Raw genomic sequence first — 57,671 nt, 5'->3', positions numbered from 1 at the left:
CCCAGAGCAGCCGGTCGATGCGCGCCTTGTGTTCCTGCTGGCGCAGATAGGGCGTGTAATGGGAGAGGAAGGTGGCCTCTTCGTCCGCCGTGAAGGTGGCGTCGGCCCACTGCTTGCGGATCAGTGTGGTCGCACGATCGACGCTGCCGGTCGCGATCAGTGCGTCGGCGTAGCGGACGAAGCCGTCGTTGGTCTGCGGCGGGCTCTGGCGGAACCACTCCACCACGTCGGCCGGCGGGATATCGGGCATCGCCATTTCCGCCTGACGGCGCAGCGCCGCCATGTTCGGCCAGTCCGGATTCTCGCGGATGAAGGCGGCGATGTCGGTGAAGCTGCCGCCGCCCGGGTTGGCGAGCGCGATCCAGCGCAGAACCTTCGCCGGTAACGGGTCTTGCGCGTTCGATGCTGAGGCCAGCGCTTCCGAAAGACGCTCGTCATTGGCGAGCCTGAAGGCCTCGCGGTAGAGGACGATGTCCTGCGGGCTCAGCGCCGCGGCGGGAAGGGCGCCGGGAAGCGCCGCGAAAAGGGTGAGGAGACCCGCAAAAACAGAGGTCCGGGCGCTCTTGCCGAGGGCGGCGGGGAGGGATAATGTGCGCAACTCTTTTTTCCAGCTAAGCCGACTGAGGAGGCAGCCATGTTCCACGGTTCCATCGTCGCCCTTCTGACTCCGTTCAAGGGCGGGAAAGTGGACGAGAAGGCCTTCCAGTCCTTCGTGGAGTGGCAGGTCGCGCAGGGCACGCACGGTCTTGTACCCTGCGGCACCACCGGCGAGTCGCCGACCCTGTCCCATGAAGAACACAACCGCGTCGTGGAGCTGTGCATCGAGGCGGCCGGCGGCAAGGTTCCGGTGATGGCCGGAACCGGTTCCAACTCGACCGACGAGGCCATCGCCCTGACCCGCCATGCCAAGCAGGCCGGCGCGCAGGCGGCGCTCGTGGTCACGCCCTACTACAACAAGCCGTCTCAAGAGGGTCTGTACCAGCATTTCAAGGCGATCCATGACGCGGCGGATTTGCCGATCTTCATTTACAACATTCCGGGCCGCAGTGTCGTGGATATGTCTGTGGCGACGATGGCGCGGCTTGCAAAGCTGCCCAACATCGTCGGTGTGAAGGACGCGACCGCCGATTTGTCCCGCCCGTCCCGCCTGCTGCAGGAGGTCGGCTCCGACTTCATCCAGCTGTCGGGCGAGGATGCCACGGCGCTGGCCTTCAACGCGCAGGGCGGGGTGGGCTGCATCTCCGTCACCGCGAACATCGCGCCGGCGCTGTGCTCCGCCATGCAGACCGCCTGGGCGAAGGGCGACCTGAAGGAGGCGTTCCGCCTGCGCGACGTGCTGTCGCCGGTCCACGACTCGATGTTCGTCGAAACCAGCCCGGCGCCGGTCAAGTTCGCCGCCAGCCTGCTCGGCCTCGGCAGCGACGAGGTGCGCCTGCCGCTGGTTCCGGCGACCGAGACCGCCCGTACCGCCGTGCGTGGAGCCATGACCAAAGCCGGCCTGTTGTCCTGAGTGACGGAACGGGCCGTATAGGAGAGAGACTTGGCGACGCGCGAGGAAGCTAAAAAATACGCGGCGCAGAACCGCCGCGCGCGGTTCGACTTCTTCATCGACGATGTCCTCGAAGCCGGAATCATGCTGACCGGGTCGGAGGTGAAGTCGTTGCGCGGCGGTCGCGCCAGTGTGAACGAGGCCTATGCCGGTCTGAAGAGCGGGGAGCTGTACCTGTTCAACGCGTACATCCCCGAATATCTCCAGGCCGGCCGCATCGATCAGCATGAGCCGAAGCGGCCGCGCAAGCTGCTGGTCCGCCGCCGCGAGCTGGACAAGCTCGCGGCCGGGATCAAGCAGAAGGGCGTCACGCTGGTGCCGATGTCGGTCTATTTCAACGACCGTGGCTATGCCAAGGTCGAGATCGGCCTCGCCACCGGCAAGAAGAAGCACGACAAGCGTCAGAGTGAGAAGGACCGCAGTTGGCAGCGCGACAAGGCGCGGCTGATGCGCGACAAGGGTTAATTCTTTGGCACGTCTCGACAATCGGGCCACGGACCGCGACTCCACCGTCGCCGCCGTGGCCGCCGAAGCCCTGTCCGAAATCCGGCCGCAGGGCCGGATTCTCGTCGCCTTCGACAGCGACGGTGCCATCGCCGACGCGCTCCGCGATGGCGGTGCGGACGTGGTGGTGTGGAACCGGCTCGCCACAGGTGGGCAGGCCGCCACGCCCTGGCCGGCGGAGGGGCCGTTCGATGGCGCCGTGCTGCGCCTGCCGCGCGGTTGGGCCGGGTTCGAGATGGCGCTGCACGCGCTTGCCTCCCGCCTTGCACCCGGTGCCCCGCTGTGGATCGCCGGGGGCAACGACGAGGGCGTGACCAGTGCCGCGAAGCATCTGGACGGGCTGACGGAAGAACCGGAAACGCTGATCATCAAGCGGCGCGCCCGGCTGCTGCTGACCCAGCGCACCGATGCACCGGCCAAGGGCGCGCTGGAGGATTGGCGGCAGACCGTCACCCTCACACTGCCCGACCGGACGCTGGAACTGGTGTCCTATCCGGGCCTGTTCGCCCACGGCCATCTGGATGCCGGCACCGAATGCCTGCTGAAGGTGCTGCCGGAGGTGGCGGCCGGCACCCGCGTGCTGGATTTCGGCTGCGGCGCCGGGGTGATCGCACGGGCCGTGCGTGAGCGTCAGCCCGACGCGCCGCTGACCCTGCTGGACATCGACGCGGTGGCCTTGCACGCTGCCCGTCAGAACGTGCCGGACGCCGAACTGGTGCTGAGCGACGGTTTGGCCGGCTTGGGCACCCGCGAGCGTTTCGGCCTGATCCTGTCCAACCCGCCGCTTCACCGCGGCAAGGACGAGGATTTCGGCATGCTCGACGCGCTGGTGGCGGGGACGAAGCAGTATCTGAAGCTGCGCGGCACGCTGGTTGCGGTAACGCAACGGACTGCCGGCGTCGGCAAACTGTTCAAGGCGGCGTTCGGCCACAGCGACATGCTGATGGAAACCACGCAGTTCCAGGTCTGGTCGGGAACGCCGAAGTAGGACATGCAGGACATGGGAGGTGGCAGATCATGCCGCCTCCCATCGTCCGTCATCGCACCTTACACATTCACCCCGCGCATCCCCTCGGCGGTGTAGCGGTCCCCTGCCGCCGCGCCCGGTGGCAGCGCGTCGCTCAGCGCCTTGGCCTCCGCATCGGTCAGCGTCACCGCTGCGGCGCCGACATTCTCCTCCAGATACTTGATCCGCTTGGTGCCTGGGATCGGCAGAATGTCCGGCCCCTGGGCCAGCAGCCAGGCAAGCGCCACCTGCCCCGGCGTGCAGCCCTTCTGCGCAGCCAGTGCCTTGACCTGTTCGACCAGGGCCAGATTGCGGTCGAAATTGTCGCCGGAAAAGCGCGGTGCCACACGGCGGAAGTCGTTCTCGGCGAACTGGTCGGGGCTGCTGACCGCCCCCGTCAGCATGCCGCGGCCGAGCGGTGCGTAGGCGACCAGCGAGATGCCCAGGTCGCGGCAGGTCGGCAGCACCGCAGCCTCGACATCGCGGGTCCACAGCGAATATTCGCTCTGCACCGCGGCAATGGGGTGGACGGCATGAGCGCGGCGCAGGGTTGCCGCGGACACCTCCGACAGGCCGAGCGCACGGACCTTGCCCGCCTTGACCAGATCGGCCATGGCGCCGACCGTCTCTTCCACGGGGATGTCAGGGTTGATGCGGTGGGCGTAATAGAGGTCGATGGTCTCCACCCCCAACCGCTTCAGCGAAGCGTCGCAGGCCTGGGCCACGTAGGCCGGGCTGGTATCAACCCGGCGGGCATACTCGCCAGGCTGGCGGACGATGCCGAACTTGGTGGCAATCGTCATCCGGTCGCGCCTGCCGGCCAGGAAACGGGCGAGCAGCGTTTCATTGTGTCCACTGCCATACATGTCGGCGGTGTCGTAGTGGGTGACGCCAAGCTCCAGCGCCCGCTCCAGCGTGGTGAGCGACTGGGCATCGTCGGTCGGGCCATAGAACTCCGACATGCCCATGCAGCCGAGGCCGATTTCGGATACCGAGAGAATGCCACCGATGTTGCGCTGTTTCATCGCTTTACCCCTCCCGTGCCGCGGCCGGGCGGATTACCCTGGGAGCCTGCGGCAACAACTACACTACACTGTGCAGTGTACTTTGAGGGTGGGGAATGTCAACGTCTCAGGCGGGGGGTGCCGCGCGCGGTTCGGTCAAACGGGATGCGGTGGTGGAGGCGGCGACGCGTGCCTTCCTGACACATGGCTACGAGGCGTCGTCGATGGACGCCATCGCCGCCGACGCCAACGTGTCGAAGCGCACCGTCTACAACCATTTCCCCGGCAAGCGGGAGCTGTTCCAGGCCGTTGTGTCGGAACTCTATGAGGGATTCCGCAGCGAGGACGGACAAAGCCTGCTGCGCCACGACCAACCGCCGGAGCGGGCTCTGCCGGCTTTCCTGCGGTCTCTGCTGGTCCATACCGGCCGGCCGGAGGTGCGCGGCCTCCTGCGTCTGGTGATCGCCGAGCACCAGCGCTTTCCCGAACTGTCGCAGGACTATCTGGAGGGCGGTAAGAGCCAGGCCTATGCGCTGCTGGACGACTACATCGCCGCCCAGCATGCGCGCGGCCGGCTGAACGCGCCGGATCCGCATGTGGTGGCGACCCAGTTGCTGGGTGGCATGAAGGAGGTTCTGTTCTGGCCGACCATGTTGGGCCTGCCGGTCACCGCCGACCCGGAGAAGGTGATCGCCGATTCGGTCGCGGCCCTGATCCGCGCCTACGGCGCCGCGCCGGTCAGCGTACCCGCAGGTTCGACGGGTTGACGCCCATCGCTTCCCTGATCCGGCGGGCGAAGTGGGAGCGGTTGGCATAACCGCAGGCCTCCGCCGCCTCCTGCACGCTCAGCCCCTCGCTTTCCAGCAGGTCGCGGGCGTGGGCAACCCGTTCTTCCGTCAGGATGCTGCGGACCGAGCACCCCTCGTCGCTCAATCGGCGGCGCAGCGTGCCGGTGCTGAGGTTGAGCGCTCCGGCCACGCGCTCCGCGGTCCAGGGAATGTCGGGCTGGGTCCGCAGCAACTGGCGCACCGCGTCGGCAGTCCCGGTCGGCGCCACCGGTCCCAGCCACCAGACACCATCCTCCAGCAAGGCCAGCAACACCTCCATGCAGCGATGCTCCGCCAGCTTTGGCGGGAGCGGAGGGTCGGCGGTGAGACCGGCGGCGGCATGGTGGATGGCGTCGGTCAGGGGCGGCGTCAGGGTGACATGCCAGTCGCCGGGCCGGGTGCGTTGCGTCAGCCCGTCCGTGCCATGGGCCCGCAGAAGCCGCCGGACCATCTCTGCCGGGAACTCCAGCACCAGCGCACGGTAACGTCCGCCGGCGCTGGGATCGTTCACCACCGCTCCGGACCAGCCCGGCGGCAGCAGCATGGCGCTGCCGGCCGGGAAGCGGCGGGTTGTGCGGGACTGGTCGGTCAGCTCCTTGGTGCCTTCCAGCACCGCGATCAGGGCGGTGCGCTCGATCTGCACCTCGGCCAGACGCTCGCGGTCATGGGCGACGAAGGCCCACAGCTCCGGCCGGTGTGGCCGGTCGCCGCCGCCGGGACGCAGGTCGCGGGCGGCGAAGCGGGACAGGCGGGCGAGCAGATCGGGACCCATGGCGTTCATCCTTCGGCTTCGGCCGATCCTAGGGCTGGTCGGCTCAGGCGATCAACGGCCGTAGAGGGCCGTCAGCGTCGCCTTGCCCAAGCCGGCGGCGTTCAGGTTGAAGCCGACCATGGCGCCCGATGCGTCGGCGGGCAGGGGCAGGCTGTCGACCTTCAGCGCATGGACGGTGACGACATAGCGGTGCGGCTTGTCGCCCTGCGGCGGGCAGGGACCGCCATAGCCGGGGGTGCCGAAGTCGGTGCGGCTCTGCACGGCCCCGGCTGGCAGGGTGGGCTTGGCCGCATCGCCGGCACCGGCGGGCAGGCTGCGGCTGTCGGGCGGCAGGTTGAACACCACCCAGTGCCACCATCCGCTGCCGGTCGGCGCATCCGGATCGTAGATGGTTACGGCGAGGCTGCGCGTGCCGGCCGGCGGCGCCGTCCAGCTCAGGGCCGGCGACTGGTTGGCGCCGGTACAGCCGAAGCCGGCGAAGACATTTCGCTCGGGGATCGGCGACGTGCCGGTGAAATCGGGGCTGCGCAGTTCGAATGCCGCAGCGGGCGAGGCGGCCAGCAGCAGGCCGGTCAGCAGAGCCATGCGGACGGGAAATTCAGCGGTCATCGGGCGTCTCCGTCGTTCGGGATGCCCTGACGATAAAGAGCCGCGGATCGCTCCGCGGCCCCGAACGGCTCAAAGACGGTCCCGAACTGCTCAGCCCTGCCTGAGCAGCCTCGCCGCATCCACCGCGCCATAGGTCAGGATGGCGTCGCAGCCGGCCCGCTTGAAACCCATCAGCGTTTCCAGCAGTGCCTTGTCGTAGTTCAGCCAGCCATTGCCCGAGGCGGCGCGCAGCATCGCGTATTCGCCCGATACGTGGTAGGCAAAGGTCGGGACCGCGAACTGGTCCTTCACCCGCCGGATGACGTCGAGATAAGGCAGGCCCGGCTTCACCATCACCATGTCCGCCCCCTCCTGCAGGTCGCAGGCGACCTCGCGCAGGGCCTCGTCGGTGTTGGCGGGGTCCATCTGGTAGGTGGTCTTGTCGCCCTTCAGGAAGCCGCCGGAATTCACCGCGTCGCGGAACGGGCCGTAGAAGGCGGAGGCGTATTTGGCGGCGTAGGAACAGACACGGGTCAGCTGATACCCCTCGGCATCCAGCGTGTCGCGAATGGCGCCGATGCGGCCGTCCATCATGTCGGACGGGGCGACGATGTCGACGCCGGCCTCCGCCTGCGACAGGGCCTGACGGATCAGCACCTCGACCGTCTCGTCATTCTGGATGTAGCCGTCGCGCAGGAGGCCGTCATGCCCATGCGTGGTGTAGGGATCGAGGGCCACGTCGCCCAGGATGCCGACATCGGGGGCGGCGGCCTTCACCGCGCGGATGGCGCGGTTCATCAGATTCTCCGGATTGTAGGCTTCCGCCGCATCCTCCGACTTGCCCTCGGAGCCGACGACCGGAAATAGCGCGATGCAGGGAATGCCCAGCGCGCCGGCTTCCACCACCGCCTCGCACAGCAGGTCGATGGTCATGCGTTCCACGCCGGGCATCGAGGCGACGGGCTCCCGCCGGTTCTCGCCTTCGATCACGAAGACCGGCCAGATCAGGTCGTCGGCGGTCAGCGTGTTCTCGGCGACCAGACGGCGGGTCCAGGCATCGGCGCGGTTGCGGCGCAGACGGGTGCGCGGGAAGGCGGCGGGCAGGGTGATCGGCATCGGGAGAACCATGCACTTAGAACGAGTGCGGCGATCCTACGCCTTCCCTCATCGTGAACTCAAGCCGCGGGGACCGTTCCAGGCCTTAGGGACCGGGCATGAGCCTTGCGCAGGTCTCATGCCCCGCCATGCGCTTCCCCGCTTGCATGTCGGGCAACCGACTCCCATCGCGCAGCCATCGGATCGGCGACGGTGGAATCGTCCGAGCCCACCGGTCGGAAGCCGGTGTCCTGTGCCTGCAGGGCCCAGCGGCTGCCTTCCTTGCGGTAACTGGACACCAGTCCGGCGGTAAAGGCCGCACCCTCCCACGACCGCACCTCGAACGTCACATTGGGGTGGGCGACGGTGATGAGGTTATAGGCGTTCGCTTCGTTCCGCAGGCGGGTCGAGGTGGCGGTGGAGGCCTGGGCGACCAGGATGGACCGGGCGACCTGGGTGTGGAAGCTCATGATGTCGCCGGAATAGGCCTTGTGCAGATGCCCGGCCAGCAGCAGGTCGACGCCGCAGCTTTCCAACGCCGGCAGCGCCAGCTTGTGGCGGCCGACAAGTTGCGTCTTGGGCAGGTCGGGCGGCGGCAGGAAGGGATGGTGGGTGAACAGCACCTTGAACACCCTGTCCGGCATTCCGCAGAAGACCTCGCGGACCCGCGCGATCTGCCGCTTGTTCATCCGCCCTTCGGAAAAATCCATGATGACGGGACGGGCGGTGTTGATGCCCAGCACGGCGATCTCGTCGTCGATGTGCAGCGGACTGAAGTCGCTGGTGATGTAGCGCCGGTAATGGCCGAACGGGTCGGTGAAGCGCTTGAACACATTGTAAACCGGTATGTCATGATTCCCCGGTACAGCCATGTAAGGAAACGGCAATTTTTGCAGGAAGGCCCGCGCCTCCTCGAAATGGCGCGCTTTGGCCCGCTGAACGAAATCGCCTGAGATGACGATCAGGTCGGGAGCCTGCGCCGTCAGGTCGGCCAGCAGGCCATCGACCACGCGCGGGTCGATCCGCCCGAAATGCAGGTCGGAAATATGAGCGAGCCGTTTCACGCCATCCTCATCCTTTCTCTCAGCCAGGCGCCAGAACCTTCAGTGCACCGGGGAGAATCCGATAATGCAGCGGAGCGTGCAGTTTCCGGATCTCGCCATCGTTGACCATCTTCAGGTGGTGCCTGCGGCTGTGGACCGTCAGGTTGGTGACCGCATAGGTCTCCAGCCCTTCGTCCTGCTTCCACGAACCGGCAACCAGACGTCCCATCAACCGCAACATCGCGAAGGCGTTCCGTTCGCGGGCCACATAAACCCCGAGTTTCCCGGCATCGAGCGCCTGACGGGAGAGGACGAGGCCGAACCCGTCGTCATAGACGTTGTTGGACACCACCAGAATCGGCGTGCGCATCCGGCGCGGACCCTCGCCCCAGTCCAGCCGCACATCCAGCATCGGCAGCCGGTACAGCGTCTTCGCCAAGGCCACGGCGGCACCGGGCCATTTCAGCAGCCGGTGCTGCTTGCGCTGGCGTTCGCGTTCCTGAACCACCTGCGGATAGAAGCCCAGAACCGAACTGTTGGTGTAGGGCTCCCCGTTCACCTCGGCGATGTCGATGGCGCGGATCCGGCCCGCAGCCAGTGCCTCCGCTGCATCCTCAAGTTCCAGTGGAACATGAAGATCGCGGGCTAACAGGTTGAGAGTGCCTAGAGGTATCACGCCAAGCGTCTTGCCTTTCGGGAGCGCCAGCTTCACCGCGCTGTGCAGCGTGCCGTCGCCGCCGCCGACCACAACGGCCTCGGCGTCGGAGTCCAGCACCCGTTGGATCGTGTCGGTGCATTGCGCGCCGTCGACGGTGTGGAGGTCCACGGTCGCACCATGCCGTTCGAATGCTGTGCGGATCGCCGTCTCGGCGCGGTCGATGGGCCGATCGACCAGGGAACCTGCCTGCCGGTTCAGGACGATTCCGATCTTCATGGCGCACCCGGCAGGCTGTTGAACGGCATCGGCATCTGATCTTCCCTGAGAAGTCTAATGGGGTCTCGTCTTCAGATGAGAGCGTGAGCGCAACGGTCCAAGAGGGGCGATGTTCCTGATTGGCCCTGCGGGACCCTCACGGGCGAACATCCGGATCCGTATGGTGGGTTTGACAGCGCCGCCCGCTCCCGTATCATCGCTGCCGGCCGATGCTGCCGTCCTGACGCGCAAAGGGATGCTCGGCAGGGATGGCGCAGGTGGCCCGTCACCGCCCGATTCGCAACGATAATTGAGAAAATACAAGACGATGAGCGACGCTGCTGAGATTCTGTTCGAACGTCGGGGCGCCATCGGCCTCGTCACGCTCAACCGGCCCAAGGCGCTGAACGCGCTGACGCTGGGCATGATCAGGCTGTTCGATCCGCAGCTGCGGGCTTGGAACGCCGATCCGGAGGTCAAGGCCGTCGTGATTCGCGGTGCCAGCGAAAAGGCTTTTTGCGCCGGCGGCGACGTCGTCAGCCTGTATGAGGCAGGCAAGGCCGCCAAGGAGGGGCGTGGCGACACCGGACCGGTCCGTGCCTTCTTCAGCGAGGAATATGTGCTGAACCGGTTGATCAAGCGCCTGTCCAAGCCCTATGTCGCGCTGATCGACGGCATTTCCATGGGCGGCGGCGTCGGACTGTCGGTGCACGGCACCCACCGCATCGTCACCGAGCGCACCCTGTTCGCCATGCCGGAAACCGGCATCGGCCTCTATCCCGACGTCGGCGGCACCTATTTTCTGCCGCGCCTGCCAGGGCAGGTCGGCATCTGGCTGGGGCTGACCGGCGACCGGCTGAAGGCGGCCGACCTGCTTGCCATCGGTGCCGCCGACGCCTTCGTACCGAGCGCCAGGATCGACGCGCTGATCGACGATCTGGCTGCCGGCGTCCCGGCCGACGAGGCCGTCGCCACCCATCGCGGTGAAGCGGGCGATGCGGCGGTGAGCGGCATCCGCGCGGCGGTCGACCGCTGCTACGCCTTCGACAGTGTCGAAGCCATCGTCAAGGCGCTTGAGGCCGAGGGAACCGAGTGGGCGGCCGGTCAGATCGCCATCCTGCGCCGGGTGTCGCCGACCAGCCTGAAGGTGACGCTGGCTGCCTTGCGCCGTGGCGCCAAGCTGGATTTCGAAGGTTGCATGGTGCAGGAACTGCGCCTCAGCCTCGCCTTTCTGGCCGGCGACGATTTCTACGAGGGTATCCGCGCCGTCCTGGTCGACAAGGACAAGAACCCGAAATGGAAGCCGGCCGAGCTGACCGATGTCGGTCCGTCGGATGTCGAGCGGCACTTCGCCGAACCGGCTGGCGGCGATCTCGTGTTCCGGGACTGACCATAGGCGATGCCGAGGGGATGAAGGTCACGCACCGATTGCATGCCCTTCCCCTTTTTGCTTATGCGGGACCTGCCGCCCGGCCGAAAGCCTTTCGCCGGGGGCACCCTGCGAAAGGGGCCTGTACAGACGGGTTGTGCCAGACTTTTTCTGGAATTATTAAGATGATTGCCGACGAATGATCGGTTAATCTCGCTTTAAGGTCCCGGTATCGTCCTTGCGCGGGGAACGGCCGGTTAGAGCCAAAGGAGACCGCGGTGCGCAAACCCTATTATGAGAGCATTCTGTTGATCGAGCGGCTTCACCGCCACTTTCTTGAAGTGCTCAAGACTGAGTTGGACCGGCTCGGCATCCAGGACATCAACAACGTCCAAAGCCTGATCCTGTACAACATCGGCGAAGACGAGATGACGGTCGGCGAACTGACCGCGCGCGGTTATTATCTGGGCTCCAACGTCTCCTATAACGTCAAGAAGATGGTCGAGAACGGCTATCTCGGCCAGGAACGCTCCCCGCACGACCGCCGGTCGGTCCGTGTCCGCCTGTCGGAGAAGGGCCTGGATCTGCGCGAGAAGATCAGCGTCATGTTCGAACGTCATCTGACGGCCCTGGAAAAGGCCGGCTTCAGCGACGAGGAACTGACCAAGGCCAACGAGACCCTGCGCAAGCTGGAACGTTTCTGGTCGGCCTCGCTCGACTACAGCGGTTTTCCGATGACCTCGGCGGCCTGACAGGCCGATTTTGCGACGGCCCCCGCGGTTCCGGCTCCCGCGGGCGGCATCTGGTTCAAGCATCCCAGTGTGGCCCTCCAGTTCGGGCAGGGAAGCGCAACCGATTGAGCCGGCACCTTCGCCATCCATTCCGCCGATCCATTCCAAAAGTCTTCTTGCGCCCGAACTGAACCCATTCGCCGCGTCGTGCGTTGTCGTGGATTGGCCTTGGCGCGGCTCCAGTGCCGTGCCGAAGCGATCACGGCAATGGGCGGCGCATGTCTTACACGGTCATGTTGGTGGGGCTGGGATTCCTGATCCTGCTGGTGGCGTGGCTGCCGATGGTGCTGAGGGAATTGCCGCTGTCCCTCCCGATCATCTGCGTCGGTCTTGGCTTTCTGGTTTTCGGAACGCTGGAACTGGAAAACCCGGAGCCGCTGGCCTATCCGGAAGCGACCGAGCGGCTGACCGAACTGATCGTCATCATTTCCCTGATGGGTGCAGGGCTGAAACTGGACCGCCGCATCGGCTGGCGGCGCTGGATCATCACGTGGCGCCTGCTGGGCATCACCATGCCGTTGTCGATTCTCATGATCGCCCTGATCGGCTGGTACTGGCTCGATTTCCCTCTCCCGGCCTCGATCCTGCTGGGGGCGGCTCTGGCGCCCACCGATCCGGTCCTTGCTTCCGACATCCAGGTCGGTCCGCCGAAATCGGGGGAGGAGGACGAGATCCGGTTCAGTCTGACTTCCGAGGCCGGGCTGAATGACGGGCTGGCCTTTCCCTTCGTCCATCTCGCCATTGGGGTCGCGCTGCTCAACGGCAATCCGCCCTGGGACCTGCTGGAACATTGGGTGCTGCTGGACGTGGTCTGGAAGCTGATTGCCGGGGTCGGTGTCGGTTGGCTGGTCGGGCGTTTCCTCGGCTATGTCACTTTCCGCGTGCCGAACCGCGCCAACCTGTCGCGGACCGGCGACGGGTTCGTATCGCTCGGCATCACGCTGATCGCCTATGGGCTGACGGAACTTGCCAGCGGATACGGATTCGTCGCCGTCTTCGTCGCCGCGCTCGCCCTGCGCGACGCTGAGCGCAACAGCGAATACCACGAGCGCCTGCACGACTTCGTCGAGCAGACCGAGCGGCTGATGATGATGATGATGCTCGTGCTGTTCGGCGGGACGATTGCGCATGGCCTGATCGACGCCCTGTCCTGGAGCGCCGTGGGGGCCGCGGTGGTCATCCTGCTTCTGGTGCGTCCGGTGGCAGGGGTGGTCGGGCTGACCGGCGTGGCGATGCCGGTCGGCGAGAAGCTGGCCATCGGCTTCTTCGGCATCCGCGGCATGGGCAGCATCTATTACATCGCATATGCGCTGAACGCCGCGGAGTTCGATGTGCCGAATGCGCTGTGGGCGATCACCGGGTTGATCGTGCTGCTCTCGATTCTCGTTCACGGCACCACGGTGACGCCGATCATGCGGCGGATCGACCGGCGCCGACAGGCCGCTGACCCGCCGCCGGACAGCTCCATACACCGCCGAATGGAAAAAGCAGGCGTTTCGGCAGACCCTTGATGAAAATTGTTTGTGAAGCTGAAATTCCGCTTTCCGTACAAGGTGATGCCCCTGCATAGTGGACGGGAAGGGACGGCGCGCACGGCCTGACGGTTTCCGATGAAACCAAATGAGCAGGCCGGCACGACCGTCCGGGACCCGCCGGACGAACCGATCAGAGCGATCCAATCCGGACGGGCGCCCGCACTATGCGCAACGCAACGCTGAGGGGGAGGAATTCACGCATGATCGCACGTCTTCTGGCCGGTGCCGCCCTTGCTGCCCTGACGATCGGTGTCATGTCCACCGGGCCTGCCATGGCCCAGCAGGGCAAGCTGTCCGGCGACATGGTCAAGATCGGTGTGCTGAATGACCGTTCGGGCCTCTATGCCGACCTCGGCGGCGAGGGATCGGTCATCGCCGCCCGCATGGCGGCGGAGGAGTTCGGCAACAAGATTCTGGGCAAGCCCATCGAGATCATTTCCGCCGACCACCAGAACAAGCCGGACATCGGCGCCAACCTCGCGCGCCAATGGATCGACCAGGATGGCGTCGATGTGATCGTCGATGTGCCCAACTCCGGCGTGGCGCTGGCCGTACAGGAAGTGACCAAGGAGAAGAAGAAGATCTTCCTGATGGAGGGGCCGGCCACCTCGCGTCTGACCGGCGACGCCTGTTCCCCCACCGGCTTCCACTGGCCCTACGACACCCACGCGCTGGCCGTCGGCACCGGTCAGGCGATGGTGAAGGAAGGCGGCGACAGCTGGTTCTTCATCACCGCCGACTACGCTTTCGGCCATCAGTTGGAGGCCGATACCTCGGTCGAGGTGAAGAAGGCGGGCGGCAAGGTCGTCGGTTCGGTGAAGGCGCCGCTGAACTCCGCCGACTTCTCCTCCTTCCTGCTCCAGGCGCAGGCGTCGGGCGCCAAGATCGTCGGCCTTGCCAACGCCGGCGGCGACACCATCACCTCGATCAAGCAGGCGTCGGAATTCGGCCTGACGCAGGGTGGCCAGCAGAAGCTCGCCGGCCTGCTGATCTTCCTGTCCGACGTGCATGCGCTGGGGCTTCAGGTCGCCCAGGATCTGGTGCTGACCACCGGCTTCTATTGGGACCGCGACGACGAATCGCGTGCCTGGTCCAAGAAGTTCTTCGACCGCCATGGCAAGATGCCGACGATGGTGCAGGCCGGCAGCTATTCCGCCGTCCGTCATTATCTGAAGGCCATCGAAGCCGCCGGGACCGACGACGGCCCGACCGTCGCCGCCAAGATGAAGGAGATGCCGGTCAACGACATGTTCGCCAAGAACGGCACTATCCTGCCGAACGGCCGCATGGTCCACGACATGTATCTGGCCCGCGTGAAGAAGCCGTCCGAATCGAAGGGCGCCTGGGACTATTACCAGATCCTGCGCACCATCCCCGGCAAGGAAGCCTTCGCAAGCTTCGAGGAGAGCGGCTGCAAGCTGCCGAAATGACGGTGCCGAAATGATGGCCGGCCGGCACAAGCCATGACGTGACGGAGCGGCATCCCCGCCGCGACGGTCCTGGGGGACCGGTTCGGCGGGGATGCCGTTGGAGAGGGCGACGCTCATGATGGGAACGATTTTCGGCATTCCGCCCCAGGCGCTGTTCGGTCAGCTTTTGCTGGGGTTGATCAACGGATCGTTTTACGCGCTGCTCAGCCTTGGGCTGGCGGTGATCTTCGGCATGTTGAACGTCATCAACTTCGCCCATGGCGCGCTCTACATGATGGGGGCCTTCGTCGCCTGGCTGCTGATGACCCAGCTGGGCATCGGTTACTGGTGGGCGCTGCTGCTGGTGCCGCTGGTCGTCGGGCTGTTCGGGGTGGTGCTGGAAAAGACGCTGCTGTCGCGGCTCTACAAGCTGGACCATCTCTACGGCCTGCTGCTGACATTCGGGTTGGCGTTGATCGTCGAGGGCGCGTTCCGCCACCAGTATGGCGTCTCGGGGCAGCCTTACCCCATCCCCGACGCGCTGAAGGGCGGGCAGAATCTCGGCTTCATGTTCCTGCCCAACTATCGCGGCTGGGTGGTCGTCGCTTCCCTGATTGTCTGCATCAGCACCTGGATCGCCATCGAGAAGACGAAGCTGGGCGCCTATCTGCGCGCGGCGACGGAAAATCCGGTTCTGGTCCAGGCCTTCGGCATCAATGTCCCGCGGATGATCACGCTGACCTACGCCTTCGGCGTGGCGTTGGCCGGGCTTGCCGGCGTGCTGGCGGCACCGATCTACCAGGTGTCGCCGCTGATGGGATCGAACCTGATCATCGTTGTGTTCGCGGTGGTGGTGATCGGCGGCATGGGGTCGATCCTTGGCGCCGTGCTGACCGGCTATGGGCTTGGCCTGCTGGAGGGGCTGACCAAGGTGTTCTACCCGGAGGCCTCCAACATCGTGGTCTTCGTCATCATGGCGGTGGTGCTGATGATCAAGCCAGCCGGCCTGTTCGGACGGGAGAGGTGAGCGCATGAGCCTTCATTCGCAAAGCAGCGGCCGGGCATCCGGGGAGGCCGTCAAAGCGTCGTCGGCAGGGTCGACGCTGGCACGGGTCGGCGCTCTTGCGGTGCTGGTGGCGCTGCTGGCGGTTCCCTTTCTGCTCTATCCCGTCTTCCTGATGAAGGTGCTGTGTTTCGCGCTGTTCGCCTGCGCCTTCAACCTGCTGATCGGCTTCGGTGGTCTGCTCAGCTTCGGCCACGCCGCCTTCTTCGGCAGCGCCGCCTATGTCACGGCCCATACGGTGAAGGTGTGGGGACTGTCGCCGGAACTGGGGATTCTGCTTGGCACCGCGGCCTCGGCATTCCTCGGTATCCTGTTCGGCAGCATCGCGATCCGTCGCCAGGGCATCTATTTCGCCATGATCACGCTGGCGCTGAGCCAGATGGTGTTCTTCCTGGCCCTGCAATTGCCTTTCACCCACGGCGAGGATGGCATCCAGGCGGTTCCGCGCGGCGTCCTGTTCGGCGTCTTCGACCTGAACAACCCGCTGGCGATGTACTATACGGTGCTGGGTGTTTTCCTGATCGGCTTTGCCATCATCTGGCGGACCGTGCATTCGCCTTTCGGGCAGGTGCTGAAGGCGATTCGTGAGAATGAACCGCGTGCCATTTCGCTGGGCTACCGCACCGAGCGTTACAAGCTGATGGCATTCGTCCTGTCGGCGACGCTGGCCGGCTTAGCCGGTGGCACCAAGGCGATCGTGTTTCAATTGGCGACGCTGACCGACGTGACGTGGCAGATGTCGGGCGAGGTCGTGCTGATGACGCTGCTGGGCGGTATGGGCACGCTGACCGGGCCGGTGATCGGAGCCGCTCTGGTGGTGACCCTGGAGAACTATCTGGCGGCGACCAGCCTTCCCGTGCCGGTGGTGATCGGTTGCATCTTCGTCGCCTGCGTGCTGGTCTTCCGCCGCGGCATTGCCGGGGAGATCCAGGCGCGGTTTGAAAAGCAGAGCCGTTCCGGATAGCGGTTCTGATTAAGGCGGATCAAATCGACTAAGAACTGTTTCACACAAAAGACAGTTCGATTTCAAAATACCGCATACCTCGAAAGAAAGGATGTGGCGATATTATTTTGCGCGCTGGAACGTTCTGTTTGCCAGGTGTTATAGGGATGAACTCGTTCGGCGGTGCAGCATAAATGGCCGACGCGAGATTTGGGAAGAAGCGTCGTCCCGGACGAAAATATTCGAGGAGCATCCCGCATGGCTATGGACAAGGACACCACAACCGGTGTGCGTGAGACCGCCGACCTGGCGAAGGGCACGCTCGACGATCTGACGCGCGCCGGCGAGACCACCACCCGCCGCGCTGCCGATGCCGCGCGCTCGATCGGTGGAACCGCGGCGGAAACGGGAGTCCACGCTACCGATGCCGGTCTGGGTGCCGGACAGAAGGCGATGGATGCCGGTGCCGACATGACCCGCCGTGGCGCAGAAGCCGCCAAGTCCGCTATGGGCTCCGCCACCGATGTCGCCGGCCGCACGACTGAGCAGTTCCAGCGCGTTCTGGGCCTGTCCAAGGAAGCCCAGGGCGAAGTCGCCAGCCAGACCCGCGAGACCATGGACGTCATGGTCCAGTGCAGCAGCGTGCTGGCCGACGGTCTCCAGAACGCCTGGCGTGAATGGATGGGATTGGCCCAGGAGGTCGCATCCCGCAACGCGGAGGGCGTGAACGCCCTGATGCGCAGCCGGAGCGTTCCCGACTTCTACGCGGCGCAGAGCCGCATGCTGAAGGACAACATGCAGCTGGTTCTGAGCCGCAGCGTCAAAATCTCCGAACTTTCGGCAAGCACTGCCAACACCGCCATCGGCAAGCTGAACGCCCGCCTGGAAGGCGCGGCCCAGCAGGCGGAGCGCCGGTTCTGACCACCGCGCCGCCGATGACGGCACGTCATCGATAACGAACGGTCTCCATCCTGACTTGAACCCCGGCCCGACAGGACCGGGGTTTTTTCTGCGCCTGGACCGGCTTTCCCTATGACGCCTCGGGCGTCAGCCAGCTGACCGCCGTGCCGCCGCCGGTCGAGGGCAGGGCGTCGTGCAGGGCCGGCAGCATTGCCTTGAGCATTTCGTCCAGCTGCCAGGGCGGATTGACGATCAGCAGACCGGAGCCGTTCAGCCGGAGATGGGTGTCTTCGGGGTGCCAGGTCAGTTCGGCGATCAGCACTTTCGGGATGCCGGTCTTTTCCACCGCATCCTGGAACCGCCAGACAGCCGCACGTTCCTTGATCGGATACCACAGGGCGAAGATGCCGGTGGACCAGCGGCGGTGCGCCAGTGCCAGCCCCTCCGCCATGCGGGCGAACTCGTCCGGCTGCTCGAACGGCGGATCGATCAGGACAAGCCCGCGCTTCTCCTTGGGCGGAAGGTGGGCCTTCAGCGCCGTGTAGGCGTCCGACTGATGCACGGCGACGGCGCGGTCGCCGGCGAACTCCGCTTTCAGGGTGTGGGCGTCGTCAGGATGCAGTTCCACCAGCACCATGCGGTCCTGCGGGCGCAGGGCTGCGCGGGCGACGCGGGGGGAACCCGGGTACCAGCGCAGGGACCCATCCGGGTTCAGTGCCTGTACGGCGTCGAGATAGGGTGCCAGGGCAGGGTGCGCCAGGGGATGGCCGAACAGCCGGCCGATGCCCTCGTCGCTCTCCGCCGTCCTGCGGGCCGCTTCGGACGTCAGGTCATAGCGGCCGATTCCGGCATGGGTGTCGAGCACGCAGAACGGCGCCGGCTTGGCGCGCAGATGATCCAAGATCAGCGCTAGGACGGCGTGCTTCATCACGTCGGCCGGGTTGCCGGCGTGGAAAATATGGCGGTAGTTCATGCGTCGGGGTTTACCCGATCCGACAGCGCCGCGCCAGCGCTCTCACAGCTGCCGTCACGCAGCACGGCTATCGGATGGCTGTCAGTTGATGGCCGCGACCTGCTGGGCGTTGCGGAAGCTGCGGCGGGTGCGCGGGGCGACACTGACGGGATCGCTGTCTTCACAACGGGAGGAGGCCAGCAGCTTGGCGCTCTGCGTGTCCAGTTCGGACAGGCTCTGCCAGATCTTGCAGACATAGGCCTGGGCGCGACGGCCCGAGCTGCCATTGTAGCGGGTCAGCGCGGTCTTCCAGTTGCCTTCCTCGCCGTGGAAGCGGACGAGAAGCTGGCCGGCGTAAAACACGTTGTCGCGCGGCTCGACGATCTTCTCCAGCGGCTGGAACTCACCCCGGTGAGTCGCGACCGACAGCTGCATGCAGCCGACATAGGTGTTGCTGCGAAGCTGGCCGCGATGGTCGCGCAGGTGGCGGGCAGCGTCGCTGACGTTGCGGGCGTAATAGGGGCGACCCTGAACGCTCATTGCGAACGGGTGGGGGGCGCCGTCCTGGCCACTTTCCACCAGGGCGATGGCGACCAGCATGCCGGACGGAATGCCCAGCTTCTGCTCGGCTTCCACCGCGTGGGTGACGCAGCTTTCCTTCGACTGGGTCGCGGTCTGGGCCTGGGCCGTGCCGGAAACGGTGAGGACAGCCATGGAAGCCGTCAGCAGTCCCGCAGCCAGTGCGAAGCGTCCACACCCTGTGGCGCCTACGCGCTGATTTCGTCCCCGCATCCCAAACCTCCTTCTGCTATCGCCCCGTGTTCTACGGCGGCTGTTTGACCCCCCGCGCGGGGCCGTTGTTCCGGTCACCGAGTCGCTTACGGCGACCGCCTCCTACCCAGATGTTCAGCGCCTCCCAATCGGGCGCCGAGGCCACACTTCCAAAAATTTGATCCATCGTCAACCCGCTTGCACCCTGGTAATACCACAGCTTTCGTCCGGCAGATGTCACGCCGAGCCCCGGAACGGACGGCTTAGGCCCTTCGACATGGGCCATAAGCCATTGAATCGCCACATTTGCCGGCGATAACGATAGGGTTAGCCAAGCCGGCTCCACTATCCTTTTGAACAGGGTCCGCAAACAGGGCTACTGCGACCGCGTGTCGCCGGAATCACACTTCGGAAGGATTTTCGCTCCCCCCTTGCGCAGCGCAGCATGTTGGGGCAGTAAACTCCGCCGCCTTATTTCCCGGGACTCGGATGCCTGGGGGTTGGCGGAGCCGCAGCGTCGCCCGGGACGGCCCGATGGCGGGCGGAGGCGGGTTCTCCGGGCCGGCGGCATCTCCCTGGCCGAAGCCCGACACCAGAGGACATTCATCCGTGTCAGCGGATCCCTCCTTCGGCGACGAGCCGCAAATCTACAATCTCGATCAAATGTTCCGGGTTGGATACGACCGGCTCTATGCCGGGGATCATGCCGGGGCCGGGCTCGCATTCCGTGCCGCCGTCATTGTCGATCCCGTCAACGGCGAGGCGTGGTCCGCGCTGGCCGAAGCCGAAGGCGCACAGGGTCCGGCGGGGCAGTCCGCCGCCTGTTTCCGGCGCGCCGTCGCGCTTGAGCCGGGAAACTGGGCGTGGCGGTCGATGCTTGCCGATGCCCTGCGGCAGTGCGGTGAAATCGATGCTGCACATGCGCTTTTCCACGCTCTGGCGGCGGAGCGGAGCGATTCGGCGCAGGTTCGACTCGGGCTCGCCCGCTGTCTCGCTGCACTTGGCCGGTCCGATGAGGCGTTGGAGGAATTCCGGGAGGCGGTGGCTCTGCGCCCCAACGACCGCGATGCCGTGCTGGCATTGGCCGAAACACTGACCGCGTCAGGCGATGCGCTGGCGGCGGTCGAACTGCTTCAGCCGCTTGCCCGCCGGTATGAGGACGATTCGGCTGTCCATCATGCGCTGGGACGCAGCTGGCTTGCCCTTCGCGAACCGGTGAAGGCTCTGGCTGTGCTCCGTCACGCCCGGGACCTCGCGGAGGGGGATGAGGCGGCGGCCATCGAACGGTTGATCGCCGCCCTGGAGGCCGGGGAGGGGGCCGACCTGTCGGCCGCTTATGTCCGTGCCCTGTTCGACCGCTATGCCGACCGCTTCGACCAGGATCTGGTCGGTAAGCTCGGCTACGCGGCGCCGGACCTGCTGCGCTCTGCGGTCGATCGGGTGATGCCCGCTGCCGCGGCTCTGCGGATTCTCGATCTCGGCTGCGGCACCGGGCTGGCGGGGGTGACCTTCAAACCGCTTGCCGCACATCTGGCCGGGGTCGATCTGTCGCCGAGGATGGTCGAGAAGGCGCGTCAGCGCATGCTCTATGAAGAGTTGGGTGTCGGCGACGTGGTGGAGGCGATGGAGCGGACGCCCGGCGGCTGGGACCTGCTGGTCGCCGCCGATGTCCTTGTCTATATCGGCGATCTCGCAGCCGTCTTCGCCGCGGCGGCCCGTGCTCTGGTGCCAGGAGGCCATTTCGCCGCGACCGTAGAGCGTCTGGCGGACGAAGCGGCGGTCGATCCCTTTGTCCTCGGTGCCACCCGGCGATATGCCCATGCCGAAGGCTATGTCCGGGAAACCGCGGGCATGGCCGGATTCACGATCCGCCTGATGGAGCCCTGCACGCCACGCCGGGAGAAGGGCGTGCCGGTCCCCGGCCTGCTGTTCGTGGTGGAGCGGGCGGCGCCATAAGGGAGGCGCCGCAGACCTCGACGCTCTCTTTGGCGGATGGCCCTTTCAGATGGCCTGGGTGTAACGGCCGCCATCGCCGGGCAGGCACCAGCGGGCATGCAGTTGACCCTTCGCATCGAAGCTGCATGCGATCCATCCGGCCCCCCGCAGCAGGCGCCGCCCGTTTTCCGCGAAGGGCGGCATCTCGAACCGGTGGGCAGGCAGGGGATGATCGGGGCGGATCGCCAGCGGCTCCGCCAGCCGCGACCGCCAGCCGGCCGGCCGGCCGGCCGCGGTGAAAGTGGGGGCATAGAGCTGCCACATCTCCAGCCCGCCACCGCGCAGCACTCCCCGCGCTCCCGCTCCGTCTGCAAGGCCTCGGGACGCGATGGTGATGCGGCAGCCGCTGCGCCGGGAAAAATCGCCCAGGGTGCGCAGCATCCTCTCCCAATCGGCATGACGTCCGGCCGACGACAAACGGTCCCCCAGCCGGCCCTCCAGTCGGTTGCGCATCCGGGCCGGAATTGCGCTTCCCAGGCGGTCGAGCAAGGCGGCGGCCGGAGACAGGAGCGGCCCGCCGCTGACCAGGATCAGATGCCGGCATGCGGCAAAGTGGTCGAGCCAATCGGACAACAGGCTCCAGTCCCGTTCGGACAGCAGGCGCCGACTGTTGCGGTCGGTCCAGAGATCGAGCGCAAGAAGTCCGGCTTCGCCCAGGACAAAGCCTTGTGCCAGCGTTCCGCAGGCGGACCCCCACAGGCAATCCGGCGGGCTGTCCGCCACCGACCCGGTCTGGAACAGCTGGACCTGACGCCGCACCGCCATCAGCAGCGGACGCAGGCTGCGCGATGTGGCGTCGCCCTCCTCCCGGCTGTTCCAGGCGCCCGCCAGCAGACGGCCGAGATCGGCGCCATCCCACATCATCACCGACGGGATGGAGGCCAGCGCCGAGGCAGCGGCGGCACCGCTCCAAACCCGCAGCATCCGGTCGAAGCCGGCGGTCATCAGTTCCTCAGCCACACCGGGCAGGGCGGGGCCGAGCCGCCGCGAGGCATCCGTCAGCAAGCCACGGGCCTGGGCGGAGGCTGACATCACCGCGTCGCCATCGATCTGCCCGCCCGCCTGAACCAACAGGTGATAGCGGTCGGCGGCATGCCGGGAGATCAGGTCGGGCCAGAGAGCGGTCGGCGCAGCGGCGTCGGGACCGGCGTCTCCACTCATTCCGCTCCCGTAAAGAATAGCGAGGCGGGGAAATGAGTGACGACCCGGAACGATCACGTTCCAGCGGGGACCGTCAGGAAAGCCGTATGTGACATCGGTGTCGCGCATGCCGCGGGGAACGGCGAAGTCGAAGCGCCAGACTTGGCGGCGGCGCCAGACCATCAGGTGACGCGGCGGGACGGGCAGGGTGACGCCGTCCACCCGCAGATCGTCGGGCTCGACATCCCCATCCAGAACGAACAGCGCCGACAGCCACCAGCGGTCGCGCTGCTCCCCACGGAAGTACAGGATCGGGCCGAGCAGGATGCTCGGCTCCGCTCGTCTGGGTGCCATGCTTCATCCGTCCGAACCGGCCCTTCCCCCAAAGATGGGCCTGCCGCATGCAATAACGCAATGTGCTGCCGGACGGAGAAAAAATAACGCGGGGCGCCCAGGGGACCGTCAGCCGTTCCGCTTGCGCAGCAGCTCCAGCATTCTGGGGGGCACCTCTTCGCTCAGGACAGGGTCGTAAAGGCGATGAAGCTCCTCGACATGCTGGCGATGCTGAGCGAGCAGCGCCTTCGCGTCGGGATCGCTCTCGACCACGCTCTCGAATTCGGCACGCTCCCGCTCGTCCAGGGCGCCGTCCAGATAGGCGTTTATATCGGTCATCGTTACACGCTTCATCTCTGTCGTTCCCGGATGGGTCGCCGGGGGTCTCCCCTGGGACACGATCAACCGTGACACGTCCGGTGGCTCCACCGCTGGCGGACGGCTCGGCCGAAAGGACGCCTACCCCATCTTATGGGCATGATCCTCGGCCATACCAGTCCGACAAACGGCGCGATCATTGCTCACTTTCGAGACGAGCAATCCGGCACTGCCATCCTCTTTCGCGTCGCCCGGCCAAGTAACAAGGCAATGTCGCCAATTGTTCCGGCGCTCTTCTGTGAGGAACGCCGTGCATTGGGGTTTGTTGTGAATGTGCAACTCATCCCATCCATACCCGAACGGCTTGCCAACCAAGAAGAATACCTATGGCTCGATAGGAAAGCAGGTAGCCGCCCGGCGTCAGGACACCCGGCCCGGCTATCGCGGCAATGGCAAGCCCCTGCACCATCCCTGAGCGGCGATGTCGGCGACGGCGTCTTCCGCTCCCAGCGTGGAAAAGCCCCCTGTAACGCGAACGCCCTCCGCAGAGGACTGTGGAGGGCGCTCATGACCGATTTGGCGCTGACGTAGCGCCGACGTGGAGGAATTCCGGTCGATCAGGCGGCCATCAGGTTGTTCAGCCGTTCCCGCGCCCGGCACAGGCGCGAGCGGATGGTGCCGATCGACACGTTCAGCGTTTCCGCCGCTTCCTGATAGGGACGGCCTTCGATGGCGACCAGCTTGACGACCTTGCGCTGGCTGGGGGTGAGGGAGGAAAAGGCCCGGTCGACATCGCGGAAAACCAGCCGCGACATCTGCGCCGCATCGACCGACATGGCGCCGTCCCACAGTTCCACCTTCGTCACATGGCGGTCGCGCTGCAGGTTGTTGAAGTGCAGGTTCTTCAGCATGGTGGTCAGCCATGCCTGCATATTGGTGCCGGGTTCGAAACGATGCTGGCGCGACAAGGCGCGGGCCAGGCAGTCCTGCAGCAGGTCCTCTGCGGCGTTGGCGTCACGGGTCAGCTTGCAGGCATAGCGCTGCAGGTTCGGCATGCAGCGGATCAGTTCGTTTTCGAACGAGTACGCCATGGTCTTTCCTTCCTCCACGGTCTGTGTACGTCTCCCGCCGGCCTGGTCGGCGGCGGCGCCCGTCGCGGTCAGGCGGGGCGCGGAGCGGGGACGGCGTTGGGCTTTCCGGCGCGCAAAGGCGGCGCCACCGGTTCGAAGGGCTGACAGTGTTTTTTCGGTCTTGAGCGCTCAGGGCGTCCTGAGGATGAGCTCCCAGGTGCCCAGGGGCCGGCCCGTCATCTGGCGCGGGTCGGCTGCCTCTGCGGGGTGTTGTGGAACGATCCGGTCGGCGGTGGCGTCATTGAGGCGGTCCCGTTGTTGCCCGTCGTTGATCGTGTCGGGAGCTAAACGCGCCGTGCGCAGGGGATGTTCCACCGCAGGATTCGGAAAGAGTGACATCGGTGGCAGAATCCGGCGATTCCGGTCCAGCCTCAGCTTGCCGGGCTTACCACCATCGAACGCGGCTGCCGGTGCGTACCTGCAACAGTCAGTGGCCGGGACCCAGCAGCTTTTCCAGGCGCAGCGCCGCCATTCCGTCCTCGTAATAATCCGGATAGGTGGAGAAACAGCGATAGCCGGCGGCGGTGTAGAGGGCGATCGCCGCTGCATTGTCGGCCCGCACCTCCAGTCTCATGCCGCGGCAGCCATGGTCGGCGGCGGCTTTCTCCAGGGCGGCAAGCAGGCTGCGGCCGAGTCCCTGCCCACGTTTGTCCGGGGCCACGGCGAAGGAGGTCAGCCGGGCGAAGGGCGTCCCGGCATGGAAACCGACGACCCCATAGGCGCCGGGCTGATGGCAAGGCGGCCTTTCTTGCACCTTCGGTACTGGGCGGTATGCCACAAGCACCACACCTTTTGCTTGCCGGATCGCATAACGGAAGTTGCGCTGCGTCATCCGGTCGGTCGCGAAGCTCTGCTCCTCGATCGCCAGCAGCGCAGGAATATCGGCCGATTCGGCGTGGCGGATGCCGATGCATGCTGCATCGCAGTGGACAGGATTGGATTCGTGACGCATCGTTGATGGGAAATAGGGAAGGGGATGACAACCTACTCCCTTTTACCACAGCGAAACGGCGGTAGGTTCCATCTGGGGAAAGCTTTGCTTAACCAACAGGGCAGACACTTCCCCAATATACGGAGCGCCGTCCTTCCAGCCGCCCGCTCCTATTGGCCTTTCACGCAGAAAGTCAGGACATGGACGCTCGGTTCAAATCTCGCGACATCGAACGCCGCAGCCTCGATGTCGATGGCCTCAAACGGTCGTTCCTGGAATGGCTGGTTTATTCGGTCGGCAAGGATGCACGCGCCGCCACGCGCCGCGACTGGTTCCACACCGTGGCGCTGGCTGTCCGCGACCGCGTCGTCGACCGCTGGATGGACACGACCCGCAGCTATTATCATGAAGACGCCAAGCGCGTTTATTACCTTTCCCTGGAGTTCCTGATCGGGCGCCTGCTGACCAACAGCCTGTCGAACCTGGGCATCGTGGACGAGTGCCGTCAGGCGCTCGACCGCCTCGGCCTGTCGATGGAGGATGTGGTCGACGCCGAGCCGGACGCGGCGCTCGGCAACGGCGGCCTCGGCCGTCTGGCCGCTTGTTTCCTCGACAGCATGGCTTCCCAGAATCTGCCCGGCTACGGCTATGGCATCCGCTACGAGTTCGGTCTGTTCGAGCAGCGCTTCGAGAATGGCTGGCAGGTCGAGTACCCCGAACAGTGGTTGCAATTCGGCAACCCGTGGGAATTCGCCCGTCCGGAGGTGCTGTATCCGGTCCAGTTCTACGGCCGCGTCGAAGAGTTCCGCGACAGCGTCGGCGAGCGCGCCTACCGCTGGGTCGATGCCGACCGCGTGCTTGCGATGGCCTATGACACGCCGGTCGTCGGATTCGGCGGCGAGACGATCAACACGCTGCGCCTGTGGTCCGCCCGCGCCACCCGCGACTTCAACTTCGGCCACTTCAACGACGGCGCCTATATGAAGGCGGTCGAACAGAAGATCCTGTCGGAGAATCTCAGCCGCGTCCTCTATCCCAACGACGCGACGGAGACCGGCAAGGAGCTGCGGCTGAAGCAGGAGTATTTCTTCACCTCCGCCTCCTTGCAGGACATCCTGCGCCGCTACCTTCAGCATCACACCACCTTCGAGAACCTGCCCAACAAGGCGGCGATCCAGCTGAACGACACCCACCCGGCCATCGGCATCGCCGAACTGATGCGCCTGCTGGTCGATCAGCATGCGCTGCGCTGGGACGACGCGTGGGAGATCACCCGCGCCACCTTCGCCTACACCAACCACACCCTGCTGCCCGAGGCGCTGGAAGCTTGGCCGGTGCGGATGATCGAGCGGGTGCTGCCGCGCCACATGCAGATCATCTACGAGATCAATGCCAAGTTCCTGAACCGCACCAAGGCGAAGGCGGCAGGGGACAATGCCAAGCTGTCGCGGCTGTCGCTGATCGACGAGCGCGGCGAGCGCCGCGTGCGCATGGGCAACCTCGCTTTCCTCGGCTCGCACAAGGTCAACGGCGTGTCGGCCCTGCACACCGACCTGATGAAGCAGACGGTGTTCGCCGACTTCCACGAGGAATTCCCGGACCGCATCAACAACAAGACCAACGGCATCACCCCGCGCCGCTGGCTGAAGCAGGCCAACCCGGCTTTGTCGGAACTGATCACCACCCGCATCGGCGAGGGCTGGATCTCCGACCTGTCGCAGATCGCGGCGCTGCGCGAGAAGGCCGACGACGTGGTGTTCCGCGAGGAGTTCCGCCGGGCCAAGCGCAAGAACAAGAAGCGTCTGGCCGCCTATATCGCCCGCCAGACCGGCGAGGAGGTGCTGGTCGACAGCATCTTCGACGTGCAGGTCAAGCGCATGCACGAATACAAGCGCCAGCTGCTGAACGTGCTGCACACCATCGCGCTCTACAATGAGATGCGCGACAACCCGACGGTCAGCTGGGTTCCGGTGACCAAGGTGTTCGCCGGCAAGGCGGCGCCCTCCTATCACATGGCCAAGCTGATCATCAAACTGATCAACGACGTCGCCAAGGTGGTGAACCACGACCCGTCGGTGCACGACAACCTGAAGGTCGTGCTGCTGCCGAACTACAATGTGACCGCGGCGGAGATCATCATCCCGGCCGCCGACCTGTCGGAGCAGATCTCCACCGCCGGCATGGAGGCGTCGGGCACCGGCAACATGAAGCTGGCCCTGAACGGCGCGCTGACCATCGGCACGCTGGACGGCGCCAACGTCGAGATCCGCGAGCATGTGGGTGCGGACAACATCTTCATCTTCGGCATGACCGCGGATGAGGTGAACGACCTGCGCGCCAGCGGCGGCTTCAACCCGCGCGAGGTGATCGCGTCGAACCCCAGCCTGAAGCGGGCGCTCGACATGATCTCGACCGGCGCCTTCTCGCCGGACGACCGCAACCGCTACCACCCCATCGTCCAGGCGCTGACCGACGGCGGCGACCATTTCCTGGTGACGGCGGACTTCGCCGATTATTGCCGGGCGCAGGATGCCGCGATGCAGCTGTACCGCGACCCGGAGGAATGGACCCGCAAGGCCATCCTGAACACCGCCAACATGGGCTGGTTCTCGTCCGACCGTACGGTCAACGAGTATGCCGGCGAGATCTGGGACGTACACCCGGTCAAGCCGAGCCATGACGGCGAGGGGTTCCGGTAAAGCCGGTAATTTCTGAAAGGGCGAACGCGCAGGCGCTTTACAATGCCTGCGCGTTCGGATAAGAAGGCGTCATGAACCGCAAGGCCATCACCATCACTACGACCAAAAAAGCGACTCGCTTCGGCGGGCAGCGTCGTGGTGCGTGCTGATCGGATCGACCAGCGTTTCTTCCACGAGGCAGGCCCCGCCGGACAACGGACGGGGCCTCGTCGTATCCGGGGTCCGCTGTCCGAACGACCGATAGGCCGGTCCGATCAACAGTGCGATAGACAGGACGGAACCCCGCCATGAGCAGCAGCAACGCCTCCGCTTCTTCCAAGTCCCTCCGCGTCGCCGTGGTCGGCGCCACCGGCGCCGTCGGCCGCGAGATGGTCAAGGTCCTCCACGACCGCAACTTCCCGGTCGCCGAACTCGGTCTGTTCGCCTCCGAGCGGTCCGCCGGCAAGGTGCAGGAGACCCCCTATGGCGCCCTGACCCTGAAGGCCTTCGACGCCGCGGTGGTGAAGGGGTATGACGTTGTCCTGCTGGCGGTGTCGGGCGATTTCGCCAAGGCGCATGCCAAGGATCTCGCGTCGGCCGGCGCGCTGGTGATCGACAACAGCTCCGCCTTCCGCTACGACGCCGACATCCCGCTGATCGTTCCGGAAATCAACGCCCACGTCTTCCGTGAGGCGTACGCCGCCGGGTCGCGCCTGATCGCCAACCCGAACTGCACCACGGCCATCGCCGTCGTGGCGCTCGGTCCGCTGCACAAGGCCTTCGGCATCAAGCGCGCCATCGTTTCCACCTATCAGGCGACCAGCGGCGCCGGTGCCGAGGGCATGGCCGAGCTGGAAGAGCAGACGCGCAACCAGCTGGACGGCAAGCCGGTCACCAACAGCGTGTTCCGCCACCCGATCCCCTTCAACCTGATCCCCCAGATCGACGCCTTCCAGGAGAACGGCTACACGAAGGAGGAGATGAAGGTGACGTGGGAGACGCGGAAGATCATGGAGGTTCCGGATCTGCCGCTCAGCTGCACCGCCGTCCGTATCCCGACCTACCGCGCCCATTCCGAGGCCATCACGCTGGAGACCATCCAGCCGGTCACGCCCGACGCCGCCCGTGCCGTCCTGGCCGATGCAGCCGGCGTGAAGGTGGTGGACGATCCGGCCAACGGCGCCTACCCGATGCCGCTGAACGCCACCGGCCAGTATGACGTCGAGGTCGGCCGCATCCGCAACAACATCGTCTTCGGCGACCATGGCCTGGACCTGTTCGTCTGCGGCGACCAGCTGCTGAAGGGCGCCGCCCTGAACGCCGTGCAGATCGCCGAGCTGGCGCTGTAAGGCGTCCGGCCAAGGCCGATCCCAGGGCCGATCCCAAGGCTCTGGAATCCCAGGGCCGGCACTGCTATGTAATGCGACGGGGGCCGACGGGCGTGTTTTGCCTGTCGGCCCTTTCGCCGTTCGTACCGTATAACGCCTTCAAGTCACGGGATTCTGCGCATGTCCGAACTTCAGGACGCCGTCTCCCGCCGTCGGACCTTCGCCATCATCGCGCACCCCGACGCCGGTAAGACCACGCTCACGGAAAAGCTGCTGCTGTTCGGCGGCGCCATCCAGATGGCCGGTGCCGTCAAGGCGCGCGGCGAGCAGCGGCGCGCCAAGTCGGACTGGATGAAGGTGGAGCGCGAGCGCGGCATCTCGGTGACCGCCTCCGTCATGACATTCGATTTCGACGGGCGCACCTTCAACCTGCTCGACACGCCGGGCCACGAGGACTTCTCGGAGGACACCTACCGCACGCTGACCGCGGTCGACAGTGCGGTGATGGTGATCGACGGCGCGAAGGGCATCGAGACGCAGACGCTGAAGCTGTTCGAGGTCTGCCGTCTGCGCGACGTGCCGATCATGACCTTCTGCAACAAGATGGACCGCGAGGCGCGCGATCCCTTCGACCTGATCTCGGAGATCGAGAGCGCACTGGCGCTGGAGGTCACGCCGGCCAGCTGGCCCATCGGCATGGGCCGCGACTTCCTGGGCTGCTACGACCTGATCCGCGACCGGCTGATCCTGATGGACCGCAGCAAGGGCGACGAGATCGACGACGGCATCGAGTGCAACGGCCTGGACGATCCCCGTCTGGACGAGCTGCTTCCCGCCCACGCCGTCGCCAAGCTGCGTGAAGAGGTGGAGATGGCGCGCGGCCTGATGCCGGCCTTCGATCTGGAGGCCTATCGCGCCGGCCACCTGACCCCGATCTATTTCGGCTCCGCCATCAACAATTTCGGCGTGCGCGAGCTGCTGTCCGGTCTGGCGGAGAACGCCCCGCCGCCGCGCCCGCAGCCGGCCGATCCGCGCACCGTCGAACCGGACGAGGAGAAGGTCACCGGCTTCGTGTTCAAGGTCCAGGCCAACATGGACCCGAACCACCGCGACCGCATCGCCTTCGTCCGTCTCTGCTCCGGCCGTTACAAGCGCGGCGCCAAGCTGAAGCACATCCGCTCCGGCAAGCTGATGGCGGTGAACAACGCCGTTCTGTTCCTCGCCCGCGACCGCGAGGTTGCGGAGGAGGCATGGCCCGGCGACATCATGGGCATCCCCAACCATGGCAGCCTTCGCATCGGCGACACGCTGACGGAGGGCGAGGATCTGCGCTTCACCGGCGTGCCGAGCTTCGCGCCGGAACTGTTGCAGCGTGTCCGCCCGGACGACCCGATGCGGGTGAAGCACCTGCGCAAGGCGCTTGAGCATTTCGCCGAAGAAGGCGCTTCGCAGGTGTTCAAGCCGCTGACCGGCGCCGACTGGGTCGTCGGTGTCGTCGGCCAGCTGCAGTTCGAGGTTCTGGCTTCGCGCATCGAGGCGGAATACGGCATCGCCGCCCGATTCGAGGGTGCCGGGCTGGACGCCGCCCGCTGGGTCGAGACCGACGACAAGGTTCAGCTGGAAAAGTTCATCGAATTGAACCGCTCGGCGCTGGCCGAGGACCATGACGGCGCGCTGGTCTTCCTCGCCCGCAACGCCTGGCACCTGAACCGCGCGCAGGAGGATTTCCCGGCGCTGCGCTTCTTGAAGACGCGCGAGCAGAACCGCAAGGTCCACACCGCCGCGTGACGCAAACGCCCGCTCACGTGGCCGTGGTCACGGAGCGGGCGTCCTTCCAGTAGAGAAACCTCACAGACCTGCCCTAACAGATTGACGGCTTGACGGAGTCGGTCCGGTGGCGGAACGTGTGCCGATGCGTCAGATGGTTTCGACGCATAATTAACGTCCTCCGTCGGACGGGCACGGTTGGAAAAGAGGCGGACATGGCGGTGGGATTGGAAGAGCTTCTGGACACCGGCGGTTTCGTGCCCCATGGGGTCTGCCTGCTCTGGCGCCCCGACATCCTGATGCTGCATGTCGCGTCGGACGTGCTGATCGGCCTGTCCTATTTCTCGATCCCGGTGGCCCTGATCTATTTCGTGATGCGCCGTCGCGACGTGGCCTTCGGCTGGATGGCGCTGCTGTTCGCGCTGTTCATCATCGCCTGCGGCACCACCCATTTCCTGTCGGTCTGGACCTTGTGGACTCCCGACTATGTGCTCGAAGGTCTGGTGAAGCTGATCACCGCCTTCGCCTCGCTGGCGACCGCCGCGGCGCTCTGGTGGTTGATGCCGCGCCTGCTGGCCCTGCCCAGTCCACGGGAGCTTGAGGCCAGCAACCGCGCGCTGGAGCTTGAGGTGGCGACCCGGCGCGAAATGGAGGCCCGCTATTCGGGCTTCTTCAACAATCTGGGCGAGGCGCTGTTCATCGTCCAGGTTCTTCCCGATGGTGACTTCGCCTATGAAGCCATCAACCCGGCATTGGCGCGGATCGGCGGTTTGGACCCCGATCGGATGCGTGACCGCCGTGTCCGGGATGCGGTTAAGCCGGAACTGGCCGATCTGGTCATCCCCCGCTACACCGCCTGCCGCGACAGCGGCAAAGCCATCGATTACGAAGAGACGCTGGACATGCCGGCCGGCCAGCGCGTCTTCCACACCATGCTGGTGCCGGTGAAGGACGCCGCCGGCCGGGTTGTCCAGATCCTCGGCAGCGGCCGCGACGTGACCGAACGCAAGCGCTTGCAGGAAGAGGTGATCCAGACCTCCAAGCTGGCGACGCTGGGCACGCTGGCTGCGGGCATGGCGCACGAGATGAGCCAGCCGCTGAACGTCATCCGTCTGTGGACGGAAAACACCCTGACCCGCCTGCATGACAATCTGCTCGACCCCGCCCGTGCGGAGAAGGCGTTGAAGCTGGTGATCGAGCAGACCGAGCGCATGGGCAAGCTGATCGACCATGTCCGCATGTTCGGGCGGCGGGATGGCGGCGGCATGCGGACCTTCCATCCCGCCGACTGCGTTCAGAGTGCGGTCGAGCTTGTCCGCCATCAATATCGTCAGGAAGATATCGAGATCGTCGAGCAAGGCTGGGCGGCGCAACTGGCGGTATCCGGACGGCCACTTGAATTGGAGCAGGTGATCCTCAACCTGTTTTCGAACGCGCGCGATGCGATCATCGCGCTTCGTGCAGCGGGTGGGGCAGCGGGACGCATCATGGTGGCGGTCGGCGACGATCCCGACGGGTATAGCGTGGTCATCCAGGTCACCGACGATGGTGGTGGGATCGATCCCTCGGTGCTGCCACAGATATTCGATCCCTTCTTCACCACCAAGGAGGTCGGCAAGGGATCCGGCCTGGGGCTGTCGATCGGCTATGGAATCATCGACGGCATGGGTGGACGGATCGAAGCGCGCAACGTCGATCTGGAGGGTGGAGGCCGCGGCGTCCGCTTCACCATCACGCTGCCGAGCCAGCCGGTCTCCTCAGTCGACAGGGAGTTCTCGCATGCCTGATCGGTTCCATATCCTGATCGCGGAGGACGAGGTGCTGGCGGCCATGGCGCTGGAGGACTTCCTGTCCTTCAAAGGCTTCCGGGTGACCGTCGCTGCCAATGGGGTGGAGGCGCTGGAGCGCTATGCCACCGAGCAAATTCACGCGCTGGTGACCGACCTGCGTATGCCGCGCATGGATGGCGAGACGCTGATCCGGGAAATCCGTGAACGCGACGCCACCCTGCCGGTGGTGGTGATGACCGGTTACCTGACGGAGGACAGCGACCTGAAGCAGGAGCGCTGGAAGCCGCTGGAGATCTTCAGCAAGCCGGTCAACCCGCGCACCATCTGCAACACGCTGCACCGTATGCTGGGCATAATGCCGGAAGCCTGAGGCTTCCCCCTCAATCCTCCAGCGGCTCGACGTCCACGCTGACGGTCAGGCCATGGCCGGCTCCGCCCAACAGGACGCCGCGGGCCGGGCTGACGTCGTCGTAATCGCGTCCCCAGGCCATCGTGATGAAGTCTCGGTTGGCGATGCAGGCGTTGGTCGGGCAAATGTCGAGCCAGCCGGCGGTCGCCCCGCACCAGACCGAGGCCCAGGCATGACTGACGTCCGCACCCACCAGCCGCGGCTGGCCGGGTGGGGGCAGGGTGCGCAGATAGCCCGAGACATAGCGTGCCGGCAGTCCGATGGCGCGGGCGCAGCCGACGGCGATATGGGCGAAGTCCTGGCAGACGCCTCGGCGGTTGCGCATCACGGACGCCAGCGGAGTCGCGACCGTGGTGGCCGTGGGATCGAAGGCGAACTCGCGGTTGATGCGGTTCATCAGGTCGATGGCCGCCGCGACCGCCGGACGGCCCGGCGTGAAGCTTCCCCGGACATAGTCCAGCAGTTCCGGACTGGAGGCGACCAGCGCGCTGTCGAAGCAGTATTGCGTGATCTCCGCACCGTCGTCTGGCCCGGTCAGGCCACGCAGGCTGTCGCGCACATGCTCCCACGCCGGCGAATCGTCGGGCGCCAGTGTGGGCGGATCGAACACTTCCACCTCGCTTTCGGCGATGACGGAGAAAGTCCGGTGCGGCTCCTGCACGGCGACGTAGGTTACGGTGTTGCCGAAATAATCCACCCGCTCCGTCCGCACGGCCGGGACCGGATCGATGGTCAGCAGGCTGCGCCGGATGCGCTGGCGTGGATGCGGCCGGGCGGTCAGGTGCAGCAGATGGTGGGAGATCGGCACATCCTCGCCATAGTCGTAGGCGGTGGCATGGCGCAGGCGATAGCGGGTGGAAAGACCGCTGCTGCCGGGAGCGGGAGCGGAGGGCGGAGGCGTCATCGCGTCAGGCCGATCTTGCGAAGGCATGGCTGAAATAGGCGTGAGCCAGGAAATTCGACACGTCCGGCAGAGTCATCGCCAGCGTGTCCAGCAGCGTGCGCAGCGCCTCGCTGGAGGCCATGGCGTCGGTGCGTTCCAGGCTGTTGCGCGCGGCGGCGACGATGGCCAGCGCGCCGCCGGTCGGGTCCGTCCCGGTGCCGACGCCCTGGCTGGGCAGCGCCCGCATGTGCCGGTCGAGTGCCGCCAGCTGGAAAGCCAGGGCGCGGGGGTTGGCTTCCTCGCCCAGCAGCAGGTCCAGCACAGGCGTGCGCAGCACGCTGGTCAGGTGGCGGGCGCGATAGGTCATCACGCTCTCGCCCAGCTCCAGCAGCACCGACAGGGTGGCGGCCTGCATCGGCTCGTCCTGGCGGTCGAGATCGGCGACATGGACCCCGCGCATCAGCGCCACCATATGCAGCGACCGCTCGATCCGCCGGCCGATGTCGAGGAAGCGCCAGCCGGCCCCCCGCGTCATGCTGTCCTGCTCAAGACCGGAGAAGGCGGCCAGCATGATCATCGCATCGTCCAGCCGCAGCAGCAGCGAGGCCGCGTCCATGCGTCCCTTAGGCTGCTGGGTCTGGCGGTCGATTGCCGATACCACCCGCCACATGTCCATCGACAGGCGGTCGCGCACCGAATAGGCGGTGCGGTGCAGCCTCAGCACCTGGGCACGCAGGCTGTTGGGATGGTCCGGGTCCGTCACCGCCGCATGCAGCGCATCGCGCAGGCCGCGGCTGGTTCCGCTTTCCGTCACCCGCGCCAGTTCCGCCGGGATCATGCCGAGCGAGCCGAGCAGGTCGAGCAGCGGGCGCTGCTGCAGGGTGGCGCCCGGCATGTTGCTGTCGATCAGGCGGCTTTGCGTCGCGCGCAGCAGACGCAGAGCGCCCTCCGCCCGTTCGGCATAGCGGCCGAGCCAATAGAGGCCGTCGGCGACGCGGCTGGGCAGGTCGTTGGCGGATGGACGCGCACCGCTGGCCGTCGGCTCCATTGCCAGCGCCGACGGGCGCGGCTGGCCGGATGCCACGTCGGCACGCCGCGGCGCCAGGATCCAGGTATCCTTGCTGCCGCCGCCGCTCTGCATCGACACGACCAGCCGCCCCGATTCGCTGGACACACGGGTCAGGCCGCCGGGCATCACCGCATAGCCGCCGCTGGGGGTGGCGCAGAGGAAGACGCGCAGCACCAGCGGGCGCGGCTGGAGCCGGCCGTCCTGCCAGACCGGGGCGGTGGAGAGCGCCATCTGCTCCTGCGCCACGAAATACCAGGGGCGGCGCTTGATCCGCTCGGTCAGGGCAGAGCGTTCGGCAGCCGACAGCTGGGCGCCGAAGATCGGCTCGAAGGACAGCGACGGGAAGGCCGGCTTGATCACCAGACCGTCGAGATGGTCGATGACGTAGGCGCGTTCCGCATCGTTGCCGCACCACCAGCTGGCGACGCCGGGCAGCCGCAGCTCTTCCCCCAGCAGGTGGCGGCACAGCGTCGGCAGCGACGACTTCATCGCCATCGATTCCATCAGGCCGGAGCCGAGCGCGTTGGCCATCACGACGGTGCCGGCCCGAACCGCCTCGATCAGCCCGGCGACGCCGAGCGAACTGTCGGCGCGCATCTCCAGCGGGTCGGCGAAATCGGCGTCGAGCCGGCGCAGGATGACGTCCACCTGCTCCAGCCCGGACAGCGTCTTCAGATAGACCGTCCGGTCGCGCACCGTCAGATCCGCCCCTTCCACCAGGGTCAGGCCGAGATAGCGGGCGAGATAGACATGCTCGAAATAGGTTTCGTTGTAGGGGCCGGGGGTCAGCAGCACCACGCGCGGCAATCGCCCGGCGGAGCTCGTCCGCGGTGCGATGGAGAAAAGCGTTTCCTTGAAGGTGTCGAAGAAGCCGCTCAGTCGCTCCACCTGGCAATGGCGGAAGCTGTCGGGCAGGACCTTGGCGATAACCGCGCGGTTTTCCAGCGCATAGCCGCTGCCGCTCGGCGCCTGGGTCCGGTCGGACAGCACCCACCAGCGACCGTCGGGCGCACGGGCGAGGTCGACGGCGTAGAAATGCAGATGGACGTCGTTCGGAACCCGGATGCCGTGGACCGCGCGGCGGAAGCCGGGGTCGGCATGGATCACCGATGGCGGCAACCGGCCATAGCGGGTCAGCGTCTGCGGTCCATAGATGTCGGTCAGGATGGCGTTCAGCAGCGACGCCCGCTGGATCAGCCCCGATTCGATGGCCTTCCATTCATGGGCCGGCAGCAGCAGCGGCATCATGTCGAGCGGCCAGGGCCGCTCCATCCCGTTGGGATCGCCGTAGATGTTGTAGGTGACGCCGTTCTGGTGCAGAAGCCGCCGCGCTTCCTCCCAGCGTTGCGCCATCTGTTCGGAGTCGAGCGGCCCCAGCGAACTCATGAAAATCTGCCAGTGCGGCCGCAGCCGGCCCTGGCCGTTCACCATCTCGTCATAGACCTGTCCGGAGCCGTAGCCGATGGCGTCGGCCTCGCCGAACAGCGATCCCTGGGTGAAAGGGACCGGCGGCATCCCGGACGGGACCACGGATGTCGGCGCGCGGAATGGCTGATCGGGCTGGGACAAGGTCTGACTGGTGCGTATTGCCTATGAAGGAAGCAACAGTCTGAACGTCCAAGCCCGTCGATGCAAGGCTGGTGGGCCCGGGATCCATCCGAAAGAGGAAAGATTCCGTGGCGATCCTGTCATCGATGGATGATCGCAGGCCGGTGTCCTGAAACGAAAAAACCGGAGCGCCGCGTAAGGCGACGCTCCGGCTTGCCGGAAATTGCGGACCGATCCGACGCCGTGGGGTCGTCGGGACTCAGCCCCGCCGCAGATCCAGCGTCATCGGGAATTGCGGGTTGCGCTCCTCCGCCGGGCTGTCCATCGGGCCGGGGGTGTGGCCGAAGGGGAAGAAGCGGGCCAGACGGCGCCCTTCCGCCTCGTTGGCATTGACCGGGAAGGTCTCGTAGTTGCGTCCGCCCGGATGCATGACGTGATAGGTGCAGCCGCCGATGGACCGGCCGGCCCAGCTGTCCAGGATGTCGAAGATCAGCGGGGTGTGGACCGGGATCGTTGGATGCAGGCAGGAGGGGGGTTGCCACGCGCGGTAGCGCACGCCGCCGACGAACTCGCCCTCCACCCCGGTCGGGATCAGCGGCACGCGCCGGCCGTTGCAGGTGATGACATGGCGGGCGTCGATCAGGCCGCTGACGCGGACCTGCACCCGCTCCACCGAGCTGTCGACATAGCGCACCGTGCCGCCGCCGCCCGGTTCTTCGCCCAGGACGTGCCAGGGCTCCAGCGCCATGCGCAGTTCCATGGTGATGCCGCGCTGGTTGACATGGCCGTAGACCGGGAAGCGGAAGTTGAAGTGCGGCGCGAACCAGCTGTCCTCCAGCGGATAGCCATGGTCGCGCAGATCCTGCAACACGTCGGCCATGTCCTGCTGGAGGAAGTGCGGCAGCATGAAGCGGTCGTGCAGGTCGGTGCCCCAGCGCACCAGACGGCCTTTGTAGGGATGCTTCCAGAAGCGCGCGACCAGCGCCCGCATCAGAAGCTGCTGGGTCAGGCTCATCTCCGCATGCGGCGGCATCTCGAAGGCGCGGAACTCGACAAGGCCGAGGCGACCGGTGGAGCTGTCCGGCGAATAGAGCTTGTCGATGCAGAACTCCGCCCGGTGGGTGTTGCCCTGCACGTCGACCAGCAGGTTGCGCAGCACCCGGTCGACCAGCCAGGGCGGGCAGTTGCCGCTCGCCGCTGCCTGATCGATCTGGTTGAAGGCGATCTCCAGCTCATAGAGCTGGTCGTCGCGCGCCTCGTCCACCCGCGGCGCCTGGCTGGTCGGGCCGATGAACAGGCCGGAGAAGACGTAGGACAGGGCAGGGTGGTTCTGCCAGTAGGTGATCAGGCTGCGCAGCAGGTCGGGGCGGCGCAGGAAGGGGCTGTCGGCCGCGGTGGCGCCGCCCATCACCACATGGTTGCCGCCGCCGGTGCCGCAATGGCGCCCGTCGATCATGAACTTCTCCGCCCCCAGGCGGGACTGGCGCGCATCCTCGTAGAGGGTGATGGTGTTGCGCACCAGATCGTCCCAGCTGTGGGCCGGGTGGATGTTCACCTCGATCACGCCGGGGTCCGGGGTGACGGCCAGCGAGTTCAGCCGCGGGTCCTTCGGCGGCTGGTAGCCTTCGATGACCACCGGCATCTCCAGCTCGACCGCCGTCGCCTCGATCTCCGCCAGCATCGCCAGATAGTCTTCCAGCGTGCTCATCGGCGGCATGAACAGGTGCAGGCGCCCGTTGCGCGCCTCGCAGCTCAGGGCGGTGCGCACCACCCACCAAGCCGACTTGCCGTCCTCCGGCAGTTCGTCGCGGATTTCCGCCATGATGCGCTGGCGTTGGGCGATCCGCTTGTCCGTGTGGACGCCGCGGTCGGATTCCTGAACGGCGCCGCGGATCTCCTGCCGGCGCTGCACCGGATGCGGCGGCAGCGGGCCGCGATCTTCGAACGGGTCGGTTTCCCAGGCATAGGGATAGTCGGACTTCGACACCCAGGGCAGGGACCCCAGCGGCAGGCGGTAGCCGACCGGGCTGTCGCCGGGGATCAGCAGCAGCTTCTCCTGGCGCAGCGGCCATGTGCTGGAGAGCCAGACCGGACCCTGCTGGGTCATGCGGCGGTTGATCGGCATGACAAATCCCACCGGCTCCGCCAGGCCGCGGGTGAAGACGCGGGTCAGCCGCTCCCGCTCCTCCTTGTCCTCCAGCTTGCTGTTCAGCGGATCGACATTGATGGGAAGCTGCGATTCCTTGCGCAGGTAGTGCCAGGGATCCTCATAGGCGCCGAGCACGAGGTTCGGGTCGAGGCCCAGCCGCTTCGCCAGCGCCATCAGGAAGACGCCGGCATCCTGCGCCGTGTGGCCGTAATCGGTGTCCTCGCGTGCCAGCAGGTCGCTGTTTGCCCACAGCGCCCCGCCGTCTCGGCGCCAATAGACGGTCATCGCCCAGCGCGGCAGGGATTCGCCGGGATACCATTTGCCCTGGCCGAAATGCAGCAGTCCCCCGGGGGCGAAGCGCGCCATCAGCCGATGGATCAGGTCGGCGGCCATCCTGCGCTTTTGCGGACCGAGCGCCGTCGTGTTCCACTCGGCGCCGTCCATGTCGTCGATGGACACGAAGGTCGGCTCGCCGCCCATGGTCAGGCGGACGTCCTCGGCCTTCAGATCCTCGTCGACGCGGTGGCCCAGCGCCTCGATGGCCGCCCATTGCTGCGGGTTGTAGGGCTTGGTGACGCGCGGCGCCTCGTAGATGCGGGTGACCGACATCTCATGGCCGAACTCGACCTCCGCCTCATCGACGAGGCCGGAGATCGGGGCGGCGGAAGACGCATCGGGGGTACAGGCCAGCGGGATGTGCCCTTCGCCCGCCAGCAGGCCGGAGGTCGGATCCAGCCCGACCCAGCCGGCACCGGGGAGGAACACCTCCACCCAGGCATGCAGGTCGGTGAAGTCGCTTTCCGGACCGGACGGGCCGTCCAGCGCCTTCTGGTCGGCGGTCAGCTGGATCAGGTAGCCGGAGACGAAGCGGGTGGCGAGCCCCAGGTGACGCAGGATCTGCACCAGCAGCCACGCCGAATCGCGGCAGGATCCGGTGCGCTTGGTCAGCGTCTCCTCGCAGCTCTGGATGCCGGGTTCCAGCCGGATGACGTAGCCGATGTCCTGCTGAAGCCGCTGGTTCACCGCCACCAGGAAGTCGATGGTCGGCGTCTTGTCCCGCGGGATGTCGGTCAGGTAGGCGGCCAGTTCCGGACCCGGCTCCTCCGTCTCCAGATAGGGGCGCAACTCGCGTTGCAGCCAGTCCTCGTAGGCGAAGGGGATGTGGCTCGCCTTCTCCTCCAGGAAGAAGTCGAACGGGTTGATCGCGGCGATCTCGGCGACCAGATCGACCTCGACAACGAACTCGCGGGTCTTTTCCGGGAAAACGAATCGGGCCTGGAAATTCGATTGCGGGTCCTGCTGCCAGTTCAGGAAATGCTGCTTGGGCGTGACCTTCAGGGAATAGCTGAGGATCGGTGTCCGGCAATGGGGCGCCGGGCGCAGCCGGATGATCTGGGGGCCGAGGGAGACCGGCCGGTCGTAGCGATAGATCGTCTTGTGGTTCAGCGCGACGTGGATCGCCATTGAAAACCCCGCCTCATGCCTGTTCGATGATGTTCGCGCCATGGTTTGGTCCAGGGTCGCAACCGCAACGGTAACACCGATAAATCCGCCCCGACAGGGTGCCCCGGCGCCGATCCTACCGCAGTTGCGAAAAAGTCACGAAGTTGCCTGTGACGCGCGCTGCGGCTTTCTTCCGTTCGCGTTACCCTTTATATCCTAAGCGAACGGGCTGGCGTTGCGGCGGGGATTCGCGTCTGGATGGTGTCGGTGGCGGCTTTTTCATCAGCGGGCGGCAACCGGGGTTCCGGCGGTATGGGCGACGCGGGTCCGGGCGGCGCCGGGCGGGGAGTCGTCACCGGAAAATATTTCAATTTCAAGCCGCTGCCGCCTCCGGCCGACATCCTCGGCAACCCGCTGGTCGTGCCCAACCTACCGACGCACAAGCTGCCGAAAGAGACCTTCGGCAGCCGGGTGAAGCGCTTTCTTGCCAAAATGAATCTGGGAAGCCAGTCGGCGGAGACCCGCCTGCGCTGGAAGCTGTACGACACCATCCAGGCGACGATGGCGTCGCTGTCGCCAGCCGTCACGCTGGTTGCGGAGAAACGGGCGCCGGCAAAGAGCAAGAAGCTGTCGGTTCCCATCGTCGTCGTGCGCCATCCCTATCACCTGCGCCATGTGTTCGAGATGCTGCCGAACATCTCCGACACACATGCGGCGGAACGGCGTTTTCTTGAGTTGCTGATGACCCGTGCGCTGAAGCGCTACGGCGAGCAGATGGCGCTGATCAAAGGCAGTCCCTTCTCCTTCGAGCATGAAGCACGGGAGTATTTTTTCGCCGGCTTCCGGCTGGAAAAGCAGATCAAGAAGGTCAACAGTCCCGACGAGCGCTTTGCCGCGTTGCAAGCCATCCACACCAGCTATTTCCACGGCCGAAATTATTACTATTTCGCTCTGCTCCGGCGGGAAAAGCTGGCGCCCGACAACAAGCTGTTCATGCTGTTCGCCCGAGCCGTCTATTTCATGGCCCGTGTCGACTGGAATGGTGAGCTGCTGGACAAGCCCAACCCGCGCATGCTGCCCAGCCGCGACGACATGCTGTTTTTCGTGGAGCGTGACAAGTCGGTCGTGACGCGCTATCGCACCGACCAGGATTTCCAGCGTCAGGTCAAGGCCGTGCTGGAGGCTTTCCCCGCTTCGTGACGTCCCGTTTCCCCATCCAAGGTTTCCTGCGATGCGCGCCCTGTCCCTGGTTGGCGGTTTTCTGGCTGCCGGCTCCCTGCTCGCGGTCATGACCGCGGTCCCCGCCTTTTCGGCTTCGGCGGAGGCCCCGTCGCCCGAAACGGCGGCTCCGGCTGCGCCCGCCTGCGAAGCGGCGGAGACCCCGGTGGCGCAGCTGATGTGCCGCGATCCGAAGCTTGCGGAGGCCGGTGCGGCGATGGATGCCGCGCTGGCGGCGCTGGGGACCACCACCGACGACACCGGGCGTGCGGCGATTGCGGATGCCCAGACCGTCTGGCGGGCACGCCGGGACGAGGCCTGTCAGGTAACCGCGGCCGATCTTGCCGACTCGAAGGCCAGCAAGACCCGCAGCGACTGCCTGTTGCGCGTTCTTCGCCAGCGCACGGCCGCGCTGGAGACGGAGCGTCAGGCGCGCTCGCATCCGGTCGGCGACCTGCCGCTGTCCGTCACCGGTGCCGCCGCCCGCCGGTTCGACGCACCCGAGCCGCATATCCCGCCGTTCAGCCGCAAGGTGGCCCTGTCGACGCTCGCCGGCCGCTGGGCCAAGGCCGATCCGACCGACCGCGCCGCCATCGACGATTGCCGCAGCTCCTATCTGGAGATTGGGGCAGACCGCGGCCTGCATGCGGTGGATGCGCGGCTGCCGCAGTTTCCGCTGAATGGCACGCTGGCGGCCGACGGCGATCCGCTCCGGGGGGTGGCGCTCCTGCCCGCCGGTCCGGCGGAAGGCACCCCGGCACCCCTGGCGACCCTGCGGCTGTTGCCGGCCGATTCGCCGCGCCTCGACCGGCTGGTCCTGCGCATGCAGCCGCCGGCGACCTTCGCCGCTGAATTCGTGCGCTGCCGCTAGAGTCTGTCTGATGCTTATTGAAGCACCAGACAGACTCTAGCCTCTTGTTTTTCCGTGTGATTCACGCTTCAAGCGATTCCGCTTGAACCGATCGCACTCTAAAGCCGCGACAGCAGGAAGCGGACGGTCAAGGACAGCCGTTCGCCCGGCGGCAGGGCGATCACGCCGGCATCGGGTTCCTGCGGGCGGTTCAGCGCATCGGTCATGTGGGTGACCGGCTCCAGGCATAGGTAAGGCTCGTCCGCCGGAGCATAGACGATCAGGTGAGCGGCCGGCCCGTCGGCGAGCATGGTCAGGCGCAGCCGCTCCTGCGGGCGGTCGAGCGTCGCCGAACCGCTCCAACCGGTGAAGCCATTGTCCAGCGCCACACGGTCCATCGTCACGCCGTGGCGGAAATCCCAGGCCGGGGGCAGCGGGCGCTTGCGGCAGGGCAGGATGGTCTCGTCATTTTCCCACACGCTGCCGACATCGGCGGTCACCCGGCTGCCCGGCGTCTTGACGAAATAGGGGTGCAGGCCCAATCCGGCCGGCATGTCGCTGTCGGCCTCGTTGATGAGGTCCAGGGTGACGGTCAGACCCTCGCCGTCCAGCGCCACGGTCTGCGCCGCGCGATAGCTCCAGGGCCAATCGTCCGCCCGGTGGGTGAAGCCCATCCGCAAGGCATCGTCGGTCACAGCCTCGACGTTCCACGGGGTTGACCAGCCATGGCCGTGGATGCGGTGCGGCGATCCGGGATCGGTCGCCAATCTCACCTCGCGCCCCTGGAAGACGAAGCGGCCGCCGCCGATGCGGTTGGAAAAGGGGACGAGGGGAAAATAGGCCATGTCGGGGGCGAAATCTCCGGCCAGCGCCCGGTCGGACGCCCGCCGGAACAGCTCCACCGGACCATCGGGGGTGGACAGGCTCCAACTCGCCAGCGAGCCACCGCAGTGGGGGGCCGCCGTGACGGTCATCGGCCCGTGTCGCAACGCAATGATGGTGCCGTTCCGGATCATGCGTTTCTCCCATCGTCAGCGTTCCGATTTTTTATCGCACATGCGAAGAGCGAAGGGAACGGGCCCCGCAGTCAACAGGCCGCATGGCGCAATGCTGACACAACTCTTGTGTTTTTGATGAAAAATGCGGGTATCGTACACCCGTCATTTACCCTCGCTGCGCAACCATGCTTCTCCGGCGGTATGTTCCGGCGGTGTGCCCTGGCCGGTGCTGCACGCCGGCTCGATCGACAACACAGGCGCGGCGCCGTTGTTGCGCCCCGGCTGCACCATCCGCCACCTGATGGAAAGGCCCTGAGTGTCCAGTCCCCAGCTCAGCCGCGCAATCCCGACACCCCAGCCGGCCATGGCTATGCTCGATGAGGCGGAGCTGTGCGGCGCGCTGGCGGATTACCATGCGCTGCCGGCGCGTCTGGTGATCGGGGTGGCGATGCGGTCGTATCTGGACCCGCTGCTTCTGACGCCGACGGAACTGATCCATCTCGCCAAGCCGCTGAAATCCTGTCTGGAGCAAGGCTCCCTGGTCGAGGCGGCCATCACCAGGATCGCGACGATCCAGGCCCGCGCGCCGGGGCAGGATCTTCAGGTTCGCCGCCGCGCCATCCGCGCGGCGGTGGACGAGAGCTGGGCTAAGGCTCGGGTCGCCCAGGTTGCCTTCGCCGCCATGCCGCGCGGCCGCACCTCCGTCGACTGGCTGCTGTCCCAGGGGAGCAAGACACCGACCGGCGATGCGGATTACGACCTGCGCGTCGCCATCGGCCTGGAACTTGTCGACCTCAAGAGCTGGAACGGCAAGCTGGACCGGCTGCTGGAACTGCACCAGTGGGATCGGGACGAACGGCTGGCTTCGGCCGTCGATGGGGTGATCGGCGACATCCTGGCCTCGTCCGCGGCAGGTGTGGAGCTGTTCGGTGCCAACCTGCTGCCCGGCGCGCTGCTGGGAACCCTGTGCGACCTGCTGTTCGGCCGGATCGGCATGGAGGCCATCGGACCGAACCGCGTCGGCGTGCTGAACGCCCTGTTCCGCCAGAACAAGCTTCCCCAGGCCAAAGCCGCGGTGCTCGACCGCATCCGCCGCCAGTTGAAGGCGCCCCAGCCGCTGGGCCGTGGCGCCTTCGACCAGGAGGCGGAGATGCTGAAGACGCTGGTCGGCCATCTGCTGACCCGCGACGGGCTGATCGGCGGTGCGGCGATGGCCGATGCATTGACCGTGCGCTATTCGCGCCGGCTGGAGCAGGGTGGAGCCAGCGCCTATCGCCGGTCGATCGTCGGGCTTGGCGAAGGGCAATCGGACCTGATCTGCCGCATCCATTACCTGACCCGCGTCGCTGCGGCCCCCGCCGCCGAACGGCATGCCGACGAGATCGTCGCCTCGCTGGAGGCTGCCGTCTGCAACGAGCTGCTGATCGAGAACATGCTGGTGCAGACGCCCGACACGGCTCTGCTGGAGCGGGATTTCATCCGCGCGCTGGCGGCGCTCCGCTCCGCTCCGCTGCCGGCCGACACCTGCGAGCGGATTGCCGCAAAAGCCGAACGGGCGGTGGACGATTATGTGAAGACCGGCCAGCTCGCCGTCCGCCTGCGGCAGGTGGAGCCGGTCCTGCGCCGCCGCACCGTCCGGCTGGCGGAGGTCGCCTGCTCCGGTCTGATCCGCGAGGACGGGGCGCTGCCGCTGATGCGCCAGCACATCCTTGAGATCGTCCGCCAACCGCAGTTCCAGGCCGAGCTTGCCCAGCCGGAGAGCGAGGTCGCCCAGGCCGAGGTCCGGCGCCTGTTGGAACTGCTGGACCGGCTGCGCCAGTTGGCGACGGCACCAGCCCCTCCGCCCGTTCTGCCGCCTGTTTTCCCAGCCCTCGTTTCCGCCGCCCCCGTTTCCCCGGCAGCCGTGCAGCCCACCGTGGATGTGGCGCAGCTTTCGCCCCAGGGTCCTTCGCCGCAGGGACCTCCGCCGAAAGGCATGCGCGGTGCCGAGACCATCCTTCACCCGGTCAGCCGCCAGCCGGCAGGAACGGCATCGTCGAAGCCGGTTTCCGGGGTGAAACCCGGCCTGTGTCCAAGCTGCTACACCATCCAAGGGAGCGCTGGCACCTGTGCCGCCTGCGGTTTCCCCGAAAAGTCCGACAACCGGCCGGGCGTGCATCTTGTGCCCGGCACGCTGCTGCATGGCCGCTACAGGGCCGGGAGGGTGCTGGGGCAGGGCGGATTCGGCGCCACCTATCTGGGCTGGGACGACCGGTTGCAGGTGAAGGTGGCGATCAAGGAATATTACCCGGCAAACCTGATCGCCCGGATTCCCAACACCGCTGCCGTTTCCCCCTTCTCGGACGAGCATGCGGAGACCTTCGCCGCCGGCCTGGAGAAGTTTCTGGAGGAGGCGCGGACGCTCGCCCGACTGCGCGACGTGCGCGAGATCGTCGGTGTCCAGGACTTCTTCGAGGAGAACGGCACCGCCTATCTGGTCATGGAGCTGCTGGAGGGCCGCACCATGAAGAAGTATCTGGTCGACAGCGGCGGACGCATCGACGTGAAGCGGACCCTGGCCGTTGTGATGCCGATCGCCAAGGCCTTGCAGGCCATCCACGACCAGGGGCTGATCCATCGCGACATCAGCCCGGACAACATCTTCCTGACCAATGGCGGCGACCGCAAGCTGCTGGACTTCGGTGCCGCGCGGCAGACCGCCCGTCCGGGGGCCGGCATGACCGTGATCCTCAAGCCGGGCTATGCCCCGCCGGAGCAATATTCCAATGAGGGGCGGCAAGGCCCCTGGTCCGACGTCTATGCGCTTTGCGCCACCATCTATCTGGCGCTGACCGGCCGTACGCCGCCCGACGCCACCGCCCGCTTCATGAACGACAAGGTGCCGAAGCCGTCGGAGCTGGGGGTGGCGCTGGTCCCCGGATTCGAGAAGGTGCTTCTGTCGGGGCTGTCCATGCGCTGGCAGGACCGGCCGCAGTCGATGAAGGACCTGCTGCGGGCCATGACCAACGCGCTGTCCGGCGGCTGAAGCCGGCATCCGGGTTCGGAATCGGTGCGCAACAAAAAAGGGACCGGCGAACCGGTCCCTTTTTTTCGGTCGGCTGATGCGGCGACGTTACTTCACGTCGGCAGCGACCTGCATCTTGATGATCTTGTCCGGGTTCGAGACCTCACCGTTGCGCTTGCTGTCGCCCTTCTTGATCATGTCGACGAACTCCATGCCCTCGACCACGCGACCCCAGACGGTGTACTGGCGGTCCAGGAACTGGGACGGTGCGAAGCAGATGAAGAACTGGCTGTCGGCGCTATCGTAGCTCTGCGCACGGGCCATCGACAGGGTTCCGCGGATGTGCGGAACGGCAGAGAATTCGGACTTCAGCTTCTGGCCGGAGCCGCCCATGCCGGTGCCGGTCGGGTCGCCGGTCTGGGCCATGAAGCCGTCGATGACGCGGTGGAAGACGACGCCGTTGTAGAAGCCCTGGCGGGTCAGTTCCTTGATGCGGGCGACGTGGTTCGGCGCCAGGTCGGGCCGCAGTTCGATCACCACGCGACCGTCCTTCAGGTCGAGGTAAATGGTGTTTTCCGGATCCAAGGCCTTCGCCTCCCCTTGAGAAACTGTAAAGAACGAGACAGTGAAGATTGTGGCGAACAGAGCCGCCAGCAATGCGCGGGTCCACCGCTTCATGCGAAACACTCCGATGAGCCGAAATCCGCGCCCCGGACCATAGGGGAAAAGCGGCGGAATGCAAAGCCGCGCTCGCGGGAAGTTCGACCGGCCGACCAATCGATAGGCGGGCCGGCCGGTCTGCCACCCGAAAGATCTGCCAAAGGTCACGGATGACGGCCGCTCGTCCGGGTGTTCATCCGGGCGTGGACGTGGCATGCCGGTTCTGACGATCGAACGGGAAGGGGTGGGGGCATTGAGGCTGGGGCGGGCGATAGCGGGGACAACGGCGGTGGCGGTGACGCTTGGCGTCGTCGGGCTGGGCGGGGTGATCCTGGCCGGCCCGGCGCTGATCGGCGCCACAGCGACCGAAGCGCTGCGCGGGACCGGCTTCACCGGTGCCGTGGTGACCGTCACCGGACTGCGCATCGCCGACGGATGGCAGGGGCTGCGGCTGGAAATCACCGGCGACAGCGGCCCGCTCGAAGCAGCGGCCAAGGCGCTGGATTTGCCAATGTCGGGCCGGCTGATCCTGTCCGGCGCGCTGGTGGTCGGGACGGATGGCGGCGCCGTGACCGTCACCCCCGACGGCTGCCTGCCGGCCAAGGCGGAAGGGCTGACGGTTTCCGGCCAGCGTCTCGACCTGCCGCAGGGGGCGACGCTGTGCGCCGTGCAGAAGGGTGAGCTTCTGCGCTGGGCGCCCGGTTCCATGACCGTCGCGGCAGAGCTGCAAGCGCCGCGGCTCGACATGCCGACGAGCAGTCTGCGGGCCGAGCAGGTCGTGTTGCGGCTGGGGCAGGAGGGCACCGGACGGCGGGCGAATGCCGCCGTCGCGCGGTTGACCAGCACAGCCAAGCCGGCACCCGTCGTACCGCTGGCCGTGACAATGCAGGCGGTTCAGGCGGGGGAGGGCCCGTGGACCATCGACGGTACCGCCAAGGGCGCAAACGGTCTTCTTACGGTCGGTCTGAACGGCACCTATGACCAGACCGCCGGTACCGGACGGCTGGAGGCGGTGGCGAAGCCGATCCGCCTCGCCGAGAACGGACCCGGTCTCGCCGCGGTCTCGCCGTTGGGTGCCACCTTCCTGGAGAAAGCATCCGGCACGCTGTCCGGCAAGGCGACACTCTCCCTGACCCCAAAGGGCCTGACCACGGCCGGCCAAGCGGTGGTCAAGGGATTGGCCGGCGCCGCCGGTCCGGTGACGGTCGCCGGTGTCAGCGGCACGGTCGCCCTGTCCAGCCTGTCGCCGCCGGTGATCCCGGTCGGGCAGAAGCTGTCCATCGGCCTGCTGGATGTCGGCATTCCGCTGACCGATGGGACGCTGCTGTTCGGTTATGGCCGTGACGGGCGTCTCGATGTCGACCGGGCGGAGTGGCGCTGGGCCGGCGGCACGCTCCATGCCGACCCGTTCGAACTGTCGCCCGACAAGCCGAAGGGGACGGTCACCCTGCATGCCGCCGGCATCGATGCCGCAAAGCTGCTGGAGGTGATTGCCGTGGATGGGCTGGAGGCAAGCGGCAAGCTGGCCGGCACCCTTCCCGTGGTCCTTGCCGGCGATACGGTCACGTTGAACGGCGGTGTCCTCGAATCGGCGGGGCCCGGAACGCTGCGTTACGACCCCGCCCAGCCGCCATCCGGCCTGAAAGGGGAGGAAGGCAGCCCAACCGCCATGCTGATGGGCGCCCTGACCGACTTCCATTACGAAATCCTGCGGATCACCATCGACGGGCAGGCCGGCGGCGAACTCAACGCCGGCTTCTCCCTGCGCGGGGCCAACCCGTCATTCTACGATGGCTATCCGGTTGCGCTTAACCTTAAGCTGTCCGGCGCGCTCGACCGGATTCTGCGCCAGAACCTCGACGTCTACCGGATTCCCGACACATTGCGGGAGCGGATGACCGGCTCCGACCAGAAGGACCACTGATCGCCACCATGGTTACCAGACTTTCCCACACAGGCCTGACAGCTGCCCTGCTGATCTCCGCCTCCGTTGCCGCCTGCGCCCCGACGGTGAAGATCGAGGCACCCGACAAGCCCATCGAGATCAACCTGAACGTCCGGATCGAGCAGGAGGTGCGGGTCAAGCTGGAGCGCGACGTCGACGACGCGATCCGCAACGACCCCGCCCTGTTCGGTCTTCCCACCGACACCGCGCCTTCTTCGACGAAGGGGAAGAAGTGATGACGAGAAGCCCCATCAGCCGCCGGCATTTCAACCGGCTCGCACTCTCCACCCTGGCTGCCGGACTGCTGGCGGTCGCGATGCCGCAACTGGCGCTGGCCCAGGATGCGCTGGCCGCCGCCAAGGCCGCCGGGCAGCTGGGCGAGCGTCCGGACGGGATGGTCGGCGTGGTTCCGGGCGCGCCCGCCTCCGCCCAGGTTTTGGCGCAGCAGGTGAACGCCCAGCGCCTGGCCCGCTATCAGGAGATCGCCAAGGGCAACGGCACGGCGTTGGACAAGGTCCAGGCGGTTGCCGGCCAGCAGTTGATCGAGCGCACCCCGGCCGGACAATTCGTGATGACCGCCGCGGGCGAGTGGCAGCGCAAGTGACCTCGCCGCCGCCGACCCTTAAGGAGAGCGACAAGGGCGCCATCGCCGACCTGCGCCGCCGCCTTGCCGGCAAAGCGGGCGACGCGGCGTTACTGTCGGCGCTGTTCGCGGCACTCGACACGCTGGGGCAGGCCGGCACGCCGGAGGAGGCGGTCGCCCGCTCCAACCTCGGCGAAACGTTGCGGCGTCAGGGCCGCCTTGCGGAGGCGGAGGCGCATCACCGCAAGGCGCTGGATTGGCTCCCCGATTTCGGCGGCAACCACTATAATTGGGGTGTGACCCTGCAGGCGCTCGGCCGTCCGGCGGAGGCTGCCGCGGCCTATGGCGAAGCCGCCCGGCTGATGCCCGGTTTCGCACCGGCGCCCTGCAACCAGGGTGTTCTCCTGCGCGAGCTTGGCCGGCTGGACGAGGCGGAAGCAGCGCTACGCCGGGCGTTGGAGCTTGACCACGCGCTGGTGCCGGCCCGGCTGGCCCTGGCCGCCCTGCACCGTGACCGCGGCGATCTGGATCGCGCCGCTGCCGGTTTCCGTGCCTGCCTGTCTCTGATGCCCGATCTGGCGGAGGGACAGGCCAACCTTGCCCTTGCGTTGAAGGAGCGCGGCCAGCGCGGCGGCCCGGCGGAAGATGCGGCTGCAAGCATCGTCGGCTTCGACCGCGCTTTGCGCATCGGCCTGCCCGATGCCGGTGGCGTGCTGGCGCAGCTGGTACAGCAACGCCGCCATCTCTGCCGCTGGGCTGGGCTGGGCGCGTTGTCCGCCCGGCTGGTCGATCTGGTACGGGAGGGGCGGACGCAGCAGGCTTACCCCTGGATCGTCCTGGGGGAAGGGGCGGGGCCTGCGCTGGAGCGTGCCTGTGCCGAGCGCTATTCCGGCTGGAAGACGCGGGGCATCCGGCCCGGCTTTCCGAAGCGCACCGACCGCGGCGCCAAGCTGCGGATCGGTTATCTCTCCACCGATTTCCACGAGCATGCCACCGCGGTGCTGATTGCCGAGCTGATCGAACGGCACGACCGCGACCGCTTCGAGATCATTGGCTGCTCCTACGGCCCCGACGATGGCGGGCCGTTGCGCAAGCGGCTGGTCGCCGGGTTCGACCGGCTTCTCGACCTGTCGGCCCTGACCGACGAGGCCGCAGCCCGGCTGATCCATGAGGCAGGCGTCGACATCCTGGTCGATCTGAAAGGCCACACCCAGAACGCCCGCCCGGGCATCGCCGCATACCGGCCGGCGCCGGTTCAGGCGCAGTGGCTCGGCTATCCGGGCACGCTGGGCAGCACGGCCATCGACTACGTCATCGCCGACGCGGTGGTGGCGCCCGCCGATCACCAGCGTTTCTACTGCGAGCGCATCGTCCATCTGCCCGACAGCTACCAGCCGAACGACAGGCAACGCTCCATTGGGCCGACACCGGGCCGCGCCGACTGCGGGCTGCCGGCCGAGGGATTCGTCTTCTGCGCCTTCAACGCGCCCTACAAGATCGGGCCGGACCTGTTCGGTCGCTGGTGCCGGATTCTGCAACGCGTGCCGGGATCGGTCCTGTGGCTGCTGGACGGGCCGGCCGAGGTCGCCGCCAACCTGCGGGGTGCGGCTGCGGAGCGCGGTGTCGCGCCGGAACGCCTGATCTTCGCTCCGCGCCTTCCGGGACCGGCGCATCTGGCGCGCCACCGGCTGGCCGACCTGTTCCTCGATTCAGCCCCGGTCGGGGCCCATACCACGGCGAGCGACGCGTTGTGGGCCGGGCTGCCGGTGCTGAGCGTCCCCGGCCGGTCCTTTGCCGGGCGGGTCGCCGCCAGCCTGCTGCGCGCGGTCGGTTTGCCCAAACTGGCGGTGGCGGACTGGGATGCCTATGAGGCGACGGCGCAACGGCTGGCGGAACAGCCTGCCGAGTTGGCCGCTCTGAAGCTGCGGCTGGAGCAGGCCTGCGCCACCGCTCCGCTGTTCGATACCGACCGGTTCGCCCGTTCCATCGAATCGGCGTTCGCGACCATGTGGGACATCCACGCGGCGGGAGAGCCGCCGCGCGGATTCGCCGTTCCGCCTCAGGGATAGGCGCAGCGGTCGGCGGTCACCTCGACGAAGGAGCGCTGGGCCGCGGCGATGGTGAAGCGGTATTCGCTGTTGTCGACCACCAGCGACTGGTGCAGAGGCAGAACGCCGCTGACCGTGGTGCCCTTGCCGCCCATGCCGGTGATGCGGATCGTCACCGGCTGGCCCGGATCGAACCAGCTTTCGGCGTTGCCTTGCGGGTTGTGCGCCGATTGCCCCTCGCCGGTGACCGTGACGGTTCCATTGCCGAAGGTGACGCCGCGTGCGCCGCCCTTCAGCAGCGGGGTGCTCAGCGTGAAGCGCTTGGTGTCGGTCGGCTGGCAGTTTCGCGGCACCTGGGCCTGCGAGATGACAAAGGCGAGGCGGTTGGCGTCCAGCCCGCTTTTCAGCCGCTCCCCCACCAGCTGGCTCAGCTTGGCGAGATCGCCGGTCGGCACCTCGCGCTGAAGGCGGCCTTCCAGTTCCGCCGCGCGTGCCTCGGCGGTGCGGGCGGCATGCTGCATCTGACTGGCGAGCAGTTCCAGCTCCGCCTTCTGGCGCGACAGCGTGGCGATCTCCTCGCGCAGGGTCACGTCGCGGCCCTTCAGCTGCTCGATTCCCATCTGGTAGGAGAAAAGCCCGACCCCCAGCACGAGTGCCGCCAGCAGCATGAACTTGATCGCGCCGGCCCGCATGCGCTTGCGGTACCGTCTTTCGTAGTCGTAACGTCCCAGGGTCATGATTTCGGTCGTGGCGGGCTGTCTCGTCGGACCTTAATGGCTAATGGCAACGGCCAGGGGATGCAACCCCCTGGCCGTTGGTTTGTGCCGTCTTATCCCGAGGAAACGCTATTACTGGTTGGCCGACCCGCCGCCCAGGAAGCTGGCGTTGATGCCCGGGCTCTTGAACTCGCCGACATTCTTGAAGACCAGACGGAAGAAGATGGTGTTGCCATCCTTCTCGCCGGTGGTGCTGATCGTGTAGTCGCGCCGGGCGATGGTCTGGAACAGCAGGCATTCGTCGCCATAGGTCAGCACGGCGAGGCTGGAGCGCGGACCCGGCTGCGGTTCCATCGCCTGGGTATGGGCGATGCCGATGTTCCAGCGATCGGTGAACTGCGAGGAAACGCCGAAGTTCGCCTGCTCCACCCGGTTGCGGGTGACCGCGGTGCGGGAGGTCGTCTGGTCGACATAGGTGTAGGAGGTCGACACACGCAGCAGCGGCACGCCGGCCGAGGCGTTCAGCGAGTGGCGGCGCGGACGGAAGGTCTCGTGATCGACGCGGAAGCCGTAATTGACGTCCAGCCAGTCGGCGGGCTGCAGATCCAGGCGGCCGACATAATCGGAAACCCGCTCCTCCAGGCCCGAATCGCCGGAGAAACCGGCGCTGCTGTCGCTCAGGCGAATGCTCTGGCCCAGGAACAGGCTGGCCGATCCCTGGGTGTAGCCGTAGATCGCTCCGCGCAAGCCGTAGGTGAAGCGCATGCCGTCGTCCAGCCGGTCGATTCCGGTGAAACGGTTGGGCTGAAGCAGGTTCACATCGTCGAACTCGACATCCAGGCTGTCTTCGTTCGGGAAGAGGCGGCCGTTCGGCAGCTTCGGCGCAAAGGTCAGCTGGCCGATGGGCTCCACCAGCTGGGACGAGCTTTCGCCATAGCGGACGAAGGGATAGCGGACGGTGGCCTGCCCCTGCGGGAAGAAGCGGAAGCGGCTGATGGTGTCGTCGCCGCGGACCGTCGGGTCGTTGTAGTTGAACTGCTGTGCCTTGTAGCCGGCGACCAGCACGCTGCCCGACAGGGTCGTCACGAAACCGGCGTTGGAGACGATGTTGCGCTCCCACCCCGGCTGGACCATGACGCGCTGGGTGTCGGGGCCGGCGTTCCGGAAGCGCGACACCGCCAGCAGGCTCGTGTCGAAAGACCAGCGCCCCCCCAGCAGGCTGCCCGGTTCGCCCAGCGCGTTGTACTGCGCATAGGGCAGGGTAACGGGCTCCGGAATCGGGTTGCCGTACCGCATGTCCTGGAAGCTGTAGCCGGTGATCGCCGCATAGTTCCGGCCGTGGAAGCCTTCGACGAAGGCCTTGCTGGTCAGGTAATCCTCGCGGAAATCGTAATAGCGCCGCAGGAAGGTCGGGTCGCTGGCCCGCTTGATGTCGAAGCCGGCGCGCCACGTCTCGTCGATGTCGAACAGGCCGCGCGCCGCGACATAGCCGCGGGTGCGCGTTTCCTTCGGCACGATGGTGGTGTTGGCCACGTCGCCGCGGGTGATGGCACCTTCCAACTCCAGCCGGCCGCTCTCAAACCGCTTGCGGTACTGGCCGCCGAGCAGGGGCCCCTGCTGCGAGTAGTAATGCAGGTCGAAGGTGGCGTCCTGGTCCGGCGCGATGTCCCAGTAATAATGGGTCTTGAGGATCGCGCCGAGATTGGAGCTGTTGCCGAAGGACGGCGTCAGGAACCCGCTCTTGCGGTCCACCGACGGATCGGGGTGCGACAGATAGGGCGTGTAGGCGACCGGGATGCCGAAGATCTCCATCGTCGCGTCGCGATAGCGGACCTCGTGCTCCTCGTTGTCGTGCACGATGCGCACGGCGCGGATCTGCCACAGCGGCGGACGGGTCGGGTCTTCCTTGCACAGGTCGCAAGGGCTGTAGACGCCGCGGCTGACGCGCGTCAGGCGGCCCTCGCGCCGCTCACCCTCGTTGCCGGCCATACGGCCGTTATCGGTCATCAGGACACGGATGTTCTCGATGAACACGTCCTTCAGATCGTCGGTCAGCTCTGCGTAATCGGCGAAGACGATGTCGCCCGACGGCTCCACCAGCCGGATCTTGCCGGTAGCGGTGACGACCTTGGTCTTCTGGTTGTAGGTGATCTTGTCGGCGTGGACGCTGCGCTTGCCCTGGGCCAGCTCGACATTGCCACTGGCGGTGACGACGCTGTTCACCTCGTCGAAGGTGACCTGATCGGCCGTCAGCAGGACGGGGTCCTGTTTCGATTCGGTGCCGCTCGCGCCGGTCTGGGCGGCCGGAGCAGCGGGCTTGCTGCCCGGAAGCGGCCCATCGGCCGGCTTGGGAGTCGGCTTTGGCGTCAGCGCCTGCTTGGCCGGCGTCTGGGCATGGGCCGAATCCGGAAGGGCCAGATCCACGGCGGCGACCCCACACGCCACCATCAGCCCGACGATGCCGGAGCGCAGGATGGGGTTGGCGACGGTCGGAGCTTTGGCGCGGGCGCGCCGGGAGACGTGCTTGGGCATGTCGGAACGATTGGGGGAAGCGAAAGCCCAAGTCAACGGTTTCAAGACCCTTCCGCGGGCAATGTCACCGTGTCGCCGTCCCCCCTGTGGCAGCGCTGCCGCAGCCGCCGTGCCGGAACCGGCTTCGGGGGCTGCGGTGCTTCATCCAACGTCTCTCAATTCACCCGGAAGTTCTTGAACTGCCAGGGATCGTCCTCGTCGATGTCTTCCGGGAACAGGACATTGCGGTCCTGCAGCGGAGTCCAGTCGCCATAGGCGCCGACAACCTCGCCGAGATAGGGGGTGGCAATGTCCAGCACCCGGCGGAAGTCGACCTCGTCCGGTTCCACCAACCCCCGATTCGGGTTCTCCAGCGTCCAGACGATGCCGCCGAGAACGGTGGAAGTCACCTGCATCGAGGTCGCGTTGTTGTAGGGCGCCAGCGAGCGCGCCGTGTCGATGTCCAGCCGCGAGCCGAACCAGTAGGCGCCCTTGGGATGCCCCATCAGCAGGACGCCCAACTCGTCCATGCCGCCGGTGATCTCATGCATCATCAGCCGCTGCTCGGCCTGCATGTTGTAATTCTTGCCGGCCAGCTCATGCAGCGACATCACCCCGTCGTCGCAGGGGTGATAGGCATAGTGGCAGGTCGGCCGGTAGACGACGCGGTCGCCGTCGCGCACCGTGAAATAGTCGGAGATCGAGATCGCCTCGCTGTGGGTGATGAGGAAGCCGTGGAACGGCCCCTCCAGCGGGGTCCAGGTGCGCACGCGGGTCGCCGCGCCGGGGCGCATCAGGTAGATGGCGGCGTCGCAGCCGAATTCGTGCCGGCGGCCGTCGGGCGGCAAGTCCTTCTCGTGCGTGCCCCATCCCAGCTCGGCCGGCTGGCAGCCTTCGCTGACGAAGCCGTCGATCGACCAGGTGTTGACGAACTCGCCGATCCGCTTGGGCTGGTTCGACACCTGGGTGTCGCGCTCGGCCACATGGATGGTCTTGATGCCAAGCCTCTGCGCCAGCCGTCCCCAGCCGTCGCGGTCGGTCGGGACATCGGTTTCCACGCCGGTGTCGGCGGCGATGTTCAGCAGTGCCTGCTTGACGAAATGCGACACCAGACCCGGATTCGCCCCATGGGTGATCAACGCGGTCGGGCCGCCCTCGTAACGGCCGCGTAGCGCCAGCGCCGATTCGCGCAGCGCATAGTTGGAGCGCAGCGACGGCGACAGGCTGGAATCGGTGTAGCCACCCGCCCACGGTTCGGTGCAGGTGTCGGTGTAGAAGGCGCCGACCCGCTGGCAGAACTCGATCAACGCAAGCGACGAAACGTCGACCGACAGGTTGACCAGGAAATCGCCCTTGTCGATCAGCGGCTTCAGAACCTGGAAGAAATTGTCGTTGTCGAGCGGGTTGTTGTGGAAGGCGACGCCGTAAAGCTCCGCTTCCTCGCGCCCGCGCTCCTCGGCGGTGACGATGGTGATTCGGTCGGCCGTAAGTCCGTCGATGTGACGGAGAAGCAGCGGCAAGACACCCTGGCCAATCGAACCGAATCCAACGATGACCATGCGGCCTGTGAACGTGCAGAGCTTCGTGTCCAGGGCCATGATTTTTTGTCTCCCCGAGGTAGTTTAGGCCGACGACATAACCCGGCGCTCCCGCCCACTTCGGAGAAGCGGAAACGGGACGCGCCGGGCAACTGAATGTTACGGATGTCTTTACGCTTTATCCACAGAAACCGGCTTCGCCTTCAGGCAGCGCAGGAGCGAAGCTGGTAACCGGGAGTGGCGAGCAGGGGGGCGTCCGACACCTCGACGACGCGCGCCTGGTCGAAGCCGTTGAAGGCGGTGCGCAGGCAGGAGCCATAGGCGCCGAGCTGCCCCAGCTCGATCCAGTCCCCGGCCTTCACGTCGGCCGGCAGGTGGAAGGGGCCGGCCATCTTGTCGGCGCTGTCGCAGGTCGGGCCGTAGAAGCTGAAGGCCTCATCCCCGGCATCGGTCATCGCCTCGAACGGGCGGATCAGCCGTGCCGGGAAGCGGAAGCCGGGCACGCCGGCGTCCGACAGCGCGCCATAGACGCCGTCATTGATGAACAGCTCGCTGCCGCGCCGCTTCACCACCTGAACCACCAGCGAGACGCCGGGGGCGACCAGCGCGCGGCCGGGCTCGCACCACAGGCGGCACTGCGCCGGCAGGTCGATGGCGGCGATGCCGCGGGCGATGGCGGCCATGAAGTCGCCGAGCGGCGGCGGGGTGACGCCCGGATAGGACACCGGGAAGCCGCCGCCGACGTCCAGGACGTCGAGGTCGATGCCGCTCTCGGCGATGACATAGCCGGCCAGCGCAATGGCACGCTCATAGGCCGACGGGTCGAGCATCTGCGAGCCGACATGGAAGGACAGCCCGACCTTCGCCGCCGCCGCGCGGGCGGCGCGCAGCAGCTCCACCGCATCGGTGATGGCGGCGCCGAACTTGCCGGACAGGTCGTAGACGGCGTTGCCCTTCGGCAGCGACAGCCGCACGACGAGGCCGAGGTCGGCGGCGCCGTCCGTCTCCTCCAGGATCTTGTCCAGCTCTTCCCGGCTGTCGAGGACGAAGTCGCGGACGCCATACTGGTGATAGGCGTTGCGGATCGCCTGACGGCCCTTGACCGGGTGCATGTAATGCAGGACGGCGTCCGGGAACATCTGGCGGATCAGGCGGATCTCACCGGGGGAGGCGACGTCGAAATGGCGCACGCCGCCGGCCCACAGGGCGCGCAGCACCGCCGGCTCGGGGTTGCACTTCACGGCATAGAGCACGTCGCCGCCACGGGCGACCGCATCGGTCGCACCGGCGAATGCCTTCAGGAAGCTGTCGGCGGTGTCGGCCAGCACGCCGGGACGGATGCAGTGCATCGGCTCTTCCGGGCGGTGCAGGGCGACGGCCTGCGCCACGGTGGAGCGGCGGCCGGTGGACAGAGAAACGGCGCTGCTGTCGTTCAGGCCGACGCGGCGCAGCGGGGTGACGGCGGAACGGGAACGCAGGAAACCCATGGCGCACTCCTATCCCCGGACGGCGGCGCGCAAGCCGGTCCGGTGAGCAGACGGCGATCCCCGGCCGCGTCACGAGCCGGCCAGCACAGGACTGGGCGCGGGTGGCGCAGCGGAATCGGCGATCGATCGGATTTTGGAAGGGGGGGAGACGGAAAAAGCCGGTGCGAG

General features: G+C 66.5%; 47 protein-coding genes (1 of these 47 only partly in view). 24 read left to right on the top strand and 23 right to left on the bottom strand.

What is annotated here, in order from left to right:
• On the bottom strand, positions 1-598 hold the start of the coding sequence (locus VH569_RS16340; RefSeq protein WP_423316276.1) for a lytic transglycosylase domain-containing protein. 1,388 nt of this gene lie to the left of the window's left edge; only the first 598 of its 1,986 coding nucleotides appear in the window; it begins with the start codon at positions 596-598; its stop codon lies beyond the left edge, outside the window.
• A 36-nt stretch (positions 599-634) separates the two neighbouring features.
• On the opposite strand from VH569_RS16340, the gene dapA reads away from it, so the two are divergent.
• Genes dapA through VH569_RS16325 form a run of 3 tightly spaced genes read left to right on the top strand, consistent with a single transcriptional unit; the run spans position 635 to position 3,041 of the window.
• Complete coding sequence (dapA, locus tag VH569_RS16335) at positions 635-1,510, top strand: 4-hydroxy-tetrahydrodipicolinate synthase (RefSeq protein ID WP_423316275.1); 876 nt, start codon at positions 635-637, stop codon at positions 1,508-1,510.
• Positions 1,511-1,540: 30 nt separating this feature from the next.
• Positions 1,541-2,014, top strand: coding sequence for an SsrA-binding protein SmpB (gene smpB, locus VH569_RS16330; RefSeq protein ID WP_098739782.1), 474 nt, complete (start codon positions 1,541-1,543; stop codon positions 2,012-2,014).
• Between the two features lie 4 nt (positions 2,015-2,018).
• Positions 2,019-3,041, top strand: coding sequence for a methyltransferase (locus VH569_RS16325; RefSeq protein WP_423316274.1), 1,023 nt, complete (start codon positions 2,019-2,021; stop codon positions 3,039-3,041).
• 59 nt (positions 3,042-3,100) lie between these two features.
• On the opposite strand, the gene VH569_RS16320 is transcribed toward VH569_RS16325, so the two are convergent.
• Positions 3,101-4,084, bottom strand: a complete 984-nt coding sequence (locus VH569_RS16320; RefSeq protein ID WP_423316273.1) for an aldo/keto reductase — start codon at positions 4,082-4,084, stop codon at positions 3,101-3,103.
• Positions 4,085-4,179: 95 nt separating this feature from the next.
• Here VH569_RS16320 and VH569_RS16315 point away from each other — a divergent pair, with 95 nt between their 5' ends.
• Positions 4,180-4,830: a TetR/AcrR family transcriptional regulator gene (locus tag VH569_RS16315; RefSeq protein WP_423316272.1), complete on the top strand. Its 651-nt coding sequence runs from the start codon at positions 4,180-4,182 to the stop codon at positions 4,828-4,830.
• Here VH569_RS16315 and VH569_RS16310 read toward each other — a convergent pair.
• The 5 genes from VH569_RS16310 to VH569_RS16290 all read right to left on the bottom strand — a co-directional run bounded on the left by VH569_RS16310 (position 4,802) and on the right by VH569_RS16290 (position 9,322).
• Positions 4,802-5,662, bottom strand: coding sequence for a helix-turn-helix transcriptional regulator (locus tag VH569_RS16310; RefSeq protein WP_423316271.1), 861 nt, complete (start codon positions 5,660-5,662; stop codon positions 4,802-4,804). The two genes, VH569_RS16315 and VH569_RS16310, sit on opposite strands and share 29 nt — an antisense overlap.
• Positions 5,663-5,713: 51 nt before the next feature.
• Positions 5,714-6,271, bottom strand: a complete 558-nt coding sequence (locus tag VH569_RS16305) for a YbhB/YbcL family Raf kinase inhibitor-like protein (protein ID WP_423316270.1) — start codon at positions 6,269-6,271, stop codon at positions 5,714-5,716.
• A 90-nt stretch (positions 6,272-6,361) separates the two neighbouring features.
• Entirely contained in the window at positions 6,362-7,366 is a 1,005-nt protein-coding gene (hemB, locus tag VH569_RS16300; protein ID WP_247879807.1) for a porphobilinogen synthase, read from the bottom strand.
• Positions 7,367-7,482: 116 nt separating this feature from the next.
• Positions 7,483-8,409, bottom strand: coding sequence for a metallophosphoesterase family protein (locus tag VH569_RS16295; protein WP_423316269.1), 927 nt, complete (start codon positions 8,407-8,409; stop codon positions 7,483-7,485).
• A 19-nt stretch (positions 8,410-8,428) separates the two neighbouring features.
• Complete coding sequence (locus tag VH569_RS16290) at positions 8,429-9,322, bottom strand: diacylglycerol/lipid kinase family protein (protein ID WP_109050044.1); 894 nt, start codon at positions 9,320-9,322, stop codon at positions 8,429-8,431.
• A 307-nt stretch (positions 9,323-9,629) separates the two neighbouring features.
• On the opposite strand from VH569_RS16290, the gene VH569_RS16285 reads away from it, so the two are divergent.
• The 7 genes from VH569_RS16285 to VH569_RS16255 all read left to right on the top strand — a co-directional run bounded on the left by VH569_RS16285 (position 9,630) and on the right by VH569_RS16255 (position 17,332).
• The gene (locus VH569_RS16285; protein ID WP_423316268.1) at positions 9,630-10,691 is read left to right on the top strand and encodes an enoyl-CoA hydratase/isomerase family protein; all 1,062 of its coding nucleotides are present in this window, start codon (positions 9,630-9,632) and stop codon (positions 10,689-10,691) included.
• A gap of 257 nt (positions 10,692-10,948) precedes the next feature.
• Complete coding sequence (locus VH569_RS16280; protein WP_045580172.1) at positions 10,949-11,422, top strand: MarR family winged helix-turn-helix transcriptional regulator; 474 nt, start codon at positions 10,949-10,951, stop codon at positions 11,420-11,422.
• A 257-nt stretch (positions 11,423-11,679) separates the two neighbouring features.
• Entirely contained in the window at positions 11,680-12,972 is a 1,293-nt protein-coding gene (locus VH569_RS16275; RefSeq protein WP_423316267.1) for a cation:proton antiporter, read from the top strand.
• A 224-nt stretch (positions 12,973-13,196) separates the two neighbouring features.
• Positions 13,197-14,426 (top strand): ABC transporter substrate-binding protein, encoded by a 1,230-nt coding sequence (locus VH569_RS16270; RefSeq protein ID WP_423316266.1) that lies wholly within the window; start codon positions 13,197-13,199, stop codon positions 14,424-14,426.
• Between the two features lie 118 nt (positions 14,427-14,544).
• Entirely contained in the window at positions 14,545-15,432 is an 888-nt protein-coding gene (locus VH569_RS16265) for a branched-chain amino acid ABC transporter permease (protein ID WP_423316285.1), read from the top strand.
• Between the two features lie 4 nt (positions 15,433-15,436).
• Complete coding sequence (locus VH569_RS16260) at positions 15,437-16,432, top strand: branched-chain amino acid ABC transporter permease (RefSeq protein ID WP_423316265.1); 996 nt, start codon at positions 15,437-15,439, stop codon at positions 16,430-16,432.
• A 237-nt stretch (positions 16,433-16,669) separates the two neighbouring features.
• Positions 16,670-17,332: a phasin family protein gene (locus VH569_RS16255; RefSeq protein WP_423316264.1), complete on the top strand. Its 663-nt coding sequence runs from the start codon at positions 16,670-16,672 to the stop codon at positions 17,330-17,332.
• A 109-nt stretch (positions 17,333-17,441) separates the two neighbouring features.
• On the opposite strand, the gene VH569_RS16250 is transcribed toward VH569_RS16255, so the two are convergent.
• Both VH569_RS16250 and VH569_RS16245 read right to left on the bottom strand, forming a co-directional pair.
• Complete coding sequence (locus VH569_RS16250) at positions 17,442-18,284, bottom strand: 23S rRNA (adenine(2030)-N(6))-methyltransferase RlmJ (protein ID WP_423316263.1); 843 nt, start codon at positions 18,282-18,284, stop codon at positions 17,442-17,444.
• An 81-nt stretch (positions 18,285-18,365) separates the two neighbouring features.
• Positions 18,366-18,977: a transglycosylase SLT domain-containing protein gene (locus tag VH569_RS16245; RefSeq protein ID WP_244592814.1), complete on the bottom strand. Its 612-nt coding sequence runs from the start codon at positions 18,975-18,977 to the stop codon at positions 18,366-18,368.
• Between the two features lie 546 nt (positions 18,978-19,523).
• On the opposite strand from VH569_RS16245, the gene VH569_RS16240 reads away from it, so the two are divergent.
• On the top strand, positions 19,524-20,990 hold the full coding sequence (locus VH569_RS16240) for a tetratricopeptide repeat protein (RefSeq protein WP_423316262.1): 1,467 nt from the start codon (positions 19,524-19,526) through the stop codon (positions 20,988-20,990).
• Between the two features lie 45 nt (positions 20,991-21,035).
• Here the strand turns inward: VH569_RS16240 and VH569_RS16235 are convergent, their stop codons facing one another.
• The 5 genes from VH569_RS16235 to VH569_RS16215 all read right to left on the bottom strand — a co-directional run bounded on the left by VH569_RS16235 (position 21,036) and on the right by VH569_RS16215 (position 24,902).
• On the bottom strand, positions 21,036-22,523 hold the full coding sequence (locus VH569_RS16235) for a hypothetical protein (protein ID WP_423316261.1): 1,488 nt from the start codon (positions 22,521-22,523) through the stop codon (positions 21,036-21,038).
• A 108-nt stretch (positions 22,524-22,631) separates the two neighbouring features.
• Entirely contained in the window at positions 22,632-22,856 is a 225-nt protein-coding gene (locus tag VH569_RS16230) for an anti-sigma factor family protein (protein ID WP_109051541.1), read from the bottom strand.
• A gap of 581 nt (positions 22,857-23,437) precedes the next feature.
• Complete coding sequence (locus VH569_RS16225) at positions 23,438-23,911, bottom strand: sigma-70 family RNA polymerase sigma factor (protein WP_042695558.1); 474 nt, start codon at positions 23,909-23,911, stop codon at positions 23,438-23,440.
• Positions 23,912-24,079: 168 nt separating this feature from the next.
• On the bottom strand, positions 24,080-24,289 hold the full coding sequence (locus VH569_RS16220) for a hypothetical protein (protein ID WP_423316260.1): 210 nt from the start codon (positions 24,287-24,289) through the stop codon (positions 24,080-24,082).
• Positions 24,290-24,377: 88 nt separating this feature from the next.
• Positions 24,378-24,902: a GNAT family N-acetyltransferase gene (locus VH569_RS16215; protein ID WP_423316259.1), complete on the bottom strand. Its 525-nt coding sequence runs from the start codon at positions 24,900-24,902 to the stop codon at positions 24,378-24,380.
• Between the two features lie 179 nt (positions 24,903-25,081).
• On the opposite strand from VH569_RS16215, the gene VH569_RS16210 reads away from it, so the two are divergent.
• The 5 genes from VH569_RS16210 to VH569_RS16190 all read left to right on the top strand — a co-directional run bounded on the left by VH569_RS16210 (position 25,082) and on the right by VH569_RS16190 (position 32,814).
• Positions 25,082-27,580 carry a glycogen/starch/alpha-glucan phosphorylase gene (locus VH569_RS16210; RefSeq protein ID WP_423316258.1) on the top strand — a complete coding sequence of 833 codons (2,499 nt, stop codon included), beginning with the start codon at positions 25,082-25,084 and terminating at the stop codon, positions 27,578-27,580.
• A gap of 287 nt (positions 27,581-27,867) precedes the next feature.
• Positions 27,868-28,908: an aspartate-semialdehyde dehydrogenase gene (locus tag VH569_RS16205; protein ID WP_376959323.1), complete on the top strand. Its 1,041-nt coding sequence runs from the start codon at positions 27,868-27,870 to the stop codon at positions 28,906-28,908.
• A gap of 159 nt (positions 28,909-29,067) precedes the next feature.
• Entirely contained in the window at positions 29,068-30,675 is a 1,608-nt protein-coding gene (locus tag VH569_RS16200; protein ID WP_098739804.1) for a peptide chain release factor 3, read from the top strand.
• 194 nt (positions 30,676-30,869) lie between these two features.
• Entirely contained in the window at positions 30,870-32,441 is a 1,572-nt protein-coding gene (locus VH569_RS16195) for an ATP-binding protein (protein ID WP_423316257.1), read from the top strand.
• A complete protein-coding gene (locus VH569_RS16190) occupies positions 32,434-32,814 on the top strand; it encodes a response regulator (protein WP_423316256.1) in 381 nt (126 codons plus the stop codon). The genes VH569_RS16195 and VH569_RS16190 overlap by 8 nt, the downstream gene beginning before the upstream one ends.
• A gap of 10 nt (positions 32,815-32,824) precedes the next feature.
• Here VH569_RS16190 and VH569_RS16185 read toward each other — a convergent pair whose 3' ends face one another.
• From VH569_RS16185 to VH569_RS16175, 3 genes are all read right to left on the bottom strand, one after another.
• Positions 32,825-33,757: a transglutaminase family protein gene (locus VH569_RS16185; protein WP_423316255.1), complete on the bottom strand. Its 933-nt coding sequence runs from the start codon at positions 33,755-33,757 to the stop codon at positions 32,825-32,827.
• 4 nt (positions 33,758-33,761) lie between these two features.
• Positions 33,762-36,320 carry a circularly permuted type 2 ATP-grasp protein gene (locus tag VH569_RS16180; RefSeq protein ID WP_423316254.1) on the bottom strand — a complete coding sequence of 853 codons (2,559 nt, stop codon included), beginning with the start codon at positions 36,318-36,320 and terminating at the stop codon, positions 33,762-33,764.
• A gap of 292 nt (positions 36,321-36,612) precedes the next feature.
• The gene (locus VH569_RS16175; RefSeq protein WP_423316253.1) at positions 36,613-39,966 is read right to left on the bottom strand and encodes a DUF2126 domain-containing protein; all 3,354 of its coding nucleotides are present in this window, start codon (positions 39,964-39,966) and stop codon (positions 36,613-36,615) included.
• A 291-nt stretch (positions 39,967-40,257) separates the two neighbouring features.
• Here VH569_RS16175 and VH569_RS16170 point away from each other — a divergent pair, with 291 nt between their 5' ends.
• Positions 40,258-41,145 carry a hypothetical protein gene (locus tag VH569_RS16170; protein ID WP_423316252.1) on the top strand — a complete coding sequence of 296 codons (888 nt, stop codon included), beginning with the start codon at positions 40,258-40,260 and terminating at the stop codon, positions 41,143-41,145.
• 31 nt (positions 41,146-41,176) lie between these two features.
• The gene (locus tag VH569_RS16165; protein WP_423316251.1) at positions 41,177-42,034 is read left to right on the top strand and encodes a lysozyme inhibitor LprI family protein; all 858 of its coding nucleotides are present in this window, start codon (positions 41,177-41,179) and stop codon (positions 42,032-42,034) included.
• Between the two features lie 98 nt (positions 42,035-42,132).
• Here VH569_RS16165 and VH569_RS16160 read toward each other — a convergent pair whose 3' ends face one another.
• Positions 42,133-43,029 (bottom strand): aldose 1-epimerase, encoded by an 897-nt coding sequence (locus tag VH569_RS16160; protein WP_423316250.1) that lies wholly within the window; start codon positions 43,027-43,029, stop codon positions 42,133-42,135.
• Positions 43,030-43,375: 346 nt separating this feature from the next.
• Here VH569_RS16160 and VH569_RS16155 point away from each other — a divergent pair, with 346 nt between their 5' ends.
• Complete coding sequence (locus VH569_RS16155; RefSeq protein ID WP_423316249.1) at positions 43,376-46,036, top strand: serine/threonine-protein kinase; 2,661 nt, start codon at positions 43,376-43,378, stop codon at positions 46,034-46,036.
• A gap of 87 nt (positions 46,037-46,123) precedes the next feature.
• Here the strand turns inward: VH569_RS16155 and VH569_RS16150 are convergent, their stop codons facing one another.
• On the bottom strand, positions 46,124-46,693 hold the full coding sequence (locus VH569_RS16150; protein WP_423316248.1) for a peptidylprolyl isomerase: 570 nt from the start codon (positions 46,691-46,693) through the stop codon (positions 46,124-46,126).
• Between the two features lie 196 nt (positions 46,694-46,889).
• Here VH569_RS16150 and VH569_RS16145 point away from each other — a divergent pair, with 196 nt between their 5' ends.
• From VH569_RS16145 to VH569_RS16130, 4 genes are read left to right on the top strand one after another with little or no spacing between them, the layout of a single operon-like run.
• Positions 46,890-48,599, top strand: a complete 1,710-nt coding sequence (locus VH569_RS16145; protein WP_423316247.1) for an intermembrane phospholipid transport protein YdbH family protein — start codon at positions 46,890-46,892, stop codon at positions 48,597-48,599.
• Between the two features lie 8 nt (positions 48,600-48,607).
• A complete protein-coding gene (locus VH569_RS16140) occupies positions 48,608-48,856 on the top strand; it encodes a YnbE family lipoprotein (protein ID WP_377809366.1) in 249 nt (82 codons plus the stop codon).
• A complete protein-coding gene (locus VH569_RS16135) occupies positions 48,856-49,224 on the top strand; it encodes a YdbL family protein (protein ID WP_423316246.1) in 369 nt (122 codons plus the stop codon). The genes VH569_RS16140 and VH569_RS16135 overlap by 1 nt, the downstream gene beginning before the upstream one ends.
• Complete coding sequence (locus VH569_RS16130) at positions 49,221-51,272, top strand: tetratricopeptide repeat protein (protein WP_423316245.1); 2,052 nt, start codon at positions 49,221-49,223, stop codon at positions 51,270-51,272. Before VH569_RS16135 ends, VH569_RS16130 begins: the two co-directional genes overlap by 4 nt.
• Here VH569_RS16130 and VH569_RS16125 read toward each other — a convergent pair.
• From VH569_RS16125 to VH569_RS16110, 4 genes are all read right to left on the bottom strand, one after another.
• A complete protein-coding gene (locus tag VH569_RS16125) occupies positions 51,263-51,988 on the bottom strand; it encodes a hypothetical protein (RefSeq protein ID WP_109051560.1) in 726 nt (241 codons plus the stop codon). The genes VH569_RS16130 and VH569_RS16125 overlap by 10 nt on opposite strands.
• Before the next feature lie 111 nt (positions 51,989-52,099).
• Complete coding sequence (locus tag VH569_RS16120; RefSeq protein ID WP_423316244.1) at positions 52,100-54,499, bottom strand: LPS-assembly protein LptD; 2,400 nt, start codon at positions 54,497-54,499, stop codon at positions 52,100-52,102.
• 155 nt (positions 54,500-54,654) lie between these two features.
• Complete coding sequence (locus VH569_RS16115; RefSeq protein WP_098739819.1) at positions 54,655-56,076, bottom strand: homospermidine synthase; 1,422 nt, start codon at positions 56,074-56,076, stop codon at positions 54,655-54,657.
• Positions 56,077-56,219: 143 nt separating this feature from the next.
• Positions 56,220-57,503 carry a type III PLP-dependent enzyme gene (locus VH569_RS16110; protein ID WP_423316243.1) on the bottom strand — a complete coding sequence of 428 codons (1,284 nt, stop codon included), beginning with the start codon at positions 57,501-57,503 and terminating at the stop codon, positions 56,220-56,222.
• Between the last annotated feature and the right edge of the window lie 168 nt (positions 57,504-57,671).

The organism is Azospirillum sp. 11R-A (genome assembly GCF_049472615.1).
GTDB classification, from domain to species: Bacteria; Pseudomonadota; Alphaproteobacteria; order Azospirillales; family Azospirillaceae; genus Azospirillum; species Azospirillum palustre.
Note: the sequence above shows the minus strand (reverse complement) of the source record. Positions and strands in the feature narration are given on the sequence as shown.

Excerpts from the sequence above, each read along its gene's own strand:
- VH569_RS16155 (WP_423316249.1), top strand. The coding sequence starts at position 43,376 with ATGGCTATGCTCGATGAGGCGGAGCTGTGCGGCGCGCTGGCGGATTAC.
- VH569_RS16260 (WP_423316265.1), top strand. The coding sequence starts at position 15,437 with ATGAGCCTTCATTCGCAAAGCAGCGGCCGGGCATCCGGGGAGGCCGTC.
- hemB (WP_247879807.1), bottom strand. The coding sequence starts at position 7,366 with ATGCCGATCACCCTGCCCGCCGCCTTCCCGCGCACCCGTCTGCGCCGC.
- VH569_RS16180 (WP_423316254.1), bottom strand. The coding sequence starts at position 36,320 with ATGCCGCCGGTCCCTTTCACCCAGGGATCGCTGTTCGGCGAGGCCGAC.
- VH569_RS16315 (WP_423316272.1), top strand. The coding sequence starts at position 4,180 with ATGTCAACGTCTCAGGCGGGGGGTGCCGCGCGCGGTTCGGTCAAACGG.
- VH569_RS16220 (WP_423316260.1), bottom strand. The coding sequence starts at position 24,289 with ATGTCACTCTTTCCGAATCCTGCGGTGGAACATCCCCTGCGCACGGCG.
- VH569_RS16235 (WP_423316261.1), bottom strand. The coding sequence starts at position 22,523 with ATGGCACCCAGACGAGCGGAGCCGAGCATCCTGCTCGGCCCGATCCTG.
- VH569_RS16250 (WP_423316263.1), bottom strand. The coding sequence starts at position 18,284 with ATGAACTACCGCCATATTTTCCACGCCGGCAACCCGGCCGACGTGATG.
- VH569_RS16135 (WP_423316246.1), top strand. The coding sequence starts at position 48,856 with ATGACGAGAAGCCCCATCAGCCGCCGGCATTTCAACCGGCTCGCACTC.
- VH569_RS16265 (WP_423316285.1), top strand. The coding sequence starts at position 14,545 with ATGGGAACGATTTTCGGCATTCCGCCCCAGGCGCTGTTCGGTCAGCTT.
- VH569_RS16150 (WP_423316248.1), bottom strand. The coding sequence starts at position 46,693 with ATGAAGCGGTGGACCCGCGCATTGCTGGCGGCTCTGTTCGCCACAATC.
- VH569_RS16290 (WP_109050044.1), bottom strand. The coding sequence starts at position 9,322 with ATGAAGATCGGAATCGTCCTGAACCGGCAGGCAGGTTCCCTGGTCGAT.
- VH569_RS16115 (WP_098739819.1), bottom strand. The coding sequence starts at position 56,076 with ATGGCCCTGGACACGAAGCTCTGCACGTTCACAGGCCGCATGGTCATC.
- VH569_RS16215 (WP_423316259.1), bottom strand. The coding sequence starts at position 24,902 with ATGCGTCACGAATCCAATCCTGTCCACTGCGATGCAGCATGCATCGGC.
- VH569_RS16110 (WP_423316243.1), bottom strand. The coding sequence starts at position 57,503 with ATGGGTTTCCTGCGTTCCCGTTCCGCCGTCACCCCGCTGCGCCGCGTC.
- VH569_RS16305 (WP_423316270.1), bottom strand. The coding sequence starts at position 6,271 with ATGACCGCTGAATTTCCCGTCCGCATGGCTCTGCTGACCGGCCTGCTG.
- VH569_RS16140 (WP_377809366.1), top strand. The coding sequence starts at position 48,608 with ATGGTTACCAGACTTTCCCACACAGGCCTGACAGCTGCCCTGCTGATC.
- VH569_RS16190 (WP_423316256.1), top strand. The coding sequence starts at position 32,434 with ATGCCTGATCGGTTCCATATCCTGATCGCGGAGGACGAGGTGCTGGCG.
- dapA (WP_423316275.1), top strand. The coding sequence starts at position 635 with ATGTTCCACGGTTCCATCGTCGCCCTTCTGACTCCGTTCAAGGGCGGG.
- VH569_RS16270 (WP_423316266.1), top strand. The coding sequence starts at position 13,197 with ATGATCGCACGTCTTCTGGCCGGTGCCGCCCTTGCTGCCCTGACGATC.
- VH569_RS16225 (WP_042695558.1), bottom strand. The coding sequence starts at position 23,911 with ATGGCGTACTCGTTCGAAAACGAACTGATCCGCTGCATGCCGAACCTG.
- VH569_RS16160 (WP_423316250.1), bottom strand. The coding sequence starts at position 43,029 with ATGATCCGGAACGGCACCATCATTGCGTTGCGACACGGGCCGATGACC.
- VH569_RS16285 (WP_423316268.1), top strand. The coding sequence starts at position 9,630 with ATGAGCGACGCTGCTGAGATTCTGTTCGAACGTCGGGGCGCCATCGGC.
- VH569_RS16125 (WP_109051560.1), bottom strand. The coding sequence starts at position 51,988 with ATGACCCTGGGACGTTACGACTACGAAAGACGGTACCGCAAGCGCATG.
- VH569_RS16320 (WP_423316273.1), bottom strand. The coding sequence starts at position 4,084 with ATGAAACAGCGCAACATCGGTGGCATTCTCTCGGTATCCGAAATCGGC.
- VH569_RS16275 (WP_423316267.1), top strand. The coding sequence starts at position 11,680 with ATGTCTTACACGGTCATGTTGGTGGGGCTGGGATTCCTGATCCTGCTG.
- VH569_RS16170 (WP_423316252.1), top strand. The coding sequence starts at position 40,258 with ATGGGCGACGCGGGTCCGGGCGGCGCCGGGCGGGGAGTCGTCACCGGA.
- VH569_RS16200 (WP_098739804.1), top strand. The coding sequence starts at position 29,068 with ATGTCCGAACTTCAGGACGCCGTCTCCCGCCGTCGGACCTTCGCCATC.
- VH569_RS16245 (WP_244592814.1), bottom strand. The coding sequence starts at position 18,977 with ATGGCTGTCCTCACCGTTTCCGGCACGGCCCAGGCCCAGACCGCGACC.
- VH569_RS16310 (WP_423316271.1), bottom strand. The coding sequence starts at position 5,662 with ATGGGTCCCGATCTGCTCGCCCGCCTGTCCCGCTTCGCCGCCCGCGAC.
- VH569_RS16240 (WP_423316262.1), top strand. The coding sequence starts at position 19,524 with ATGCCTGGGGGTTGGCGGAGCCGCAGCGTCGCCCGGGACGGCCCGATG.
- VH569_RS16165 (WP_423316251.1), top strand. The coding sequence starts at position 41,177 with ATGCGCGCCCTGTCCCTGGTTGGCGGTTTTCTGGCTGCCGGCTCCCTG.
- VH569_RS16255 (WP_423316264.1), top strand. The coding sequence starts at position 16,670 with ATGGCTATGGACAAGGACACCACAACCGGTGTGCGTGAGACCGCCGAC.
- VH569_RS16230 (WP_109051541.1), bottom strand. The coding sequence starts at position 22,856 with ATGAAGCGTGTAACGATGACCGATATAAACGCCTATCTGGACGGCGCC.
- VH569_RS16205 (WP_376959323.1), top strand. The coding sequence starts at position 27,868 with ATGAGCAGCAGCAACGCCTCCGCTTCTTCCAAGTCCCTCCGCGTCGCC.
- VH569_RS16120 (WP_423316244.1), bottom strand. The coding sequence starts at position 54,499 with ATGCCCAAGCACGTCTCCCGGCGCGCCCGCGCCAAAGCTCCGACCGTC.
- VH569_RS16175 (WP_423316253.1), bottom strand. The coding sequence starts at position 39,966 with ATGGCGATCCACGTCGCGCTGAACCACAAGACGATCTATCGCTACGAC.
- VH569_RS16195 (WP_423316257.1), top strand. The coding sequence starts at position 30,870 with ATGGCGGTGGGATTGGAAGAGCTTCTGGACACCGGCGGTTTCGTGCCC.
- VH569_RS16185 (WP_423316255.1), bottom strand. The coding sequence starts at position 33,757 with ATGACGCCTCCGCCCTCCGCTCCCGCTCCCGGCAGCAGCGGTCTTTCC.
- VH569_RS16210 (WP_423316258.1), top strand. The coding sequence starts at position 25,082 with ATGGACGCTCGGTTCAAATCTCGCGACATCGAACGCCGCAGCCTCGAT.
- VH569_RS16145 (WP_423316247.1), top strand. The coding sequence starts at position 46,890 with ATGCCGGTTCTGACGATCGAACGGGAAGGGGTGGGGGCATTGAGGCTG.